This window comes from Pantoea cypripedii (assembly GCF_002095535.1).
GTDB classification, from domain to species: domain Bacteria; phylum Pseudomonadota; class Gammaproteobacteria; order Enterobacterales; family Enterobacteriaceae; genus Pantoea; species Pantoea cypripedii.
Window position 1 is genome coordinate 1782762 of sequence record NZ_MLJI01000001.1, and the last position, 57671, is coordinate 1840432.

55 protein-coding genes (2 of these 55 cut by a window edge) are annotated in these 57671 nt (G+C 54.5%); 38 read left to right on the forward strand and 17 right to left on the reverse strand.

The genetic code is table 11. The features are described from left to right. From HA50_RS08325 to HA50_RS08350, 6 genes are all read left to right on the forward strand, one after another. Positions 1 to 774 carry the end of a hypothetical protein gene (locus tag HA50_RS08325; RefSeq protein ID WP_084873988.1) on the forward strand. The gene continues 1086 nt to the left of window position 1, outside the view, so the window shows 774 of its 1860 coding nt (coding positions 1087-1860); its start codon lies off the left edge, out of view; its stop codon occupies positions 772 to 774. A gap of 3 nt (positions 775 to 777) precedes the next feature. After that, the gene (locus HA50_RS08330) at positions 778 to 1308 is read left to right on the forward strand and encodes a hypothetical protein (RefSeq protein WP_084873989.1); all 531 of its coding nucleotides are present in this window, start codon (positions 778 to 780) and stop codon (positions 1306 to 1308) included. 247 nt (positions 1309 to 1555) lie between these two features. After that, positions 1556 to 2512 (forward strand): ABC transporter substrate-binding protein, encoded by a 957-nt coding sequence (locus tag HA50_RS08335; RefSeq protein ID WP_420851471.1) that lies wholly within the window; start codon positions 1556 to 1558, stop codon positions 2510 to 2512. Between the two features lie 11 nt (positions 2513 to 2523). Then, entirely contained in the window at positions 2524 to 3288 is a 765-nt protein-coding gene (locus tag HA50_RS08340) for an ABC transporter permease (protein ID WP_084873990.1), read from the forward strand. Then, positions 3285 to 4064, forward strand: a complete 780-nt coding sequence (locus HA50_RS08345) for an ABC transporter ATP-binding protein (protein ID WP_084873991.1) — start codon at positions 3285 to 3287, stop codon at positions 4062 to 4064. Before HA50_RS08340 ends, HA50_RS08345 begins: the two co-directional genes overlap by 4 nt. 412 nt (positions 4065 to 4476) lie before the next feature. Further along, on the forward strand, positions 4477 to 6906 hold the full coding sequence (locus tag HA50_RS08350; protein WP_084873992.1) for a pyrroloquinoline quinone-dependent dehydrogenase: 2430 nt from the start codon (positions 4477 to 4479) through the stop codon (positions 6904 to 6906). 39 nt (positions 6907 to 6945) lie between these two features. Here HA50_RS08350 and umuD read toward each other — a convergent pair whose 3' ends face one another. Beyond that, positions 6946 to 7365 carry a translesion error-prone DNA polymerase V autoproteolytic subunit gene (gene umuD / locus HA50_RS08355; RefSeq protein WP_084878430.1) on the reverse strand — a complete coding sequence of 140 codons (420 nt, stop codon included), beginning with the start codon at positions 7363 to 7365 and terminating at the stop codon, positions 6946 to 6948. Positions 7366 to 7720: 355 nt separating this feature from the next. Between umuD and otsB the strand changes: the two genes are divergently transcribed. Together otsB and otsA are read left to right on the forward strand one after the other, a co-directional pair. Beyond that, positions 7721 to 8509 carry a trehalose-phosphatase gene (gene otsB, locus HA50_RS08360; protein WP_084873993.1) on the forward strand — a complete coding sequence of 263 codons (789 nt, stop codon included), beginning with the start codon at positions 7721 to 7723 and terminating at the stop codon, positions 8507 to 8509. Next, entirely contained in the window at positions 8506 to 9942 is a 1437-nt protein-coding gene (otsA, locus tag HA50_RS08365; RefSeq protein WP_084873994.1) for an alpha,alpha-trehalose-phosphate synthase, read from the forward strand. The genes otsB and otsA overlap by 4 nt, the downstream gene beginning before the upstream one ends. A 50-nt stretch (positions 9943 to 9992) precedes the next feature. Here otsA and HA50_RS08370 read toward each other — a convergent pair whose 3' ends face one another. Next, on the reverse strand, positions 9993 to 10283 hold the full coding sequence (locus HA50_RS08370; RefSeq protein WP_139810910.1) for a hypothetical protein: 291 nt from the start codon (positions 10281 to 10283) through the stop codon (positions 9993 to 9995). Between the two features lie 698 nt (positions 10284 to 10981). Between HA50_RS08370 and flhD the strand changes: the two genes are divergently transcribed. The 13 genes from flhD to cheZ all read left to right on the forward strand — a co-directional run bounded on the left by flhD (position 10982) and on the right by cheZ (position 25151). After that, positions 10982 to 11332, forward strand: coding sequence for a flagellar transcriptional regulator FlhD (gene flhD, locus HA50_RS08375; RefSeq protein ID WP_084873996.1), 351 nt, complete (start codon positions 10982 to 10984; stop codon positions 11330 to 11332). Then, a complete protein-coding gene (gene flhC / locus HA50_RS08380; RefSeq protein WP_084873997.1) occupies positions 11332 to 11910 on the forward strand; it encodes a flagellar transcriptional regulator FlhC in 579 nt (192 codons plus the stop codon). Before flhD ends, flhC begins: the two co-directional genes overlap by 1 nt. A gap of 130 nt (positions 11911 to 12040) precedes the next feature. Then, positions 12041 to 12928: a flagellar motor stator protein MotA gene (gene motA / locus HA50_RS08385; RefSeq protein ID WP_084873998.1), complete on the forward strand. Its 888-nt coding sequence runs from the start codon at positions 12041 to 12043 to the stop codon at positions 12926 to 12928. After that, a complete protein-coding gene (gene motB / locus HA50_RS08390) occupies positions 12925 to 13953 on the forward strand; it encodes a flagellar motor protein MotB (protein ID WP_084873999.1) in 1029 nt (342 codons plus the stop codon). The genes motA and motB overlap by 4 nt, the downstream gene beginning before the upstream one ends. Positions 13954 to 13963: 10 nt before the next feature. Next, on the forward strand, positions 13964 to 15940 hold the full coding sequence (gene cheA, locus HA50_RS08395) for a chemotaxis protein CheA (RefSeq protein WP_208617313.1): 1977 nt from the start codon (positions 13964 to 13966) through the stop codon (positions 15938 to 15940). A 23-nt stretch (positions 15941 to 15963) separates the two neighbouring features. Then, positions 15964 to 16461, forward strand: a complete 498-nt coding sequence (cheW, locus tag HA50_RS08400; RefSeq protein ID WP_084874001.1) for a chemotaxis protein CheW — start codon at positions 15964 to 15966, stop codon at positions 16459 to 16461. A gap of 162 nt (positions 16462 to 16623) precedes the next feature. Beyond that, on the forward strand, positions 16624 to 18294 hold the full coding sequence (locus HA50_RS08405; RefSeq protein WP_084874002.1) for a methyl-accepting chemotaxis protein: 1671 nt from the start codon (positions 16624 to 16626) through the stop codon (positions 18292 to 18294). Between the two features lie 193 nt (positions 18295 to 18487). After that, a complete protein-coding gene (locus tag HA50_RS08410) occupies positions 18488 to 20158 on the forward strand; it encodes a methyl-accepting chemotaxis protein (protein ID WP_084874003.1) in 1671 nt (556 codons plus the stop codon). A 208-nt stretch (positions 20159 to 20366) separates the two neighbouring features. After that, positions 20367 to 22043 carry a methyl-accepting chemotaxis protein gene (locus HA50_RS08415; protein ID WP_084874004.1) on the forward strand — a complete coding sequence of 559 codons (1677 nt, stop codon included), beginning with the start codon at positions 20367 to 20369 and terminating at the stop codon, positions 22041 to 22043. A gap of 106 nt (positions 22044 to 22149) precedes the next feature. Continuing rightward, positions 22150 to 23025, forward strand: coding sequence for a protein-glutamate O-methyltransferase CheR (gene cheR / locus HA50_RS08420; protein ID WP_084874005.1), 876 nt, complete (start codon positions 22150 to 22152; stop codon positions 23023 to 23025). Beyond that, positions 23022 to 24071: a protein-glutamate methylesterase/protein-glutamine glutaminase gene (locus tag HA50_RS08425; protein WP_084874006.1), complete on the forward strand. Its 1050-nt coding sequence runs from the start codon at positions 23022 to 23024 to the stop codon at positions 24069 to 24071. Before cheR ends, HA50_RS08425 begins: the two co-directional genes overlap by 4 nt. Positions 24072 to 24110: 39 nt before the next feature. Next, positions 24111 to 24500, forward strand: coding sequence for a chemotaxis response regulator CheY (cheY, locus tag HA50_RS08430; protein WP_013508787.1), 390 nt, complete (start codon positions 24111 to 24113; stop codon positions 24498 to 24500). A 9-nt stretch (positions 24501 to 24509) separates the two neighbouring features. Then, positions 24510 to 25151 (forward strand): protein phosphatase CheZ, encoded by a 642-nt coding sequence (gene cheZ, locus HA50_RS08435; RefSeq protein WP_084874007.1) that lies wholly within the window; start codon positions 24510 to 24512, stop codon positions 25149 to 25151. A 64-nt stretch (positions 25152 to 25215) separates the two neighbouring features. Here the strand turns inward: cheZ and HA50_RS08440 are convergent, their stop codons facing one another. Beyond that, positions 25216 to 26037: a DeoR/GlpR family DNA-binding transcription regulator gene (locus HA50_RS08440; RefSeq protein ID WP_084874008.1), complete on the reverse strand. Its 822-nt coding sequence runs from the start codon at positions 26035 to 26037 to the stop codon at positions 25216 to 25218. Between the two features lie 373 nt (positions 26038 to 26410). On the opposite strand from HA50_RS08440, the gene HA50_RS08445 reads away from it, so the two are divergent. The 7 genes from HA50_RS08445 (at position 26411) to HA50_RS08475 (ending at position 34038) form a co-directional block, all read left to right on the forward strand. Continuing rightward, positions 26411 to 27208, forward strand: coding sequence for a GolD/DthD family dehydrogenase (locus HA50_RS08445; protein ID WP_084874009.1), 798 nt, complete (start codon positions 26411 to 26413; stop codon positions 27206 to 27208). 66 nt (positions 27209 to 27274) lie between these two features. Then, positions 27275 to 28210, forward strand: coding sequence for a D-ribose ABC transporter substrate-binding protein (locus HA50_RS08450; RefSeq protein ID WP_084874010.1), 936 nt, complete (start codon positions 27275 to 27277; stop codon positions 28208 to 28210). Positions 28211 to 28254: 44 nt separating this feature from the next. Beyond that, on the forward strand, positions 28255 to 28866 hold the full coding sequence (locus tag HA50_RS08455; RefSeq protein WP_084874011.1) for a DUF2291 family protein: 612 nt from the start codon (positions 28255 to 28257) through the stop codon (positions 28864 to 28866). A 10-nt stretch (positions 28867 to 28876) separates the two neighbouring features. Then, positions 28877 to 30409 (forward strand): sugar ABC transporter ATP-binding protein, encoded by a 1533-nt coding sequence (locus HA50_RS08460; RefSeq protein WP_139810911.1) that lies wholly within the window; start codon positions 28877 to 28879, stop codon positions 30407 to 30409. Positions 30410 to 30421: 12 nt separating this feature from the next. Next, positions 30422 to 31489 carry an ABC transporter permease gene (locus HA50_RS08465; protein WP_084874013.1) on the forward strand — a complete coding sequence of 356 codons (1068 nt, stop codon included), beginning with the start codon at positions 30422 to 30424 and terminating at the stop codon, positions 31487 to 31489. Between the two features lie 11 nt (positions 31490 to 31500). Further along, complete coding sequence (locus HA50_RS08470) at positions 31501 to 32298, forward strand: glucose 1-dehydrogenase (protein WP_084874014.1); 798 nt, start codon at positions 31501 to 31503, stop codon at positions 32296 to 32298. Positions 32299 to 32601: 303 nt separating this feature from the next. Then, positions 32602 to 34038 (forward strand): YchO/YchP family invasin, encoded by a 1437-nt coding sequence (locus HA50_RS08475; protein WP_084874015.1) that lies wholly within the window; start codon positions 32602 to 32604, stop codon positions 34036 to 34038. A gap of 75 nt (positions 34039 to 34113) precedes the next feature. Here HA50_RS08475 and HA50_RS08480 read toward each other — a convergent pair whose 3' ends face one another. Continuing rightward, positions 34114 to 35193 carry a porin gene (locus HA50_RS08480; protein ID WP_084874016.1) on the reverse strand — a complete coding sequence of 360 codons (1080 nt, stop codon included), beginning with the start codon at positions 35191 to 35193 and terminating at the stop codon, positions 34114 to 34116. Positions 35194 to 36079: 886 nt separating this feature from the next. On the opposite strand from HA50_RS08480, the gene HA50_RS08485 reads away from it, so the two are divergent. The 6 genes from HA50_RS08485 (at position 36080) to spy (ending at position 42951) form a co-directional block, all read left to right on the forward strand. Beyond that, positions 36080 to 37300, forward strand: a complete 1221-nt coding sequence (locus HA50_RS08485) for an aspartate aminotransferase family protein (protein ID WP_084874017.1) — start codon at positions 36080 to 36082, stop codon at positions 37298 to 37300. Further along, on the forward strand, positions 37297 to 38328 hold the full coding sequence (gene astA, locus HA50_RS08490) for an arginine N-succinyltransferase (protein ID WP_084874018.1): 1032 nt from the start codon (positions 37297 to 37299) through the stop codon (positions 38326 to 38328). The genes HA50_RS08485 and astA overlap by 4 nt, the downstream gene beginning before the upstream one ends. Next, a complete protein-coding gene (gene astD / locus HA50_RS08495) occupies positions 38325 to 39794 on the forward strand; it encodes a succinylglutamate-semialdehyde dehydrogenase (RefSeq protein WP_084874019.1) in 1470 nt (489 codons plus the stop codon). Before astA ends, astD begins: the two co-directional genes overlap by 4 nt. Continuing rightward, positions 39791 to 41119 carry an N-succinylarginine dihydrolase gene (astB, locus tag HA50_RS08500; protein WP_084874020.1) on the forward strand — a complete coding sequence of 443 codons (1329 nt, stop codon included), beginning with the start codon at positions 39791 to 39793 and terminating at the stop codon, positions 41117 to 41119. The genes astD and astB overlap by 4 nt, the downstream gene beginning before the upstream one ends. A gap of 47 nt (positions 41120 to 41166) precedes the next feature. Further along, the gene (gene astE / locus HA50_RS08505; protein WP_084874021.1) at positions 41167 to 42162 is read left to right on the forward strand and encodes a succinylglutamate desuccinylase; all 996 of its coding nucleotides are present in this window, start codon (positions 41167 to 41169) and stop codon (positions 42160 to 42162) included. Between the two features lie 288 nt (positions 42163 to 42450). Next, complete coding sequence (gene spy, locus HA50_RS08510) at positions 42451 to 42951, forward strand: ATP-independent periplasmic protein-refolding chaperone Spy (RefSeq protein ID WP_084878431.1); 501 nt, start codon at positions 42451 to 42453, stop codon at positions 42949 to 42951. 79 nt (positions 42952 to 43030) lie between these two features. On the opposite strand, the gene cho is transcribed toward spy, so the two are convergent. The 5 genes from cho to HA50_RS08535 form a co-directional block, all read right to left on the reverse strand. Beyond that, positions 43031 to 43891 (reverse strand): excinuclease Cho, encoded by an 861-nt coding sequence (gene cho / locus HA50_RS08515; protein ID WP_084874022.1) that lies wholly within the window; start codon positions 43889 to 43891, stop codon positions 43031 to 43033. Between the two features lie 62 nt (positions 43892 to 43953). Then, positions 43954 to 44844, reverse strand: a complete 891-nt coding sequence (gene yddG / locus HA50_RS08520; protein WP_084874023.1) for an aromatic amino acid DMT transporter YddG — start codon at positions 44842 to 44844, stop codon at positions 43954 to 43956. Between the two features lie 65 nt (positions 44845 to 44909). Continuing rightward, positions 44910 to 45737, reverse strand: a complete 828-nt coding sequence (gene nadE / locus HA50_RS08525; RefSeq protein WP_084874024.1) for an ammonia-dependent NAD(+) synthetase — start codon at positions 45735 to 45737, stop codon at positions 44910 to 44912. Positions 45738 to 45854: 117 nt separating this feature from the next. Next, entirely contained in the window at positions 45855 to 47045 is a 1191-nt protein-coding gene (locus HA50_RS08530) for a multidrug effflux MFS transporter (RefSeq protein ID WP_084874025.1), read from the reverse strand. Next, complete coding sequence (locus tag HA50_RS08535) at positions 47042 to 47626, reverse strand: TetR/AcrR family transcriptional regulator (RefSeq protein WP_084874026.1); 585 nt, start codon at positions 47624 to 47626, stop codon at positions 47042 to 47044. Before HA50_RS08535 ends, HA50_RS08530 begins: the two co-directional genes overlap by 4 nt. Positions 47627 to 47819: 193 nt before the next feature. Between HA50_RS08535 and osmE the strand changes: the two genes are divergently transcribed. Further along, complete coding sequence (gene osmE, locus HA50_RS08540; RefSeq protein WP_084874027.1) at positions 47820 to 48155, forward strand: osmotically-inducible lipoprotein OsmE; 336 nt, start codon at positions 47820 to 47822, stop codon at positions 48153 to 48155. Between the two features lie 59 nt (positions 48156 to 48214). Here osmE and HA50_RS08545 read toward each other — a convergent pair whose 3' ends face one another. The 6 genes from HA50_RS08545 to hxpB all read right to left on the reverse strand — a co-directional run bounded on the left by HA50_RS08545 (position 48215) and on the right by hxpB (position 53499). Next, the gene (locus HA50_RS08545; protein WP_084874028.1) at positions 48215 to 48595 is read right to left on the reverse strand and encodes a DUF6515 family protein; all 381 of its coding nucleotides are present in this window, start codon (positions 48593 to 48595) and stop codon (positions 48215 to 48217) included. A gap of 186 nt (positions 48596 to 48781) precedes the next feature. Continuing rightward, entirely contained in the window at positions 48782 to 50173 is a 1392-nt protein-coding gene (locus HA50_RS08550) for an L-cystine transporter (RefSeq protein ID WP_084874029.1), read from the reverse strand. 153 nt (positions 50174 to 50326) lie between these two features. Beyond that, positions 50327 to 50917, reverse strand: a complete 591-nt coding sequence (locus HA50_RS08555) for a metal-dependent hydrolase (RefSeq protein ID WP_084874030.1) — start codon at positions 50915 to 50917, stop codon at positions 50327 to 50329. A gap of 132 nt (positions 50918 to 51049) precedes the next feature. Continuing rightward, positions 51050 to 51811, reverse strand: a complete 762-nt coding sequence (kduD, locus tag HA50_RS08560; protein WP_084874031.1) for a 2-dehydro-3-deoxy-D-gluconate 5-dehydrogenase KduD — start codon at positions 51809 to 51811, stop codon at positions 51050 to 51052. 17 nt (positions 51812 to 51828) lie between these two features. Continuing rightward, positions 51829 to 52665, reverse strand: a complete 837-nt coding sequence (gene kduI / locus HA50_RS08565; protein ID WP_084874032.1) for a 5-dehydro-4-deoxy-D-glucuronate isomerase — start codon at positions 52663 to 52665, stop codon at positions 51829 to 51831. Between the two features lie 165 nt (positions 52666 to 52830). Further along, on the reverse strand, positions 52831 to 53499 hold the full coding sequence (gene hxpB, locus HA50_RS08570; protein ID WP_084874033.1) for a hexitol phosphatase HxpB: 669 nt from the start codon (positions 53497 to 53499) through the stop codon (positions 52831 to 52833). 143 nt (positions 53500 to 53642) lie between these two features. Between hxpB and HA50_RS08575 the strand changes: the two genes are divergently transcribed. Then, entirely contained in the window at positions 53643 to 54179 is a 537-nt protein-coding gene (locus HA50_RS08575) for a YniB family protein (RefSeq protein ID WP_084874034.1), read from the forward strand. A gap of 4 nt (positions 54180 to 54183) precedes the next feature. Here the strand turns inward: HA50_RS08575 and HA50_RS08580 are convergent, their stop codons facing one another. Together HA50_RS08580 and ghoS are read right to left on the reverse strand one after the other, a co-directional pair. Further along, complete coding sequence (locus HA50_RS08580) at positions 54184 to 55077, reverse strand: fructosamine kinase family protein (RefSeq protein ID WP_084874035.1); 894 nt, start codon at positions 55075 to 55077, stop codon at positions 54184 to 54186. Positions 55078 to 55166: 89 nt separating this feature from the next. Then, the gene (gene ghoS / locus HA50_RS08585) at positions 55167 to 55451 is read right to left on the reverse strand and encodes a type V toxin-antitoxin system endoribonuclease antitoxin GhoS (protein WP_084874036.1); all 285 of its coding nucleotides are present in this window, start codon (positions 55449 to 55451) and stop codon (positions 55167 to 55169) included. Between the two features lie 331 nt (positions 55452 to 55782). Between ghoS and HA50_RS08590 the strand changes: the two genes are divergently transcribed. Together HA50_RS08590 and thrS are read left to right on the forward strand one after the other, a co-directional pair. Next, on the forward strand, positions 55783 to 56544 hold the full coding sequence (locus HA50_RS08590; protein WP_084874037.1) for a DUF481 domain-containing protein: 762 nt from the start codon (positions 55783 to 55785) through the stop codon (positions 56542 to 56544). 244 nt (positions 56545 to 56788) lie between these two features. Further along, positions 56789 to 57671, forward strand: partial view of a threonine--tRNA ligase gene (thrS, locus tag HA50_RS08595; RefSeq protein ID WP_084874038.1) — the 5' portion only. It continues 1046 nt past the right edge of the window; only the first 883 of its 1929 coding nucleotides appear in the window; its start codon is at positions 56789 to 56791; its stop codon lies off the right edge, out of view.

The window sequence follows — 57671 nt, forward strand, 5'->3', positions numbered from 1 at the left end:
AAAAAAGAGCAGCTGTCGTCTGTGCAGACTGAATATTCCCGGCATCTGGCAAAGAGCCAGACACGACTGGACAGATTGCAGCGGCTACGGGAACGGCTGAATAAAAGACAGGCGCGCAACGCGCATCAATCCATCGCTGTGCCACCGATGGGCACAAGAACGGTCAGTGCCTTACTGAAAATGATTGCTGAGGCAAGAGAAGAGATGGCGCTTCATCCGGCGTTAAAGCACCTTCCTGCCCATTTCGCTGCGCAACAGATTAACCACCATGCCTTCACGGCGATTGAGCAAAAGCTGCATGGCTATCATGCGGATAATTATCTCTTTGCCAGCAACTATAAGCATGACTATCAGGAAACGATCAACGCGATCAAACAACACCTGAAACTGATCACCACATTAGCCGCTAATTTCCAGCGTAGTGAGCTGGAGAGACACATCAAGGAACATCGTCGTCGCCAGCAACGTTTACAACACCACACCACCCGGCGAGACAAACTCCTGACGGCAGTGACCAATAAGCTTACGCGCATCAATACGCAGCAACAGGAATTAACGCACAGCCATATGCGTGACGAGGATCATTATCAGCAGCTGATTGGCGAGAGCCGTCGCTTTCAGGAACTGATCAGAGTGGCGAAAAATGAACGAGCCACCCTGATTGAACAACACATTAGGCGTACGGATATTGGTCAGGCTGAGCGACTGGCCTGGCTACTCGCTGCCCGTGCGTTAAAGAAAGACTACGAATATGTCAGAGCATTAGGAGAGTAGTGCATGTCAGTGGAACATGACCCGGTTATTGCGCAGGATAATGACGAGCGGATGCTGGATGAATTGGTGCAGGAACTGTTTCTGACCTTGCTGACGCGTGAGCTGGCGCAACAGAAAGCGGTTATCGAAACCATTAATGACAACGTCTCGTATCAGGCTGGTGAGTCATTAAAATCGTTGAAACGGGAGATCAAACTTTCCATCAGCACCCTGTCGAATGCGCAACAGCAATATCAGGAAGAGCAGGCCATCGCCAGGGAGGAATACGAGAAGCGGCTGGAGCAGCAGACTCAAACATTTGCCAGTGATGCGGAAAAAAATCACCAACAGTCACAGCAGCAGATGGCAGCACTTCGGCAAGGTGAGCAGCAGCTGGCTGCACAGTTAACAGATTTGCAGCAACAGCATGCCACACTTCATCAGCGCTCAGGTCAGATGCTGAATAGCATTAAATGGCTGGTGGTGGGGCTGGGGGGCGTCAACCTGCTGCTGTTTGCGGCTGTCATCATGATGTTTTTTCTCGGGCATCGATAATCATCCGCGCATGCAGGTTTGTCCGGATATGGTGCGCCTGGTGCACCATGACTTTTCTCTGGCACGGATAAACGGACGCACAGGCAGCGAATGACGCGCCCTGAATAAACTGGCACAACTTCTGCATTCATTTCCTCAGGCTTGTATACAAGGCCGCATACCGGCCAATGACCTGGGGGAATACACCTTGCACAACAATGATAAAGAGAAGATTAACGCGCAGCGTCGCCAGATGATGAAATATTCCATGCTGGCATTAGGTGGCGTCGCGCTCAGCGGCATGCTGGGCAGTCCATCCGCTCAGGCGGCAGAGGACGAAATCCTGATTGGTTACTGGCCGATTGTGGGCGGTTTGCCGTTATATGCCGGTATTGAGAAAGGGTTGTTTAAACAGGCAGGCGTCAATGTGCGGGCGGTGAAATTTGCCAGCCCGCAGCAGGTCGTGGAAGCGATGATCACCGGACGTATCCACGGTTGTGCCAATGGTACGGCCACCGGCGCGCTCGGCCTGGGAGCGATTACCAGCCCGGACCTGTTCAAAATCATCTGTTCTAACCCCTCCAACGAAAAAATGGTGCTGGACGAATTTCTGGTGCCGGTCAACAGCACCGCAAAATCCATCAGCGATCTGAAAGGTAAGCGTATCGCCAGCGGTCCGGGCATTCAGAACGTCACCATGGCGAAGATCATCCTGGAAAAAAATGGCTTCACCGATACCAAAGTGATTGAGCTGCCGGTCGGTCAGCATGCGCCTTCGTTAGCCGCCGGACAAATTGATGGCGTGTATACGCTGGAGCCAACCGGCACTGTCGCGCGCATGAAGGGCATGGGCAAAGTGCTGGAAACCGGGGTGATTGCGAAATATGTGCTGGGCGATGCCAGCGCGCCGTGGTTTGGTGGCGCGGCGGCACTCACCAGCAGCTTTATCAAGGCCGATCCGGCGCGGGCGAAGCAGGTGATTGATGCCTATGGTGCCGCGGTCAAATTTATCCAGCAGCAACCGGATGAAGCGCGCCAGTATGTGGCGGGTTACACCGGGATTGAGGCGGCGCTGGTGAAAGAGGTGCCGCTGCCGGGATTCGTGATGTATGACCAGTTAACCGGCAGCAACCTGCAATGGTTCCAGAAATTTTATGACGTGTTCACTGAACGGAAAATTTTCAGCAAGCCGCTCCAGGTGGAATCCCTGATCTATCGGGCATAAGGAGAAGTGCAATGATGCAGATATGGCGTCGCAGATTGCTGCCGTTGATTGGTCCGTTACTGTTATTTCTGCTGTGGCAGACGGCGGTCAGCGCCAAATGGCTTAACCCGGTATTGCTGCCTTCACCCGGCGAAACTCTGGGTTATCTGTTTAGTGCGCTGGCTGATGGCAGCATGAATCGGGACATCGGGGATACGCTCTACCGTACGTTGATGGCATTTATTGTCGCCGCGGTGCTCGGCGTCCCTCTGGGAGTGATGCTGGGCAGTAGCGAGCGTCTTTATCGCAGCGTCGAGTTTCTGGTGGATTTCTTCCGCTCAACCCCTTCTTCGGCGCTGATCCCGATGTTTATGCTGATCTTTGGCATTACCGATACCAACAAAATCGCCATTGCCGCTTTTGCCGCGGTACTGGTGATTCTGTTTAACAGCGCCTACGGGGTAATGAACGCAAAGAAGACGCGCATTATGGCGGCACAGGTGATGGGCGTTTCACGCTGGCATGTGTTTAAAGACATCATGCTGATGGAAAGCTTGCCGCAAACCTTTGTCGGATTACGGACCGGTGTTTCGATGGCGCTGGTGATCGTTATCGTGGCCGAAATGTTTATTGGTTCGGAAACCGGGCTGGGACATCGCATCATTGATGCACAGCAGTTATTCAACATCAAAGATATGTACGCCTCGATTCTGATCACCGGTGCATTTGGTTATCTGCTGAATCTGGGTTTTCTGTTGATTGAAAAACGCTGTGTGCACTGGAGTGGCAAAGCATGAAAAAACCCGATTATCCTCAGCCCAACACCCATGTGACGATTCGCGGACTCGATAAAAGTTTTGCCGGACAACCGTTGTATCAGGATCTCAACCTCGATTTACCGCGTGGGAAGATTGTTTCGATATTTGGCCCCAACGGCTGTGGTAAATCGACGCTAATGAACATGATTGCCGGATTGATTCCGGTCGATCGCGGGCAAATTTTGTTCGACGGTAAAACCCTGGCCGAGACCAATATTGGTTATGTGTTTCAGAATTACCGTGATGCGCTTTTTCCCTGGTTAAGCGCCTGGCAGAACATCGCCTATCCGTTAAAACGGCAGGGGATGAAAGCGGCGGCGGTGAAACAGCGCGTGGCAGAGTTGGCGGAGATGTTTGATATTCGCTTCGATTTGCAGCGTTATCCGTATGAGCTATCCGGGGGGCAACAGCAAACGGTCTGCATCATGCGTGCGCTGGCGACCGGACCAGAAGTGATGTTTCTGGATGAACCGTTCTCGGCGCTGGATTTTGAGATGACGCTGTTTATCCGCGATAAATTGCAGCAGGTTCAGCTGGCGACTGGCGTGACGATGTTGATTGTCTCGCATGATCTGGAAGATGCGGTATTTCTGGCGGATGAGATCCTGCTGCTAACGCGCCGCCCGACGCGTGTTGCCGAAATTGTCCCGTTTGAGCTACCCCGTCCGCGCACTGCCGAGATGATGAGCCACCCGGAGTTCGTCCGGGTAAAAGCGCATACGCTGGCGGTGTTTAAACGGGAAATGGCGAGTTAACCATGCATCTTGTGTAGCGGCGCGATTTATCGCGCAATACATTGCGCCGCTGCGCCAGAGAATAAAAAGTGCGATTTTTTATCACGATGAACGGCCCAATATAATATCAGCGGGTAACAATTCCCGCATGGGAATAACCAGCGAACAATAATATTTTAACCTGTAAAATGTCAGGGTATTTATTATTAAACCGTTATTAAACGGGAATCAGGGGAGTCAGGCCAGATAATTAGTCACTGAAGTTAATTAACTCTGGAGAGATGTCATTCCTGTGCGCTCATATGTTATTTAATTGTTGTTAAATAGTGGCGATAAATATGTGGATTTACATTTATTGACATCTAATTAACACAAACATACAGTTCCTGCGATTTTAACTAACATGTCACTATCGACAATAATCGGGGAGTGTATGGATATTAAGCAACAGGGGCCAGGACGACGCTTGGGTTTGTCCTGGGTCCTGAACATTATTTTTGCGTTGCTCACGCTGGCAACGGCCATTGCCATTATTATTGGCGGCGGGAAACTGCTTTCTCTTGGCGGATCGGCTTATTATCTGGTGGCCGGTATCGCCTATATCGTGCTGGTGGTGCTGTATTTTAAGAAACCCGTCACCGGCCTTTATTTCTCCTGTGTCATCTTTGTACTGACCCTTATCTGGTCACTGATTGAAGTCGGTGGTCTGAATTACTGGGATCTGCTGCCGCGTCTGGTGGTGCCCGCACTGTTATTTCTGCTGAGCCTGCTGGTGATCGCCACCGATAAAGGGATGTTATCGCCGCAGCGTCGTCTTTCTGGCGGACTGAGTCTGGTGGTATTCGTGGCGCTGATCGCCACCTTTATTGGTGGATTCTTCCCGCATAACACTATTTATAACCCGGAAGCGATCTCCACCCAGCCACTGACGCCTGCAGATAACGATGCCTCAAAAACCGGCCAGGACTGGCGCTATATCAGCCGCAACGCCAGCGGGACGCGCTTTGCGCCGTTGGATCAGGTCAATGCCGATAACGTCAAAGATCTGCAGGTTGCCTGGACTTACCACACCGGCCGCCGCCTGACGGGCAATGCGACTGGCGTTGATGAAAACACGCCGATCCAGATTGGTTCCGTCCTTTATACCTGTACGCCGGAAAACCGCATTGCCGCTGTGGATGCCGATACCGGCAAACAGATCTGGCAATTCGATCCCCATGCGCACACGTTCGAGCATGTCACCTGCCGCAGCGTGGGTTACTACGATTACGACAGCGATGAAACCCTGAACGCGGAGCAGAAAGCCGCGTACACCGATACCGCCTGTCGCCAGCGTATTATTGTGTCCACGGTCGATGCGCGTCTGATCGCGCTTGATGCACACACCGGTGAGCTGTGTCCGAACTTCGGTCAAAACGGTATGGTGAATCTGCAACAGGGCATGGGCGATACCGCCGACAGCCGCCGTTATCACCCGTCGAGCGTGCCGGTGATCATGGGGCATCTGACGGTGTTTGGTTCCTGGGTGCGTGATATCACCGAAGATGAGCCGTCGGGTGTTCTGCGCGCTTATGATGTGCGCGACGGTTCGCTGGCGTGGGCATGGGATGTGGGCAACGTTGCTGGCGCGAAGCAGGGCGATGAACATTACACCCTGAGCACGCCGAACGTTTGGGCTATCCCGACTTACGATAAAGATCTTGGCCTGGTGTATGTCGCCACCGGTAACGGTCCACCGGATTACTGGGGCGGCAACCGTAACGCGGCGAAAGAGAAATACGGTTCGTCGGTGATTGCGCTGGACGTGAACACCGGTAAAACCAAATGGGTATTCCAGACGGTACATCATGATATCTGGGACTACGATTTACCCTCGCAGCCGGTGATGTACAACATGAAGAATGAGCAGGGTGAAGTGGTACCTGCGCTGATTCAGACCAGCAAAATGGGTGAAATCTTTGTGCTGGATCGCCGTACCGGTAAGCCGGTGAGTAAAGTAGAAGAGAAACCGGTACCGACCTCGCCAGCGGCGCAGCAGGAGCATCTGTCGCCCACCCAGCCGTTCTCAGTCGATATGCCGACCATCGGTCTGGAGCAATTGAACGAGCAGAAAATGTGGGGCGTCAGCATGTTTGACCAGCTCTACTGTCGCATCCTGTTCAAATCGGCGCTCTATTCCGGCATCTTCCAGCCGAACAGTGAGAAAACTTACCTGGAGTTCCCGGCTACCATGGGCGGCATGAACTGGGGTGGGGTGTCGATTGATGAAACCTCCGGCATTCTTTACGTCAACGATATCCGCCTCGGTATGCTGATGGCGCTGAAGAGTAAAGAAGCAGCAAAAGGGCAGACGATCTCACTGAACGAAGTGCCGCAGTGGGCGGGGACGATTCGTCCGCAAATCAGCGGCCCTTATGTCGGTGTGCGGATGGATAACTTTGCCTCCTTCCTGCAAGTGCCTTGTCAGCATCCACCGTTTGGTACCATGACCGCCATCGACCTGCACAGCAAAAAGATCGTCTGGCAGGTACCGATGGGAACGGTGGAAGACACTGGTCCGCTGGGGGTGAAAACCCATCTGCCGATGCCTGTTGGCATGCCTACGCTGGGCGGCCCGACCACCACCAAAAGCGGTTTAGTGTTCTTTGCTGGCAGCCAGGATAACTACCTGCGCGCCCTGGACAGCAAAACCGGGAAAGAGGTGTGGAAAGCGCGTCTGCCCGTGGGGGCAACGGCCTCACCACTGATTTATCAGTCGGCGAAAACCGGGAAAGAGTACATCGTGATTTCAGCAGGCGGTGCCGCGCACTCGCCGGACGTGGGTGATTTTCTGATTGCTTACGCCTTGCCAGACAAAGCGTAATCCTGAAAACGCCCGGCAGGATTCGCCGGGCGTTTACATTTAACGTGCCGCATAAATGATAAAAGTCACCACGCCAAATATCTCCAGTTGTTCCTCTTCACTCGGGATAATCGGCGCGTAGCGCGGGTTCATCGGCAGCAGCTGCACGCGCGGAACGCGTTGTAACCGTTTAACCGTAAATTCACCGTTGATCGCGGCCACCACAATGTCGCCATGTTTTGCGTCCAGCGCGCTATCAACCACCAGCAAATCCCCTTCGCTGATATTGGCATCACGCATCGAATCTCCTTCCACCCGGACAAAATAGGTGGCGTTAGGATGCGCGACCAAATATTCATTCATATCCAGTTTGCGCTCGACATAATCAGCAGCCGGGGAAGGGAAGCCACAGGGTACCGTATCCAGAAACAGCGGCAGGTGGAGGACTTTGGCGGTGAGAGCAGGGGAGAAAAACTTCATCATAGACACTCAAAAAATACTGTTGTTATATACAGTATTATTAATCGTGAGCCGGGATCAAGTCTGTATTCACCCAAAATCGTTAGCCGGTTGTTCCGTCAGCACATTTAATACCGGCGCAACGCACGTCTGACAAAATCCCCATCGCCGTCTACACTTAAATCTGACGATGTTCTCAGTCTGGTTGCTGTGTTACTAATAAACTTGTTTGTTTGTGGAGCGTTACCCATCGAAATACCGTCCTGTCGGAAAACCCTCCCCGCCGTTTGTGACTCATCACTGACCCTTGCGGATGACACCCAACCTGCCTCCGAACATCGATATTGCTATCAGCCATTGATACAGGAGGAGTGACGTGACCCCTGCGGTACATGAGAACAGCACCCTGCCGTCGCTAAGCGGCGGGTTATATGCCTTCTTTTTTGATGTCGACGGCACGCTGGCGGCGATTCAGCCTCAGCCCGAGTCGGTTTCGATTCCCGCATCGGTGCGCCAGCATCTGCAACAACTCTCCAATATGAACCATGGCGCGCTGGCGCTGGTGTCTGGTCGTCCCGTTGCGCAACTGGATGCGCTGGTTGCGCCACTGGAAGTCCCGGCAGCGGGTGTGCATGGCGCGGAACGGCGTGATGCCAGCGGCAGAATGCACCGCCAGTCACTGCCCGCCGATATTGCGCAAACGCTGCAACTGGAATTGCAGGAGACCATGGATCAATGGCCCGGCACGCAGCTGGAAGTCAAAGGCATGGCGTTTGCGCTGCATTATCGTCGGGCGATGGAGTATGAACAGGCCGTCATCAGTCTGGCTGAAGAGGCGGTGGCACGTTTTCCGGAGCTGGCGCTCCAGCCGGGAAAATGTGTGGTGGAACTGAAACCGCAGGGAATCGATAAAGGCGCGGCCATTCGCGACTTTATGCGGGAAGCGCCTTTTACCGGACGTATTCCGGTATTTGTGGGTGACGATCTGACAGATGAGAAGGGATTTCTGGCCGTTAATGCGCTGGGGGGAATTTCTGTCAAGGTCGGAGAAGGGACAAGCCATGCGCGCTATCGCCTCAGCAGCGTAGATGCGGTGTGGAGCTGGCTTGAACAATTACTATTACAATCAAAGCATGACAACGTCGGTAAGGAGTCTGGGTTATGAGTCGCTTAGTAGTCGTATCTAACCGTATCGCCATTCCTGATGGGACAAAAGCCAGTGCGGGCGGTCTCGCCGTCGGTTTGCTGGATGCACTGAAAACCACCGGAGGATTGTGGTTTGGCTGGAACGGCGAGATCAGTGAGATTTCTGGCGAAGAGGAGGAGGAGGTCAGCGTCAGCGAGTATGACGGCATTACCTACGCCGCTCTGCCGCTGAATCAAAACGATTATGATCTCTATTATTGTCAGTTTTCCAATACCGTTATCTGGCCTGCCTTTCACTATCGTCTCGATTTGGTGCAATTTCAGCGCGAAGCCTGGGAAGGTTACTGCCGCGTAAACACGCTGCTGGCCGATCGCCTGAAACCGTTGTTACAGGAGGACGATATTTTATGGATTCACGATTATCACCTGCTGCCATTTGCCGCTGAGTTGCGCAAACAGGGCATTAATAATCGCATCGGATTCTTTCTGCATATCCCATTTCCGACGCCAGAGATTTTCAACGCGCTACCGCCACATAAAGCGCTGCTGGAGATGCTGTGCGACTACGACTTGCTGGGTTTCCAGACAGAATCCGATCGCGTGGCCTTTCTTGATAGCCTGAGTCAACTGACGCAGTTGCAGAATAAAGGCGAGAAGAAACATCGGGCGTTCGGCAACACTTTTATGACCGAGGTGTATCCGATCGGTATCGAACCGGACAGTATTAAAGAGATGGCGGAAGGCGAGCTGCCACCGAAAATGGCGGCAATGAAGCGTGAACTGGGGGATGTGCAAAACATCATTGCCTGCGAGCGTCTGGATTACTCCAAAGGATTACCGGAACGTTTCCTCGCTTATGAGGCGCTGCTGGAGCACTATCCACAGCATCGCGGCAAAATCCGTTATTCGCAGATTGCGCCCACTTCGCGTGGCGAGGTCCAGGCGTACCAGGATATTCGACATCAACTGGAGACGGAAGCCGGCCGCATCAACGGCAAATATGGCACCCTGGGCTGGACGCCGCTGTATTACCTCAATCAGCACTTCGACCGCCGTCTGCTGATGAAGATATTCCGGTTAACCGATGTCGGGTTAATCACGCCGTTGCGTGATGGGATGAATCTGGTCGCGAAGGAATACGTGGCCGCGCAGGACCCGGATGATCCAGGCGTGCTGATTCTGTCGCGTTTTGCCGGTGCGGCTAACGAGTTAACGTCGGCGTTGATCGTCAATCCCTACGATCGTGATGAGGTTGCGGCGGCGCTGGACCGGGCACTGACGATGCCACGTACCGAGCGTATCTCACGCTATAACGACATGATGACGGTATTACGTCAGCATGATATCTCACACTGGCGTGAGAGCTTCCTGCGAGATTTGAACTCGCTACCGCAACGCAGTGCCGATCACAGCACTGCGCATAAAGTCGCGACCTTCCCGAAGCTGGCGTAATGCCAGCGTTGCGCCGCTACGGTATTTGCACGTATTGGTAGCGGCGCGATTTATCGCGCGTTTTTCCCGCTGTGCTGTAACCCACTGCGCAGCGTTTCCACACACTTCTCATGCTCACTGTCACCCGCCGCAATCGACGTTATTTCTTTAACCAGTAAAAATCCTGCCCGGCAGGGGATTTGCGCACGAATGGCGAAAAAATGAGCGATCAGGGGCCGGATAGGGCTTTTTTTTCGTTGCAACCCTAAAGCCTGAGCGCAATGTGCCGATAGTTTGGTTACATCAATGCGTAAGCGCAGCGATTCATTCATATCTCTAATGTAACGCATTGTTACATCCACTGCCGTTCACTAAACACTCCCTACGAACCGTTAACGATAAGTTGCCGCACCGCGCCGACTCTTCACATAATGCTAGCACCCTGCCGTTAGTGTCTTTTCGCAATATTCCCTGTAAGTGATTAATTTAGCAGCGAATAATTCCAGTGAATTTTGGAGTTTTATGCTGGTTATTTTTATCAGTGCAGGGAATTGTAGTGACCTAATCGCAACGCTACAGATAAAAGATCGCTTTATATTGACATTATGCCGCATAGCTATTTGTAAGCGAATCGACAATGAAATATTAGCGAAACAAAGCAGATCTGCTCAATAAATGAGCAAACAGAAAAGGCGTTGCTGAAAGGTTTGAAGAAAAAAATTTGCCTTAAAAAGTGTGACGCAGATCACACTTTATCTAAAATTTCACACTTATCACGTTGTATGTCGAAATCAGACGATATAGATTTGCCTTGTTTTCAGATTAGTCTTAAAAAACTGTAAGCAGACGTCACGGAAGATGGTTAGAACTCAAGAAAAGATTGGCCTGGAGTTATGACTACTACTGATCAGTGTCCCGGTGGGAAGTGAAACAGTTCAGTACACGTTTGGCTTATGCCTGAATATTTTTTGCCATCTTTAGATTTACCAACCAGCAATCCGAACCATAGAGAAATATTTTCTATGGCCGTATATATGTCGTGTCTATCAGGATGGAAAAAATGGGTACATCAGAATTACTAAAACATATATATGACATCAATCTGTCATATTTACTGCTTGCGCAGCGTTTAATTAACCAGGAAAAAGCTTCAGCAATGTTTCGTCTGGGCATCGATGAATCGATGGCAGATGCATTGGCACAATTAACTTTACCTGAGATGGTAAAATTAGCGGAAACCAATCAACTGGTTTGCCAGTTCCGCTTTACTGACCACAACATTATTAATCGCCTGACTCAGGAATCCCGCGTGGATGATTTACAGCAAATCCACACCGGTATTTTATTATCCAGCCGTTTACTGCGTAACGCGTCAAAAGACGACGTTGGCACGAAAAAGAGGGCGGTATAATGAGCGAAAAAAGTATTGTTCAGGAAGCGCGTGACATTCAGCTGGCGATGGAGCTGATTACGCTGGGCGCGCGACTGCAAATGCTGGAAAGTGAAACGCAGCTAAGCCGCGGTCGCCTGATTAAGTTGTATAAAGAATTGCGCGGTAGCCCGCCGCCGAAAGGTATGTTGCCATTCTCCACTGACTGGTTCATGACCTGGGAACAAAATATCCACGCTTCGATGTTCTGTAACGCCTGGCAGTTCCTGCTGAAAACAGGTTTGAGCACCGGTGTGGAAGCCGTGATTAAAGCGTATCGACTCTATCTTGAGCAGTGCCCACAATCAGACGAAGGCCCGCTGCTGGCGCTGACGCGCGCCTGGACGCTGGTGCGTTTCGTTGAAAGTGGCATGCTGGAACTCTCCGATTGCAAATGCTGTAACGGCAGCTTTATCAACCACGCGCACCAGCCGGTCGGCAGCTTTGTCTGCAGCCTGTGCCAGCCGCCATCACGCGCCGTAAAAAGACGTAAACTTTCTGTCGAATCTGCCGATACCTTTCCACAACTGCTGGATGAACAGGTTAAACACGCCGTTTAAGTTTGTTCGTATCGTGGAAGCCATCCAGCAGCGGTTAATCCGCTGCTTTTTTTTGCTCTGCGTTTACGAATAACACCTGCGGCTCTCTGGCTTAACTTCCACCAACACGTTACGGACGTAAGGATTTTTTGTGCTAATTATTCTGGGTTATATCGTAGTCCTCGGGTCCGTGTTAGGCGGCTACATGTTGGTCGGCGGACATCTGGGGGCGCTTTATCAGCCGTCGGAGTTGCTGATAATAGGGGGCGCCGCAATTGGTGCTTTTTTCGTCGGTAACAATGGCAAGGCAATTAAAAAGACCTTAAAAGCATTGCCTTTGTTAATGCGCGGCTCAAAATATAACAAAGCCGTTTACATGGATTTAATGGCATTGCTTTATCGCCTGATGGCGAAATCACGTCAGCAGGGGATGTTGTCGCTGGAGCGTGATATTGAAGATCCCAGCCAGAGTGAAATTTTCGCTAACTATCCGCGCATTCTGGCCGATAAACAGCTCGTGGATTTTATTACCGATTATTTGCGTTTAATGGTCAGCGGAAATATGAACGCATTCGAAATCGAAGCGTTGATGGATGAAGAGATTGAAACCTACGAGCACGAATGCGAAGTGCCAGCGCAAAGCTTATCCGCGGTCGGTGATGGCTTGCCTGCGTTTGGTATCGTCGCCGCAGTAATGGGCGTGGTACACGCACTGGCGTCGGCGGATCGCCCGGCGGCAGAACTGGGTGCGCTGGTTGCTCATGCCATGGTGGGGACTTTCCTCGGCATCCTGCTGGCTTACGGCTTCATTTCACCGCTGGCATCGGTGTTGCGTCAGAAATGTGCTGAATCCACCAAGATGATGCAATGCATTAAGGTGACGTTGCTCTCCAGCCTGAATGGTTATGCGCCGCAGATTGCGGTGGAGTTTGGTCGTAAGACCCTGTATTCCACCGATCGTCCGTCGTTCCAGGAACTGGAAGAACACGTGCGCAACGCCAAGAATCCGGCTAAGCAAACCTCGGATGAAGCCTCATGAAGCATGGCAATCGCCCCATTGTGCTGGTTAAACGGCGCAAACATAAAAGGCATGAAGGAAGTCATGGCTCATGGAAGATTGCCTATGCCGACTTTATGACGGCGATGATGGCGTTCTTTATGGTGATGTGGCTGCTTTCCATCGCCAACCCGCAGCAGCTGGTACAGATTGCAGAATACTTCAGAACGCCACTCAAAGTGGCGTTGACCGGTGGTCAGCGTAGCAGCGATAGCGACAGCCCGATTCCTGGCGGCGGTGATGACCCGACGAAGAAAGACGGTGAAGTGAAAAAGGCCGTGGATATGGATGCACAGAAGCGCCAGCTGGATGATATCCGTCTGAACCGCCTGCGCGAAAAACTCGATCAACTGATCGAAGCCGATCCACGTCTGAAGGCGCTGCGTCCGCACCTGATTATCAACATGGTGGAGGAGGGGCTGCGCATCCAGATTATTGATAGCCAGAACCGCCCGATGTTTAAGACTGGCAGCGCCGAGGTGGAACCTTATATGCGCGATATCCTGCGTGCTGTTGCGCCACTGCTGAATGATATCCCGAACAAAATCAGCCTGGCGGGTCATACCGATGACTTCCAGTACGCCAGCGGCGATCGTGGCTACAGCAACTGGGAGCTTTCGGCAGATCGTGCCAACGCTTCACGCCGCGAGCTGGTCCTGGGCGGCCTTGACGGCAGCAAAATGCTGCGCGTGGTGGGCATGGCCGACACCATGAAACTGAAAAACCGCGGTGGTGACGATGCAGTAAACCGCCGCATTAGCCTGCTGGTGTTGAACCATGACACCGAAGCGGCAATTGAAAAAGAGAACGCCGAGAGCGATGCCGTTCAGGTGAGCGACCCGGCACAGATTATTCCCGATATTACCGCGCCCGCCGTTCCGGCTGCGCCGACAGCACCAGCAACGTCAGCGACACCGGCAGCGCCGGCTGCGACGACGACGCCAGCGGCTCCGGCCAATCCGAACGCCAGTGCGGTGACTACTGACCACTCCTCACAGCCGAGGTGATCCCGTGAGCATGGACATCAGCGATTTTTACCAGACGTTTTTTGACGAGGCCGATGAGCTGTTAGCGGACATGGAGCAACACCTGTTGGGACTGGATCCCCAGGAGCCAGATTCCGAACAGTTGAATGCCATCTTCCGCGCCGCCCACTCGATAAAGGGCGGAGCCGGTACGTTTGGCTTTACGGTTTTACAGGAAACCACTCACATCCTGGAAAACATTCTGGACGGTGCGCGTCGTGGTGAAATGGCGCTCAGCACCGACATCATCAACCTGTTTTTGGAAACCAAAGATATTATGCAGGAACAGCTCGATGCCTATAAAACCGCGCAGGAACCGAATGCAGAAAGCTTCAACTACATCTGCGAAGCCCTGCGTCAGCTGGCCCTTGAAGCCAAAGGGGTAGCCCCGGCAGCCCCGGCGGCGGTGGCAGTCGCCGAGCCTGCGGCACCGGTTGCAGGCAACGCGGGTTTGCGCCTGCACCTGGTTGACCTGAAAGAGAAAGAACCGGATTTGCTGCTGGAAGAACTGGGTAATCTTGGCACGCTAAGCGATGTGGTGAAAAGCGCCAACGCGCTGGAAGCCACCATTGAAGGTGTCGGCAAAGATGACATCGTCGCTGTGCTGTGTTTTGTGCTTGAAGAAGCGCAGATTCTTTTCCCGGAAGGCAGCAGCGCGCCGGTGGAAACCGCGCCAGCAGCACCTGTCGTGGCTGAACCGGTACAAAGCGCCACCGTCACCGAGATCACCCCGGCGGTGAAGCGTGAAAACAAACGTGCGGCAGCCCCGGCCAAAGCCAGCGAATCCAGCAGTATCCGCGTCGCGGTCGAGAAAGTTGACCAGTTGATTAACCTGGTCGGTGAACTGGTGATTACCCAGTCAATGCTGGCACAGCGTTCTGGCGCACTGGATCCGGTGGCGCATGGCGACCTGCTGAACAGCATGGGCCAGCTGGAGCGTAACGCGCGCGATTTACAGGAATCGGTAATGTCGATTCGTATGATGCCGATGGAGTATGTCTTCAGCCGCTTCCCCCGTCTGGTACGCGACCTGGCCAGTAAGCTGGGTAAAGAAGTGGAACTGACGCTGCTCGGCAGCTCGACCGAACTGGATAAGAGCCTGATTGAACGCATCATCGATCCATTAACTCACCTGGTGCGCAACAGTCTTGATCACGGTATCGAATCGCCGGAAAAACGTCTGGGTGCGGGTAAAAGTGCCGTCGGTAATCTGACGCTTTCCGCCGAGCATCAGGGCGGCAACATTTGCATCGAAGTGATCGATGACGGTGCCGGTCTTAACCGTGAACGTATCCTGGCAAAAGCGATGTCTTCCGGTCTGCCGGTGAGCGAAAGCATGAGCGACGAAGACGTCGGCATGCTGATTTTCGCACCGGGCTTCTCCACCGCTGAGCAGGTCACCGATGTATCGGGCCGTGGCGTCGGCATGGATGTGGTGAAACGAAACATTCAGGAAATGGGCGGCCACGTTGAAATCGCCTCGAAGCAGGGGAAAGGCACCACTATCCGTATCCTGCTGCCACTGACGCTGGCGATCCTCGATGGTATGTCGGTGCGTGTGGCCGATGAAGTGTTCATCCTGCCGCTGAACGCGGTGATGGAATCGCTGCAACCGCGTGCCGAAGAACTGAAGCCGCTGGCCGGTGGCGAGCGTGTGCTGGAAGTGCGTGGCGAATATCTGCCGCTGGTCGAGTTGTGGAATGTGTTCGATGTGCAGCACGCCAAGACTGATGCCACGCAGGGCATTGTGGTGATCCTGCAAAGCGCTGGCCGTCGTTACGCCCTGCTGGTGGATCAGCTGATTGGTCAGCACCAGGTGGTGGTGAAAAACCTTGAAAGTAACTACCGCAAAGTGCCGGGTATTTCCGCCGCCACCATCCTTGGCGATGGCAGTGTGGCGCTGATTGTAGATGTTTCAGCCCTGCAATCCCTGAACCGTGAAAAGCGTGTGGCCGGTGCCGCAGCGTAATCGATAACGAAAAGGTAAATACAATGACTGGAATGGCAACCGTGACGAAAATCGCTGGCGAAACCGTGGGCCAGGAGTTCTTAGTCTTCACCCTCGGTGATGAAGAGTACGGTATCGATATCCTGAAAGTGCAGGAAATTCGTGGCTACGATCAGGTAACGCGCATCGCTAACACCCCGGAGTTTATCAAGGGTGTGACCAATCTGCGTGGCGTGATTGTGCCGATTATCGACCTGCGTGTGAAGTTCTCGCAGCCGGATGTGGATTACAACGAAAACACCGTGGTGATCGTACTGAATCTGGAACACCGCGTGGTGGGTATCGTGGTGGATGGCGTTTCTGATGTGTTGTCGCTGACCCAGGACCAAATCCGTCCGGCCCCGGAATTTGCCGTGACCATGTCAACCGAGTACCTGACAGGGCTTGGCGCGTTGGGTGAACGTATGCTGATTCTGGTAGACATCGAGAAGCTGCTGAGCAGTGAAGAGATGGCGTTGATGGACACGCTGCGTAGCGCATAATTGTTGAGTAACGGGCCGGGATGACCGGCCCGTTATCATTTCTGATAGAAATAATTCCTTATAAATCAACATCAAGTTTGCAATTAATTCACTTTTTGCTCTCAATTTCGCCACCCTCTGGCCGATAAATCCACTGCATTTTTTCACTTTTCAGGGCAAGGTATGTTTACGAAAATCCGTGTTGTCACCAGTTTATTACTGGTGCTGTTGATATTTGGCTTTTTACAGCTGGCTTCTGGCTCGCTGTTTTTTAAAGCCTTAAGCAATGACAAAACCAGTTTTAATGTTGCACAACTGGCAAGCAAAAATACCGCGGCAATCAACGACGCTTATATGAGTCTTAACCAAAGCCGTGTGTTGCTGACGCGTGTCATGCTGCGTATTGCCAATAGCAAACTTTCGGGTGAGACCGCCGATCTCGCCAGCATGTTTGAGCAGAGCAAGAACTTTCAGAACAAGGCAGCGGATTTCTACTCGCTGTTTAAAAGCATTCCGGACACTCCGGGTCAGGATGCGCAAGTCAACAAACATCTGGATGAAACCTACAGCGCCTACAGCAGCGCGTTAAACCAGATGCAGGATGCGCTCCAGGCCAACGATGTGGCAGGTGCCGGTAAACTTCCGGTCGCGCCGACGCAGAGCGCATTTCTGACGGATTACACCCAGTGGCGTGCCGATCAGGACCGTCTGACCGACGCCGGTGTGGCGGCCAACCTCGCAGCCTATAACCATATGATCTGGCTGCTGGCGGTGGTGATGGCGGCCGTGGTGGCGGTGATTGTGTTGTGCTGGTTTGGTCTGCGCAAAGTGCTGATCAACCCGCTTAATACCAACATCAAACATATCCAGCACATCGCAAAGGGTGATCTGACGCAGACCATCGTGATTGAAGGGCGCAACGAAATGAGCCAGCTGGCGACCAATCTGCACGAAATGCAGCAGTCGCTGGTGCGTACCGTCAGCAACGTGCGTGACGGGTCCGATGCCATCTTCACCGGTGCCAGCGAAATCTCCGCCGGAAATAACGATCTCTCCGCCCGTACTGAAGAACAGGCTGCCTCGCTGGAGCAGACCGCTGCCAGCATGGAACAGCTGACGGCGACAGTGAAACAGAACGCCGAGAATGCCCGTCAGGCTTCGCAGCTGGCGCTCAGCGCGTCGGAAACTGCGCAGAAGGGGGGCAACGTGGTGGATGGTGTGGTGCGTACTATGCATGACATCGCCGGCAGTTCGAAGAAAATTGCCGATATTACTAGCGTGATCGACGGCATTGCCTTCCAGACCAACATCCTGGCGCTGAACGCGGCGGTGGAAGCGGCGCGCGCCGGTGAACAGGGACGTGGTTTTGCCGTGGTAGCCGGTGAGGTGCGCAGTCTGGCACAGCGCAGTGCCCAGGCGGCGAAGGAAATCAAAGGGTTGATCGAAGACTCGGTGAACCGCGTCAATACCGGTTCGGCGCTGGTGGGTACGGCAGGGGAAACCATGAGCGATATCGTCAACGCGGTCACACGGGTGACGGACATTATGGGCGAGATCGCTTCGGCATCTGATGAGCAGAGCCGTGGCATCGATCAGGTCGGCCAGGCGGTAACCGAGATGGATCGCGTGACGCAGCAGAACGCCTCGCTGGTGGAAGAATCTGCGGCGGCTGCGGCCTCGCTGGAAGATCAGGCCAGCCGTTTAAGCCAGTCGGTATCGGTGTTTAAGATCCCCCGCACCCAGCAGCTTGCCCCGGCAGTGATTCGTCATCCGCAGATTGCGCCGAAAGTTGCCGATATGCCGCGTAAAGCCGTGACGGCTCCGGTAAGTGACAGCAACTGGGAAACGTTCTGACGTTGTTGTAATTCGTGTTAACCCCATGCGCCTTTTAAAGGCGCATTTTTTTTAATGTTAATTTTTTTAGTTATAAAACTCTGCAATGGGAGTAAACGGCAGGATTTTACTTTGTAAAGTGGCTTAAACATCCTCAAAAATTCAGGGGAACGGTCGATAACAGGAGAGCCGAAAACACCTTTCTGGGGAACCCATGTTAAAACGAATCAATGTAGTCACCAGCCTGATCGCCGTATTGCTGGTATTTGGTGCTTTGCAGTTAATTTCTGGCGGGCTGTTCTGGTCTGCTTTACAAAAAGATAAGGAGGCATTTGCTGTCGCACAGGTGTCCACCGACAACGTTGCGGCGATGAGTGATGCCTGGATTGAACTCAACCAGACACGTACGGTGCTGAACCGCGCGATGTTACGTATGCAGGGAAGTATGGCCGCGCAGAGCAATGGCGGCCAGCTCAGTGCACTTATCGCGCAAACGGAAAAACAGCTTGATGCGGCGTCAGGATATTTCCAGCGTTATTACAATCTGCCCGCGACACCCGGTTTTCCGGTGGAACTGCGTGACCGACTGGAAGCTGACTATGCAGCCTATAACAACGGCCTGAAAGCGATGCTGGAGCGGTTGAAAGCGGATGATTTGCAGGGCATGTTCGCGCAAAACATCGAAGCTAAACAGGTGAAGATGAAAGCCTCGTATGAAGCCTGGCGCACTAAGCAGGGCGAGCTGGCGGCAGCCGGGGCAGAGCAGAATCAGCGTGCCTTCAACACCATGATGTGGCTGCTGGCGACGGTGGCTCTGCTGGTGATTGCCGTGATTATTGGCTGCTGGTTTGGTTTGCGTTCGGTGCTGATCCTGCCGCTGCAACAGCTGCTGTCGCACATTCGCCACATTGCCTCCGGCGATCTGACGCAGCCGATTCAGGTGGAAGGGCGCAACGAAATGAGCCAACTGGCAGAAGGATTGCAGGAAATGCAGCAGTCGCTGGTGCGTACCGTCAGCAACGTGCGCGATGGTTCTGACGCCATCTTCACCGGTGCCAGCGAAATCTCCGCCGGAAATAACGATCTTTCCGCCCGTACCGAAGAACAGGCGGCTTCGCTGGAACAGACCGCCGCCAGCATGGAACAGCTGACAGCTACGGTGAAACAGAACGCCGAAAATGCCCGTCAGGCTTCGCAGCTGGCGCTCAGCGCGTCAGAAACCGCGCAGAAAGGGGGCAACGTGGTGGATGGCGTGGTGCGTACCATGCATGACATCGCCGGTAGTTCGAAGAAAATCGCCGATATTATCAGCGTGATCGACGGTATTGCCTTCCAGACCAATATCCTGGCGCTGAACGCCGCGGTGGAAGCGGCGCGCGCCGGTGAACAGGGACGTGGCTTTGCTGTGGTGGCCGGTGAGGTGCGCAGTCTGGCACAGCGCAGCGCCCAGGCGGCGAAGGAAATCAAAGGATTAATCGAAGACTCGGTGAACCGTGTTAACACTGGCTCGGCGCTGGTGGGCACAGCAGGTGAAACCATGAGCGATATCGTCAACGCGGTCACGCGGGTGACGGACATTATGGGCGAGATCGCTTCGGCATCCGATGAGCAAAGCCGTGGTATCGATCAGGTCGGCCAGGCGGTAACCGAGATGGACCGTGTGACGCAGCAGAACGCCTCGCTGGTGGAAGAATCTGCGGCGGCAGCGGCCTCGCTGGAAGATCAGGCCAGCCGCCTGAGCCAGTCGGTATCGGTGTTTAAGATTCCGCGTGCGCAGGAAGCGACCATGATGACGCGCCATCCGCAGATTGCACCGAAAGTACCCGATATGCCACGTAAAGCGGTGACCGCACCGGTCAGCGACAGCAACTGGGAAACGTTTTAACCACATCCCTAACTGACACCGGCACATTATCGTAGCGGCGTGATTTATCACGCGTCCTTTAAAACCCGCGCAATAAATTGCGCCGCTACACATTGCCCCACAGGGTAGCGGCGCAGTTTTCACAGCTGGTCCAACCCCTTCCTTTCAACATAAAGATCACACTTCACACGCCGATAACAGAAGCGATCCGCCAACCAATGAGGTGTTTATGTTTAGTCGTATTCGTGTCGTTTCCGGCCTGCTGTGCGTGCTGGTGTTGTTTGCCTTGCTGCAGCTGTTTTCCGGAGGGATGTTTTTTCAAACGGTGAAAGCCGATAAGGACAATTTTGCTTATAACCAGCGCCTCGTCACTCTGCAACGGGCGATGGGCACCTCATGGGTTTCTCTGGTTCAGGCGCGTAACACGCTGAACCGTGCCGGGATCCGTTATCTGCTGGACAGCCAGCAGGCTGGATCGGGCGCAACGGTGAAAGAACTGGTTGCTCTGGCCAGTGAGGAGTTGAAGGCGGCCGATCAGGGCTTCACCGAATTTAACGCCAATCTGTCAGAAAAAGGCAAAACGGCAGAAAACGTGCTGACGTTGCAGGCCAACTACAACGCTTTCCATGGCGCACTGGCTGAACTGATTGATTTTCTTAGCGCTGGCAATTTCAAAGGGTTTGTTGACCAGCCGACTCAGGGCTTCCAGGACAAATTTGAAAAGGATTACAACGCGTGGCTGGGTTACAACAAAATCCTCGCGCAGCGCGGTATTGATGACAACCTGGCGGCGTATCACAAGTCCGTCTGGCTGATTGTCGCCCTGCTGGCGGTGACGTTGCTGCTGATCGCGCTGGTGTGGAGTGGCATGCGTGCGGCACTGATCCGCCCACTGAAGCAGAGCATCGAACATATTCGCCATATTGCGCGTGGTGATCTGACGCAGCAGGTTGAGGTCAGCGTGACTAACGAAATGGGTGACCTGCTCAGCTCGCTGCAACATATGCAGCAGGAACTGGCGCGCACCGTGCGCATCGTGCGTGATGGCTCTGACGCCATCTATACCGGTGCCAGCGAAATCGCCATGGGCAACAACGATCTCTCCTCACGTACTGAGCAACAGGCGGCTTCGCTGGAAGAAACCGCAGCCAGCATGGAGCAGCTGACCGCCACGGTGAAACAGAACGCCGAAAACGCCCGTCAGGCTTCCCAGCTGGCGCTGACTGCCTCCGATACCGCGCAACAGGGCGGCAAAGTGGTGGATGGCGTGGTCACCACCATGAAAGAAATTGCCGGCAGCTCGAAGAAAATCGCTGATGTTACCAGCGTGATCGACGGCATTGCCTTCCAGACCAATATCCTGGCACTGAACGCCGCCGTCGAAGCCGCACGTGCCGGTGAACAGGGCCGTGGTTTTGCCGTGGTGGCCGGTGAGGTGCGCAGCCTGGCACAGCGCAGCGCCCAGGCAGCGAAAGAAATTAAAGGGTTGATTGAGGACTCGGTAAACCGCGTCAACACCGGATCGGTGCTGGTGGAGAGTGCGGGCGAGACCATGACCAATATCGTTAATGCCGTGACGCGCGTCACCGACATCATGGGCGAGATCGCCTCGGCGTCGGATGAGCAGAGCCGCGGCATTGACCAGGTGGGCCTGGCGGTTAACGAAATGGACCGCGTGACACAGCAGAACGCCGCACTGGTGGAAGAGTCCGCCACCGCGGCTGCCGCGCTGGAAGATCAGGCCAGCCGACTGAAACAGTCGGTCGCAGTGTTCAATATTGGTAAAGAATTTGTCGCCCAGGCCGTTAACGTATCTACAGCGCCAAAATTATTACATCCGGCGGCGCCAAAAGCACTGGCTCAACCGGCGGGCGCCCGCGCTGACGATAACTGGGAAACCTTTTAAGCCCTGAGGCCGTGGCAACACGGCCCACATACCTGGGTGCGCACTGGCAGCACAGTAGCAACCGCAGTAACCATAATTTAATCAGTTTGTTGCCGGGTGACCTGAGATGAAGAAATCGACGTTATTGGATCAAAATGAAGCGACATCGCTGCTGACGCAAATGGTACAGCGTCTGCCGCTTTCCGATGCGCATTTTCGTCGTATCAGCCAGTTGATCTATCAGCGTGCCGGTATCGTGCTGGCCGACCACAAACGCGAGATGGTTTATAACCGTCTGGTACGTCGGCTACGCATGCTGAATATTGATGATTTTGGCCGCTATCTGGGTCTGCTGGAGCAGGATCCGAACAGCGCCGAGTGGCAGGCATTTATTAATGCGCTGACCACTAACCTCACCTCGTTTTTCCGTGAGGCGCATCATTTCCCGATTTTAGCCGACCACGCACGTAAGCGCAGTGGCAGCTACAACGTGTGGTGTGCTGCCGCGTCAACCGGTGAGGAACCTTACTCCATCGCCATGACACTGGCGGAAACGCTGGGCTCCGGGCCGGGGAAATTCCAGGTCCACGCCAGCGATATTGATACCCAGGTACTGGAAAAAGCGGTGGCGGGTGTTTATCGCCAGGAGGAACTGCGCACGCTGTCGCAATCACAGCTACAGCGCTTTTTCCTGCGCGGCACAGGCCCGCATGAAGGCATGGTGCGGGTACGTTCTGAATTGTCCAGTCAGGTGAGTTACGCACAGCTGAATTTGCTGGCCAATGACTGGTCACTGCCGGGGCCGTTTGATGCGATTTTCTGTCGCAACGTGATGATCTATTTCGATAAAGAGACGCAGGAGCAAATCCTGCGCCGGTTTGTTCCCCTGCTGAAGCCGGGCGGTGTGTTGTTTGCCGGGCATTCAGAGAACTTCAGCCAGATCAGTAAAGAGTTCTGGCTGCGTGGACAGACAGTCTATGGACTGACCAAGGAAAGACGATGAGCAAAATCACCGTGATGTGCGTGGATGACTCTGCGCTGATGCGGCAGTTGATGACAGAAATCATCAACAGCCATCCCGATATGGAGATGGTCGCGACTGCGCCGGACCCGCTGGTGGCACGTGACCTAATCAAGCAGTACAACCCGCAAGTGCTGACGCTGGATGTGGAAATGCCGCGCATGGACGGCCTCGATTTTCTCGAAAAGCTGATGCGTCTGCGGCCAATGCCGGTGGTGATGGTGTCATCACTGACCGGTAAAGGCTCAGAAATCACGCTGCGTGCGCTGGAGCTGGGTGCAGTGGATTTTGTCACCAAACCGCAGTTGGGTATCCGTGAGGGAATGCTGGCCTATAGCCAGATGATTGCCGACAAAATCCGTGCGGCGGCGCGTGCCAAATTGCATGCCCGCGCGGCAACGCCGGCTCCCGTCACGCTGAAAGCGGTACCGCTGCTGAGTAGTGAAAAGCTGATCGCCATTGGTTCGTCTACCGGTGGCACCGAAGCGATTCGTCATGTCCTTCAGCCGTTACCGGCCACCAGCCCGGCGCTGCTGATCACCCAGCATATGCCACCAGGCTTTACCCGCTCCTTTGCCGAACGGCTGAACAAGCTGTGCCAGATTACCGTGAAAGAAGCGGAGGATGGCGAGCGTATTCTGCCCGGCCATGCCTATATCGCGCCAGGGGCGATGCATATGGAACTGGGGCGTAGCGGTGCCAACTATGTGGTGAAACTGAACGACGGGCCGCCAGTTAATCGGCACAAGCCCTCGGTGGATGTGTTGTTCCGATCGGTGGCGGTTAACGCCGGACGAAATGCAGTGGGTGTGATTCTGACCGGGATGGGTAACGACGGTGCGGCGGGGATGCTGGAAATGCATCGTGCCGGTGCCTGGACCATCGCCCAGGATGAAGCCAGCTGCGTGGTATTTGGTATGCCGCGTGAGGCCATTGCCCTCGGCGGAGCCAGTGAAGTGGTTGATTTAGGCCACATCAGCCAGCACATGCTGGCAAAAATTAGCGCCGGACAGGCATTGCGAATTTAACAGGCCCGTCCTGCCGGGCAAGACAACACAGGAGTAGATATGGCTGATAAAAATATGCGCTTTTTGGTGGTGGACGACTTCAATACGATGCGTCGTATCGTCCGCAACCTGTTAAAAGAGCTGGGATTCAATAACGTTGAAGAAGCAGAAGACGGTGCGGATGCGCTGACCAAACTGCGCGCAGGCGGCTTTGATTTTGTAATTTCTGACTGGAACATGCCCAACATGGACGGTCTGGAACTGCTGCAAACCATTCGTGCCGATGCCACGCTGGGCAAACTGCCGGTGCTGATGGTCACCGCGGAAGCGAAGAAAGAGAACATTATCGCGGCGGCGCAGGCCGGAGCCAGCGGATACGTGGTGAAGCCGTTTACTGCGGCCACACTGGAAGAAAAATTAGGCAAGATCTTCGAAAAACTGGGTATGTAAGGAGATGTGATGAGCGACCTTCCGAAACCAACAGAAGAAGTCTCGGCACAGGATATCATTGCCCGCATCGGCTCGCTGACGCGCATGCTGCGTGACAGCCTGCGTGAGCTGGGGCTGGATCAGGCGATTGCCGAAGCGGCGGAAGCGATTCCTGACGCGCGCGATCGTCTGGATTATGTGGTGCAGATGACAGCGCAGGCCGCTGATCGTGCACTGAACTGCGTTGAAGCCGCGCAGCCGCACCAGGACAAAATGGAAGCCAGTGCTAACCAGCTGAAAGGCCGCTGGGATGACTGGTTTGAAAACCCGATTGAGCTGGCGGATGCTCGCGAGTTGGTTTCGGATACGCGCGAATTCCTCACCGCCGTACCGGAGCACACCGCGTTCACCAACAAGCAGCTGCTGGAAATCATGATGGCGCAGGACTTCCAGGATCTGACGGGGCAGGTGATTAAGCGCATGATGGATGTGATCCAGGAAATTGAACGCCAGCTGTTGATGGTGTTGCTGGAAAACATGCCAGAAGTGAGTGCCGAGCAGCGTAAGCAAAGCAACAGCCTGCTGAATGGACCGCAGATTCACACCGATGCACCGGGTGTGGTGGCGAACCAGGACCAGGTCGATGATTTGCTGGATAGCTTAGGGTTTTAATGTTGCCAGGTCGCCATGAATGGCGACCCTACATTCGCAGGGTACGCATTCATGCGTACCGGGATCACATCGCCCGGCGCTGTGCCACGGCCAGCGGCGGGGCGACCAGCACCTGCACACCCAGCGCTTCAAAGGCAGCAATCTGCGCGGGCGTAATGCCGCTATCGGTAATCAGATAGTGAATATGGCTCCAGTCGCAGGGCAGGGCGAACATCGAAACCTTATCAATTTTACTGGAGTCGGCCACCACAAACACGGTACTGGCTGACTGAATCATCGCCATCTTCACCTTGATATCCGTCTCGCTGGGAAAACTTAACCCCAGACGCGGGGAGATACAGGCGGTGGCCAGAAACAGTTTTTCGGCCAGCACGTTCTCAAAAAAAGAGGCGGCTTTTTCTCCCGACGTTGACAGCGTGGGAAACTTAAAGGTCCCTCCGGTCAGCAGGATATTGATCCCCGGCTCCCCTCCCAGTTTCAGCGCAATGTTGACCGCGGTGGTGATCACGGACAGACGGCGGATATGGCCGATAGCCTCGGCAATCGCCGTCGTGGTGGTGCCGGAATCGAAAATCACCGTGTCACCGTTTTCAACATACTGTGCGGCAAGGCGACCTATCGCTTCCTTTTCGTCCAGATGCGTCTGACGTTCCAGCAGCAACGCACCGGTATTTTGCTTACCGGTCATCAGGGTGGCTCCTCCATGATAACGCTGCACATGCCCGGCCTTCTGCAACATGCGCAGGTCGGTACGAATCGTCGCTTCGGTTAAGCCAAAGGTTTCTGTCAGTGCTTTTACCGTGACCGTGCCGTCTTCACGGATCATCTCAAGTATCTTCTCACGGCGCTGCTGCATGTCGGCCAGCTGCTCAGTTTTGCTTTTCAATCGAAACTCTCCCTTTTTCCAATCACGGTCTGATCGTTGCGAAAAGAAACCCGAGCTGATTTTACTCTGCGCTCAGGGGATTTGCGAGGTGACTCGCACAAACATTGATTTTCGAACGAAAACATAAAATCGATATGGAATTGATTTCACAATGACAAAGTAGCGTCTTTATCCATGCTTCTTTTTGTGTGATTTTATTAATTGTATTAAATACAACAAGATAAAAATTATTCTGGTAATTTGTATGAAATTTGATCTCACCCACAAACCATTAACAAACGATAGCTTATATTTTTGTTCGAAAATGATGGCGGGTGTCATCCGCTGACCAGCCATAACCAGAGCTATCGACTGAGAACCAGGGAGAGTGAGGATGAGTGGGGAATATGATGTAAATCTGCGCTACGGCGTGAATGCAGACCAGGACCTGACCGGCAAAGTCGCGGTGGTGACGGGTGGCCTCGGCGGGATCGCCATGGCCAGTAACCAGATGCTGCTGGAAAAAGGTGCCCGTCTGGCACTGCTTTACCCTCCCTTCGAAAGCGACAAAGTCGCCAGCGTCAGCAGCCAGTTTGATGCTGAACGTGTGCTGCTGGTCTGCTGTGATGTCACCGACCCGCAGTCGGTGGAAGAGGCCTTCTCGCGCGTTGAACAGCATTACGGCCATCTCGATATCCTGGTGAACTGCGCAGGTTACGTGATGCTGCAACCGGTGCTGGAAACCGAGTTTGCCGAATGGCAGAAGCAAATTGCCGTCAATCTTACCGGGCCTTTTCTCTGCTCGCAGGCGGCAGGCAAACGCATGATCCGCGCCGGTCAGGGCGGCAAGATTATTAATATCGCCTCACAAGCCGCGTCTATCGCTATCGATAACCATGTGGCCTACACCTCGGCCAAGGCCGGGCTACTGGGCATGACCAAAGTGATGGCGAAAGAGTTTGCGCCACATCGTATTAACGTCAACACCCTGTCGCCGACCGTGGTGCTGACCCCCATGGGCGAAAAAGCCTGGCGCGGCGAGAAGGGGGAGCAAATGAAAACCCTGATTCCGCTGGGACGCTTCGCCTACACCGATGAAATCGCTGCGGCAGTGCTGTTTTTTGCCAGTAACGGCAGCGACATGATCACCGGCGCCGATCTGATGATCGACGGTGGCTTCACTATTTGGTAGTTCCGCGCCTGCACCAGAGAAGGCGACAACCCTGCAAACGTAATAATTACAATGAGAGACATCACCATGAAAACCCGTACCCTGCTGTTAACCGCCATTGCCAGCTGTCTGGTTTCGCATGTCAGCCTCGCGGCGGACAAAGGCACCATCATGATTCTGGTGAATTCCCTGGATAACCCGTATTACGCCTCTGAAGCGAAAGGGGCCAATCTGAAGGCGCAGGAACTCGGCTACAAAACCAGCGTGCTGTCGCACGGTGAAGATGTGAAAAAACAGAGTGAGCTGATCGATGCGGCCATCGGCAAAAAGGTGCAAGGCATTGTGCTGGATAACGCCGATTCCACCGCCAGCGTCGCAGCGATCAAAAAAGCCAAAGATGCCGGTATTCCGGTGGTGCTGATTAACCGCGAAATCCCGGTTGACGATGTGGCGCTGGAACAAATCACCCACAACAACTTCCAGGCCGGTTCAGACGTGGCCAACGTGTTTGTCGAGAAGATGGGTGAGAAGGGCAAATATGCTGAACTGACCTGTAACCTCGCCGACAACAACTGCGTCACCCGTTCCAAATCTTTCCATCAGGTCCTCGATCAATACCCCGATATGCAGAGCGTGGCGCGCCAGGATGCCAAAGGTACGCTGATCGATGGCAAACGCATTATGGACAGCATCCTGCAAGCGCATCCGGATGTGAAAGGGGTGATCTGTGGCAACGGTCCGGTGGCGCTGGGGGCGATCGCCGCGCTGAAAGCGGCCGGACGTAATGATGTCACCGTGGTGGGGATTGATGGCAGCAACGACGAACGTGATGCGGTCGAAGCCGGTTCACTGAAAGCCACCGTGATGTTGCAGGCACAGGCGATTGCCGCACAGGGCGTGACCGATCTTGATAACTATATCCAGAAAGGCACCAAGCCTGAGAAACAGCGCGTGATGTTCCGCGGCATCCTGATCACCCCGGAAAATGCGAAAAACGTTCAGGATTTTAACTACAAATCTTAATTTCACGCAGGTGCGCCCGCTTGCCGGGCGCCAGGGAGAATGTGATGTACAGACGACTCTGGCTGCTGCTTCCTGTTGTGATCCTCAGCGGCTGCCGCATTGTGTCGCAGCAGGAGCTGGCCGACCTGAAGAATCCCCCCAATCCGCAAATGACCAATATTGCGGGCACATGGCAACAAAAGCTGGTGCCGCAGGTGGCGCATGACGCGAAGCCGCTGGCGCAATTGATGAAAGAACTGCAATCCGCGAAGGATTTTGATACCGCCTGTAAAACCCTGGGTTATCGCAGCCAGGAAGAGAATCCCTGCGTGTTCAGTGTGAGCGTGCAGGGCGAAGTCACCGGGGTTAACACCACTTCACGCAGTGGAAAAATGACGGTGAAAGATGCGTCCGGCGAAACGGTGACGGTGCAGATGGGGCCAATTATTCGCGGTACTGCCCTGCGTGATGCCTACAAAGGGGCCAGCTATCAGGACTTCAACGATCAGGTGTTGTTTGGTGACTATGGCCGGGCCATCAATCAACAGGCGTCCAACATGATGCAAACCTTTAAACCGAAAACCGGCGATAAAGTGGCGCTGGCTGGCGTGTTCAGCAGCTGGGATATTCCGCAACAGGCACCGGATATCACCCCGGCGCAAATCACCCGGCAATAAGGAGATGGCGATGCAGAATCCTCAGCCCGCCGGACAGACGGATGTGATTATCGAAACCCGTAACGTCTCGCGCATCTATCCGGGCGTCACCGCGCTGGATCAGGTCAACTATCGTGTCTATCGCAACAAGGTTAACGTGCTGATTGGTGAAAATGGCGCGGGCAAATCCACCATGATGAAAATGCTGGCCGGGGTGGAAACGCCCTCGTCCGGCGAGATTTGGCTTGATGGTGCAGCGGTCACGCTCAGTTCCACCCATCAGGCGGAACAGCATGGTATCAGCATCATCTTTCAGGAGCTGAACCTGTTCCCCAATATGAATGTGATGGACAACATCTTCATCGCCAATGAGTTTTTCCAGCGTGGCGTGATTAACGAAAAATATCAGTATGCGCTGGCGAAATCCCTGCTGGAGCGACTGGAGCTGGATGTGGATCCCTATGCTCCGTTGGGGGAGCTGGGCATCGGCCATCAGCAACTGGTGGAGATCGCCCGTGCGCTGTCGAAAGACACACGGGTGCTGATTATGGATGAACCCACCAGCGCCCTGAGCCAGTCCGAAGTCAAAGTGCTGTTTAACGTGATTGACCAACTGAAACGGCGCGGCGTCACCATCATCTATATCTCGCACCGGCTGGAGGAGCTGATGGAGATTGGTGACCACATCACCATCTTCCGTGACGGACGTTTTATCAGTGAACGCGAAGTTCGCGATGCCTCTATCCCGTGGATCATTGAACAGATGGTCGGCGACAAGAAAAAACATTTTGATTACCAGCCTGCGCCACAGGGCGAGACGGTGCTCGATGTTACGGGGCTGACGGCGTTACATCAGAACGGCGGTTACAAACTGAATGATGTGTCGTTTTCATTGCGCAAAGGTGAGGTTATCGGCATCTACGGTCTGCTCGGTGCCGGGCGTACCGAGTTGTTTAAGGGGCTGATCGGCATGATGCATTGCCAGTCGGGCACTGTCTGCCTGAATGGTGTCAGCCTCGACAAACAAAACTTCCAGAAACGGCTGAAAAAAGGCATCACCCTGGTGCCGGAAGATCGTCAGACCGAGGGCGTGGTACAGCTGATGTCGATCACCGCCAATATGACCCTTACCGAACTCAGCCTGCGTGGTTTTCGTCGTGCGTTGCGGATGCTCAATCCGCAGCAGGAGCAGCGCCGGGTGGATGAGATGATCAGTCAGCTGGCGATTAAAGTCAGCGATGCGGAGCTTCCCATTACCTCACTCAGTGGCGGTAACCAGCAAAAAGTGGTGCTGGGCAAAGCGCTGATGACCGGTCCACAGGTGGTGCTGCTGGATGAACCCACGCGCGGCATTGACGTGGGGGCGAAAACCGATGTCTACCACCTGATTGGTAACCTGGCGCAACGTGGGCTGGCGGTGATGTTCTCTTCCTCTGAGCTGGATGAAGTGATGGCACTGGCTGACCGTATTCTGGTGATGGCCGATGGCCGTATCACGGCCGATCTGCCCCGAAGCGAAGCGACCAGGGAAGCCCTGATTAGCGCTTCGACACCGCATGATTAAGTGAGGCAAACAATGAATCAAAAATATCTGCTGTACATGTATTTGCTGAAGGCGCGCACCTTTATTGCCTTACTGATTGTCATCAGCTTCTTCAGCCTGATGGTGCCGAACTTTCTCACCACCTCCAACCTGCTGATCATGACACAACATGTGGCGATTACCGGCTTACTGGCTATCGGCATGACGCTGGTGATCCTGACCGGGGGCATTGATTTATCGGTGGGTGCGGTGGCCGGGATTTGCGGCATGGTAGCGGGTGCATTGCTCACCAATGGTCTGCCGCTGTGGGGCGGTAATGTGATGTTCTTCAACGTCCCGGAAGTGATTTTGCTGGTGGCGCTGTTCGGCATCGCCCTCGGTCTGATCAATGGCGCGGTGGTGACGCGACTCGGTGTGGCTCCCTTTATCTGTACCCTCGGCATGATGTATGTCGCGCGTGGATCGGCACTGCTGTTTAACGATGGCAGCACCTACGCCAACCTGGTGGGGATGCCGGAACTGGGTAATACCGGTTTTGCTTTGCTGGGTTCGGGCACCGTGCTGGGCATCTATATCCCTATCTGGCTGATGGTCGGTTTCCTGCTGCTTGGCCTGTATCTGACGCGTAAAACCCCGCTCGGTCGTTATATCTATGCCACCGGCGGTAATGAATCGGCTGCCCGGCTGGCCGGGGTGCCGATCATCAAGGTGAAGGTGTTTGTCTACGCCTTCTCTGGCCTGTGTGCGGCGCTGGTGGGGCTGGTGGTGGCCTCACAGTTACAAACCGCGCACCCGATGACCGGCAACATGTTTGAGATGGATGCCATCGGGGCCACGGTGCTGGGTGGCACGGCGCTGGCGGGCGGACGTGGCCGGGTGTCAGGCTCGATTATCGGCGCTTTCGTTATCGTCTTCCTTGCCGATGGCATGGTGATGATGGGCGTCAGCGATTTCTGGCAGATGGTGATCAAAGGTCTGGTAATTGTCACCGCCGTGGTCATCGATCAGTTCCAGCAAAAATTACAAAGCAAGGTGGTGCTGCTGCGCAGACACGAAAAAAAGCAGCAATCAGCCGCCCTGTCTGAAGTCACTCACGGATAACAGGAGGCAATATGACACGCGATTTTAGTGGAAAGACAGTAGTGATCACCGGAGCCTGTCGCGGCATTGGCGCGGGCATCGCCGAACGGTTTGCCCGCGACGGTGCCCGGCTGGTGATGGTGTCCAACGCCGAGCGGGTATTTGCCACGGCAGAAAAATTAACGCAGGAATATGGCAGCGAGATCCTCGCACTGCAGGTGGATGTCACCAATGAAACCGAAGTGCAGCAGCTGTATCAGCAGGCTGCCGGACGTTTTGGCAGCATTGATGTCTCGATCCAGAACGCCGGGGTGATCACCATCGATCGCTTCGACAGCATGCCGAAAAGTGATTTTGAAAAGATTCTGGCGGTCAATACCACAGGCGTCTGGTTGTGCTGCCGTGAAGCGGCAAAATATATGGTGAAGCAGAGGAGCGGCAGTCTGATCAACACCTCATCCGGGCAGGGGCGGCAGGGGTTTATCTATACGCCGCATTACGCCGCCAGCAAGATGGGGGTGATCGGTATTACGCAAAGTCTGGCGCTGGAACTGGCTCCCTGGCACATCACCGTCAACGCGTTTTGCCCCGGCATTATCGAGAGCGAAATGTGGGACTACAATGACCGCGTCTGGGGCGAGATCCTCAGCAACGACAAGAAGCAATATGGCAAAGGCGAGTTGATGGCGGAGTGGGTGGAGAATATCCCACTGAAACGCGCCGGACAGCCACAGGATGTTGCCGGGCTGGTGGCATTTCTGGCCTCGGATGATGCGCGTTATATCACCGGGCAAACCATCAATGTGGACGGTGGTTTGATCTTTTCATAACAATCGCATGGGTCGTAGCGGCGTGATTTATCACGCTGTGGTTTTTGCGCCGCTCTTTAAAGACGCGCGATAAATCGCGCCGTTACGGCCTTCTGCACAATTCAACGTTTTGGCCGAAAATCGCACCGCCCTGTAGCGGAGCGATTTATCGCGCAGGGTTTCCAGACTCCCTCACTAACTTGCAGAACAAATCGGCTATTCAGACAGAGTGACACTGCGGAAATCGAGAAATATGTTAAGGTTATCTTTACGCTGTTTTGTGAGAGACCTCTAATTTTTATCTGAATTGAACCCGATTTCGTTATGTTACCAGCTGTTTTGATACCTCAATCTCTGCGTTTTACCCTCGGTGCTGCGGCACTGCTTATCGCTGTGCCTGCGGCCCAGGCGCTGATGCCCGACAACAATATTTCCGCTACACCATTTGGTGACGCGGCGCATTTCGTGAAGATGGCCGATGATTTACCCGCCCTTGGTTACCAGGCTGACAGTGAAAATCTGTCGAAAAAGCTGGCGGATATGGCGAAAAGCATCGGCGAGGCGAGCGAGAGCAGCAGCGATACTACTTTTGGTCATCAGGCGGGTGTCTGGGCATTTAATCATTTTCGCGATGAAGTGGCTGAGCGGGTAGCGAGCGAAGGGCAGTCGATGCTCTCACCTTATGGCACTGCGCAGATTGATTTGAATGTCGATATGGACGGCAACTTCACCGGCAGTGGTGCCGAATTGCTGACACCCTGGGCCGATCGCCAGCGTTATCTCACCTTTAGCCAACTGGGTTTTAATCAGACGGATGACGGTCTGGTGGCTAGCGCCGGACTGGGTCAGCGCTGGGTGGCCGGTAACTGGCTGCTCGGTTATAACGCGTTTGTCGATCATATGTTCGATAGCAGTTTGCAGCGCGGTTCGCTGGGTACGGAGGCCTGGGCGGATTATCTGCGTTTTTCTGCTAACTACTATTACCCACTTTCGGGCTGGCACAACGGCGACCCTAATCAGCAGCAGCGCATGGCGCGTGGCTATGATTTTACGACTCAGGGTTATCTGCCGTTTTATCGCCAGCTTGGCGCCTCGGTCAGCTGGGAGCAGTATCTGGGGCAGGATGTGGATCTGTTTAATTCTGGCACACGCTATCACAATCCGTCGGCACTGACCTTTGGTCTTTCCTACACGCCGGTGCCGCTGGTTACCGTCTCCGCCAGCCACAAAACCAGCAGTGAAGGGGAGAGCCAGGACCAGTTCGGCCTGCGGCTGAATTATCGTTTTGGCGTGGCCTTAAGCCAGCAGCTGGATGCCGCTAATGTGGCCGCTGCCCGCTCGCTGCGCGGTAGCCGCTACGACACGGTCACGCGTAATTACACGCCGGTCATGGAGTACCGCCAGCGCAAAACGTTATCGGTATTCCTTGCCACACCGCCGTGGCAGCTGAATGGCGGTGAGAATTTGCCATTGAAGCTGCAAATCCGCTCGGTCAATCCCATCATCGCGGTCAGCTGGCAAGGCGATACTCAGGCGCTGAGCCTGACCCCGCCAGCCAACCCGAATGATCCCCAGGGCTGGAGCATCATTATGCCCGCGTGGGACAACACGCCAGGGGCGAGCAATCATTATCGCCTCGCGGTGACGCTGGAGGACAGCAAGCATAATCGGGTGACATCTAACTGGATAACGTTACAGCTGCAACAACCTTTCACGCTGAATCAGACCGAGGGCGCGCGTTTTGATGTGCTGGAGCCGTAAAAGAAAAGGGCAGCTTGCGCTGCCCTTTGGGGTGTCCGGTTGACACGGGCCGGACGACAATGAGGGTAAACCAACTTAGAACTGGTACACCAGACCCACCGCAGTGATGTCGTCGGTAGCCAGACCCAGCGGGTTGTTGTCCTTCAACAGGTTGATGCGGTATTCCGCATAAGCAGACATGTTTTTGTTGAAGTAGTAAGTTGCACCAATTGAGGTGTACTTGATGATGTCCGCATCGCCGATGCTCTCAATGTCTTTACCTTTCGAAGACACGTAGCCCACAGACGGACGGAAACCGTTCAGGAACTGATACTGCGCAACCGCTTCGAAGTTCACCGCTTTGTTGGCGAAACCACCAGAAATCGGCGTGGCATTCATGGTCTGACCGTACATGGTCGCCAGATAGATCTGGTTAGCGTCGTATTTGATACCGGTTGCCCAGTGCTGCGCTTTATCACCGTGACCACGGGTAGCGGCATTCTGCGTCTCAGTACGATCCAGGCTGGCGTAGGCACCGACCAGGCTCAGACCGAAGTCGAAATCGTAAGAAGTCGACAGGGCGAAACCATCACCATTCGAACGGCGTACCGCGATGGTTGAATAATCGGTGCGGTCGTTTTTGCCTTCGTACTGAGCAGCAATGTTCAGGCCTTTAACCAGACCGAAGAAATCTTTGTTACGCCAGGTCAGCACGCCAGTAGAGCGGCCAGACAGGAAGGCGTCGGTGTAACCTGAGTCACCACCGAAGAACGGCAGCATATCGGTGTAGCCCAGCACGTCATAAACCAGACCGTAGTTACGGCCGTAGTCCAGTGAACCGAATTCGCCATATTTCAGACCCGCGTAACCCAGACGGGTACGGTTACCGGTTTGTGAATCGGTGCCGCCTTCGGAGTTGCTCAGGCTGTACTGATACTGCCAGAAACCATAGCCGGTCAGCTGGTCAGTAATTTTGGTTTCGCCTTTGAAACCCAGACGGGTGTAAGAGGAGGTTTCACCGTTGTTGTTGTCATCATCAGAAAACAGGTGTGAAACGTTGATTTTCCCGACCAGGTCAAGTTTGTTGCCATCTTTGTTATAGATTTCCGCGGCGTGAGCAGTAGAAAGTCCCAGCAGTAACGGCATTACTGCTGTCAGTAAAGAACGCTTCATCATTTAAATTTTACCCTATGTTATTTTTTAATTGTTGCCCTGCTATGGGGCGAAACGAAAATGACACAAAAGGTTCAAGATCGAAAGTGCAATAAATGTAACAATTTATTTCGTGTTGGCTTTTTGTGCGAAAGCCAATTTCGTATTCCAATATATGGAAATAGTTATTGTTTTTACTTATCTGTATCCGTAACCGAAATCATGTACTTAAAATAACCAATATCATGATATTTAAGGTTTTATTATTTTATGATTTAACCCTGATATTTGATTTTCTAATGCCTGTATATAGGATCTGTCTATGTGATTTTGTTCAATAACATATTAACGATGCCACCTAATAATTAGCCTGATCACCTTTTCTATAAATACGCTGTTTCTGTTTATTTCTGAAATTATAATAACCTTAGTCACTAAAAAACTTTCCATCATCATCCCCTTCCACAGTGGTGAAAATAACCGCAATGACGTTATTTGTTTGTTAAAACCTGTATTAAAAATAGCCAGTTCGATAGCGCGTTTTAGTGCACCAATACCGTGCCTTTGTGCACCAATCGTGAACGTTGCGCCCTAAAGTGGTGCTTCTTTTGCGTCGTATTGGCGAAATATTTGCTGGCCGGTCACAAAAGCAATATTTCATTTTGCGAATGCATAAATCCTCTTAAGAATTCTCTGACATATAGACGCCATCAGACTGATATTCACTTTTTATGCATTTAAAGTGAATAGTGACATGATATAACTCATTGATATTTCGTTGCATGGATCCATTTATGCATTTTTTCCTCTGGCTGGCACGGTTACTGCAATATACAGTTAAGCCGAGGGTTACCAGTTTTTAACATTTTTAAAACAAAGGCTTCACGTTACGTGGAGCAGGAGAAGGGTTATGTCAATGCAGGTTTCACGTCACGATTTCGATCAATGGATGATGCCAGTTTATGCTCCCGCCGCGTTTGTACCGGTGCGCGCTGAAGGTTCAACACTCTGGGATCAGCAGGGTAAGGATTACATCGATTTCGCCGGAGGAATTGCCGTTAATGCGCTGGGACATGCGCATCCGGCACTGCAACAGGCGTTGCAGGAACAGGCCAGCAAACTGTGGCATACCGGTAACGGCTACACCAATGAACCTATCCTGCGTCTGGCAAAACAACTGATTGATGCCACCTTTGCTGACCGCGTGTTTTTCTGTAACTCCGGGGCTGAAGCCAATGAAGCGGCGCTGAAGCTGGCGCGTAAAGTGGCGCATGACCGATTCGGTGCAGAAAAAAGCGGTATCGTCGCTTTTAATAACGCCTTCCATGGTCGCACTTTATTTACCGTCTCGGCGGGTGGTCAGCCTGCCTATTCCCGCGATTTTGCGCCGCTGCCACCGGATATCCAGCACGCGCCTTATAACGATCTTGCCGCAGCGGCCGCCTTAATTAATGACCAAACCTGTGCGGTGATCGTTGAACCGATTCAGGGTGAGGGCGGCGTGGTACCGGCTGATCCCGCGTTCCTGCGTGGCCTGCGTGCACTCTGTGACCAGCATCATGCCGTGCTGATTTTCGACGAAGTCCAAAGCGGCGTAGGCCGTACCGGTTCGCTTTACGCTTATATGCATTACGGCGTGACCCCGGATGTCCTCACGACCGCCAAAGCGCTGGGGGGCGGGTTCCCAATCGGCGCGATGCTGACGCGTGAAGATCTGGCGCTGGTGATGGGAGTGGGTACCCACGGCACCACCTATGGCGGCAACCCGCTGGCTGGCGCGGTCGGGGGCAAAGTGATGGAACTGATTAACCAGCCCGCCTTTATGGCTGGAGTGAGTGAACGCCATCTGTGGTTTGTTGATGCTCTGGAAGAACTGAATCAACGTTTGCCGTTGTTTAAGGAAATCCGCGGACTTGGCCTGTTGATTGGCGCGGTGCTGAACGATGATTTCGCCGGTAAAGCCAAACAGTTCAACCTGGCCGCCGCGGAAGAAGGTGTCATGGTGCTGATTGCCGGTGCCAGCGTGGTGCGCTTCGCCCCGGCGTTAAATATCAGTGAACAGGAAGCGAAAGAAGGGCTGGCGCGTTTCGCCCGTGCCTGTGAACGCGTGCTCAAAGGAGCAGCATTATGATGGTAATCCGTCCCGTCGAACGTGACGACCTGGCGCAGTTGCTGTCGCTGGCGGGCAAAACCGGTGGCGGCCTGACGTCGCTGCCGGCGGATAGCCATACCCTGCAGGCCCGTATCGAACGTTCATTGCTGACCTGGCAGGACGCTCTGCCGCGTGCCGAACAGGGCTATGTGTTTGTGCTGGCTGACAGCGAGGATAATCGTGCCGTAGGGATTTGCGCGATTGAGGTGGCCGTGGGATTACAGGATCCCTGGTACAACTTTCGTGTTGGCACCCAGGTACATGCTTCCAAAGAGTTGAATGTCTATGCCAGCCTGCCAACGCTGTCGCTGAGTAATGACCATACCGGCAGCAGCGAGCTGTGCACCTTGTTTCTCGATCCTGATTATCGCGATGGTAAGAATGGCTATCTGCTGTCCAAATCGCGTTTTCTGTTTATGGCTAATTTCCGCAACCGTTTTATGCAGCACGTGGTGGCGGAGATGCGGGGTGTCAGTGATGAAAACGGCCATTCGCCGTTCTGGGATAGTGTCGGCAGTCGCTTTTTCTCAATGGAGTTCAGCAAAGCGGACTTCCTTAGCGGCACCGGGCAGAAAGCCTTTATCGCTGAACTGATGCCGAAGCATCCGTTGTATATCCATTACCTGAGCGAAGCCGCACAACAGGTGATTGGAGTGACCCATCCCAAAACTGCGCCTGCGCGGGCGGTGCTGGAAGCCGAAGGATTTCGCTACCTCAACTATGTCGATATTTTTGACGGAGGCCCGACGCTGGAGTGCGAAATCGACCGCATCCGCGCCATCCGTAAAAGTCAGCTGCTGACGGCAGTAGCCGGTGAAGCCAGCGACGCGTGGCCGCTGTGCCTGGTGGCGAACCTTGATTATCAACAATTTCGTGTTGCGCTGCTGCCGGTGGATATCGCCTCTGGCCGCGTGCGCCTCAATGACAGCCAGCGTGATGCGCTGTGCTGTGGCTATGGCGACAACCTGCGTGTCGTGACGCTCGGTCGCGAGGAGAAAAAAGCATGACGCATTTTATTAATGGTCAATGGCTGACCGGTGGCGCAGACGCCTTCAGCAAACAAAATCCGGTCAGCGGTGAAACGTTGTGGCAGGGCAAGTCGGCATCGGCGTCTCAGGTCGCCGCCGCCTGCGAAGCGGCGCGTGCCGCGTTTCCGCACTGGGCGCGCAAAACCTTTGCCGAGCGCCAGGCGCTGGTTGAGGCATTTGGTCGTCAGCTGGAAGCCCATAAGAACGAACTGGCGGCCACCATCGCCTGCGAAACCGGTAAACCCCGCTGGGAAACGCTGACTGAAGTGCAGGCGATGATCAACAAAATCGCTATTTCCGTGCAGGCCTACCATACCCGTACCGGCGAGCAGGCCGAAGGTGAAAGCTCGTTGCGCCATCGTCCACATGGCGTGCTGGCGGTATTTGGCCCTTATAACTTCCCCGGCCATTTGCCGAATGGTCATATTGTACCGGCGCTGCTGGCTGGTAACTGCGTGGTGTTCAAACCCAGTGAACTGACACCGATGACCGCAGAAAAAACCGTGCAGCTGTGGCAGAAAGCGGGCATCCCTGCCGGGGTACTCGGCATGGTGCAGGGCGGTCGTGACACCGGGCAGGCACTGGCGGCGGAAAGCCAGATTGATGGCCTGCTGTTCACCGGCAGTGCCGCCACCGGGTATCACCTGCATAAGCAGTTTGCCGGGCAGCCGGAGAAAATGCTGGCGCTGGAGATGGGCGGTAACAATGCCCTGATTGTTGAAGATCCGGCGGATATCGACGGTGCGGTGCATATCGCCATTCAGTCAGCGTTTATCACCGCCGGGCAACGTTGCACCTGTGCGCGTCGCTTACTGGTGAAACGCGGAGCGGCGGGTGATGCGTTTCTACAACGTCTGGTAGAAGTGAGTGGCCGTTTACACCCAGCGGCGTGGAATGCTGAACCTCAGCCGTTTATGGGCAGTGTGATCTCCCCGGCAGCGGCCGGACAGATCTTTGCTGCCTGGCAGAAGCGGGTCGATATGGGCGGGAAAGTGCTGCTGGGCATGCACTGGCCAGACCGCGACAGCGCCATCATCACACCGGGCATCATTGATATGACCGACGTGCGCGCATTACCAGATGAGGAAGTTTTCGGCCCGTTATTGCAGGTGGTGCGTTATGACAACTTTGAGCAGGCGATTCGTCTCGCCAATCAGACCCGTTATGGCCTCTCCTGTGGCCTGATTTCTCCGCAGCGCGCGCAGTTCGATCAACTGCTGCTGGAAGCGCGCGCCGGGATTGTTAACTGGAACAAACCACTGACCGGGGCGGCCAGCTCTGCACCGTTTGGCGGCGTTGGTGCCTCCGGCAACCACCGTGCCAGCGCCTGGTATGCGGCGGATTATTGCGCCTGGCCGATGGCATCACTGGAAAGTCCCAACCTTAATCTGCCGGGCAGTTTATCGCCGGGTCTCGATTTTTCTGCGGCGGAGGCCTCTGAATGAATGCGTTCGAAGCCAACTTTGATGGCCTGGTCGGCCTGACGCATCATTACGCCGGATTGTCGTTTGGTAACGAAGCTTCGACGCGCAATCAGCTGCAACCCTCGAACCCGCGTCTGGCGGCGAAACAGGGACTGCTGAAAATGAAAGCGCTGGCAGATATGGGCTATGTGCAGGGGGTGATTCCACCCCATGAGCGGCCCAATCTGCCGTTGCTGCGTCAGCTCGGATTCAGCGGGAGCGATGAACAGGTGCTGGCACAGGCGGCAAAACAGGCACCGCAACTGCTGTCGGCAGCCAGTTCTGCGTCGGCGATGTGGGTCGCGAATGCAGCGACTGTCTCTCCCTCCGCCGACAGTGCCGACGGCCGTGTGCATTTCACCGTTGCCAATCTCAACAACAAGTTTCATCGTGCGATTGAAGCGCCAGAAACCGCCGATTTGCTGCGGGCGATCTTCCGCGATCCGCAACACTTTAGCGTGCATGATGCGCTGCCGCAGGTCTCACTCTTTGGTGATGAAGGCGCGGCTAACCATAACCGCTTCGGTGCGGGTTACGGTGACGCCGGGGTTCAGCTGTTTATTTATGGCCGTGACGGGAAACAGGCGGGGGCTGAACCGGCGCGTTATCCGGCGCGGCAAACGCGTGAAGCCAGTGAGGCGGTGGCGCGTCTGCATCAGCTCAACGCACAACGGACGGTGTTCGCGCAGCAAAATCCGTGCGTGATCGACCAGGGCGTGTTCCATAACGATGTGATCGCCGTCAGTAATCAGCAGGTGCTGTTTTGCCATGAAGAGGCGTTCGTCAATCAGCCACAGCTGCTGGCCGATTTAGCGTCGCGAGTGCCGGGTTTCTGTGCGATTGAAGTGCCGGGCAGCAAGGTTTCCGTGGCCGATGCGGTCAATACTTATTTGTTTAACAGCCAGCTGTTGCAGCGCACCGAGGGCGGCATGCTGCTGGTGCTGCCGGAAGAGTCGCGTCAGCATAGCGGCGTCTGGCGTTATCTGACCGAGCTGGTGGCGAGTGGCGGCCCGATTCGCGAGCTGAAAGTTTTCGACCTGCGTGAAAGTATGTACAACGGCGGCGGTCCGGCTTGTCTGCGTCTGCGCGTGGTGCTGACGCAAGCGGAGCGTCAGGCGTTGAATCCAGCGGTACTGATGAACGATCGCCTGTTTGCCACCCTGAATCACTGGGTTGATCGTCATTATCGCGATCGCTTAACCCAGGCGGACCTGGCCGATCCGCAACTGTTACGTGAAGGGCGCACGGCGCTGGATGAACTGACACAGCTGCTAGACTTAGGCAGTGTCTACGCGTTTCAGCGCTAATGCGGGGGGCGAATGTTTCGCCCCTGGCTTTACGTTAAGGAGAGAGAATGCAGGATTTTTTACAACAAACATTGTCTGGCCGGGTGCCACAGGAGCGTCAGGGGCAAAACGCCCACCTAAGCTGGCAATGGCTTGATGAGGGCATTCTGTCCTTAACCCCGCACGCACCGACGTCTCAGGCGCTGGTGTTGTCGGCGGGGATTCATGGTAATGAAACCGCACCGGTTGAGATCCTTAACTTGCTGCTCACGCCCCTGTTGCGGGGAGAAAAACCACTGGCGGTACGCCTACTGGTGCTGCTGGGAAATCCCCAGGCGTTGCGCAGCGGCAAGCGCTATCAGCAATATGATATCAATCGTCTGTTCGGTGGCCGCTGGCAGCAGGTGTCCGACGTAGCGGAAGCGCGACGCGCGATGCGGCTGGAGCAGGCGCTGGAAACCTTCTGGCACAACTGCATCAGCGCTGAGACGCGCTGGCATCTCGACCTGCATACTGCGATTCGCGGTTCTTATCATGCCCGCTTTGGTGTGATGCCACTTAACCCGCGTCCGTGGCCGGATGACTTTATGCACTGGCTGTCGGCGGCGGGCCTGGAAGCGCTGGTGTTCCATCGTTCACCGGGGGGCACTTTCACCCATTTCAGCTGTGAACACTTCTCAGCCGCCAGCTGTACGCTGGAGCTGGGTAAGGCGCTGCCGTTTGGCGAAAATGATCTCACCCAGTTCAGCGCAGCGCATCAGGCGCTGGCGGCGTTGTTATACGGTGACGCGTTGCCGGAAGTTCAGGGCACGCCACGTCATTATCGTGTCGCCCAGCAAATTACCCGACATGGGGAAGATTTTGTGTTGCACATGGGGCCGGAAACCCTGAATTTTACCGCCTTTCCACAGGGCACCCTGCTGGCGGAGGAGGGGGATACCCGTTATTACGTGCAGCAGGCACGGGAATATGTGCTGTTTCCCAATCCGAACGTCGCACCGGGTTTACGCGCTGGCCTGATGCTGGTGGAAGAGAATGAACAGACCCAGGCGCTGGCGTTGTAAAGAGCGCATCGGGTGGTAGCAGCGTGATTTATCGCGCTGCACCCTTTCGTTTTACCGACAAGAACGTTACACTCCTCCTTAATTCCTGCGCTTTTTACCTTATTTGTCATACTCTTTTGCAATTCCTCACGCATTTCTTCTCAATCTCTCCATGATCGCCTGATATCTGTCTTTTATGCTTTCAGGGCTTTACTCAGCCTCTGAGTAGTTGACGTTCAGCGTCGTATGCTTGTTTCCGAAGACGCGACACAGGCTGTCGTCATGAAACTGAAAAGTAAGGACAATATTATGCGTAAACTGACTTCCCTCTTCCTGGCTACCGCGATGGCTCTCGGTGCTGCCAATATCGTCCATGCTGCGGCAGACAACCTGACGCCTCCGCCAGCCGGCAGCGAGAAACCCATGCATAAGCCGCCGATGATGCGCCATGGTGGCATGGACATGATGTTCAAAGGTCTGAATCTGACCGACGCGCAGAAAAAACAGATGCATGACATCATGCGTGAAAGCCATAAAGACTTTAAACGCCCGTCGCTGGAAGAGCGCCGTGCTAACCACGCCATCATTGCGTCTGACAGCTTCGACCGTGCGAAAGCCGAAGCCCAGGCAGAAAAAATGACTGCCAACGCGAAAGACCGTGCCGTGGCGATGATGGAAACCCAGAACAAACTCTATAACGTCTTGACGCCTGAACAGAAAAAACAGTTCAACGCCAATTTTGAGAAACGTCTGACAGAGAAAGGCCCGCACGACGGTAAAATGCCACCACCACCGGCTACTGGCGAATAATCCATTTAGCCTGACGGTTTGAGACCGCCGACGTTGTCCATCGCACCAGCTGCTTTGGGCAGCGTCGGCGGTTTTGTTTTTACAGCGGAATCAATGGGTAATCACCCGACAACAACGGGCGGCAGAGAATTTTATAGCCATCGTGATCAAAGCCCTGTGATGCCCGCTGTAGCTGACGCGCTTCCTCTTCGCTGCTCACCGAACCCAGCCAGAACCAGTGGTCAATCACATGGATCTGCGTCATCCCCTCACCACGTTCAACCATGCCAACGGCGCCCGGCCATGGCCAGCACACCACGCGTAAATCCTCCAGCGCCGCCTGCAAACGCTGTTGATGCGCGCTGATCGTCTCGTTACCACAGCAGGCTCCGGCGCAGCGTTTCAGCGCGGCACGAAAGCACCCCCGACCGCTGCGCAAACTCTCCAGACCGAGCAAGCCGTGGCACAGACGTTGTTCATCGGCGATGCTTTTCAGTTTTTCCAGCGCCGCATGGCGGCTGCGAAACAGGCCATACAAATTGGGGGAAGAGGAAAAATCGAGATCGCGGGCATAAACCACCTGCGGAGCGGCATCGCTCAGCTGGAGCGAGCAAAGCTGGCGGTTTTTACGCAGGCGCTTATTAAACAGCGGCTGTTGCGTTTTGATCATCTGCGCTTCCAGCAGCTGCGCGCCGAGATCACCCGCCGTCGGGATCCAGCTGACGCGCCGGGCCTGGCGCAACATGCTGGCTTCATCAGGGGTACGGAAATGGGACATTACCCGGCTGCGCAGATTGACGCTCTTGCCGATATACAGTGGCAGGCTGTCACTTTCGCCGTGGAAAACATACACGCCGGGCTGGTTGGGTAAACCTTCCAGCCACTGACGTAAATGTTCGGGATATTGATAAATGGCCGCCGCATCAAATTCGAGGCGGTTGCGGGTGGATTGTCTGACCAAAGAACACTCCGATTACTGGTTACCTATCCAGTATATCAGCCTGGCGCTTTTCTCGCCAGCGACTACAGGCGGCGCGTTGCCAGCCAGCAAATCAGCGAACCGAGGGTGATCATTAACACGCCCTGCCAGAAGGCCAGCGAGGGTGTCAGACCCAGCCACAGCGAGGCCAGCAAGGCCGACAGCACCGGGGTGAAGTAGGAGGCGGTCGCCAGCAGCGTCAGGTTGCCGTGCTGGATACCGTGGTTCCAGGCTGAATAGGCGACGGCGGTCGACATCCCCATAAACAACACCTCAAGCGCCGGAGTCAGGCTGAAATGTAGCGAACTAAAATCTTCCGTCACAAAAAATTTGGTCCACAACGCCAGCGCGGTGATGACAAAGAACAGATTGACGCCGCTTTTGCCGTTGGCGTATCGGCGCGTCACGTTGTTGTACAGCCCCCAGGCGAATGCGGCGATAAATGCCAGCCCGTAGGCCAGTGGATTGCTGAGCAGGTTGTGTCCAAGTTGGCTGAGTGAACTGCCGCCGCGACTCTGCAACACCCAGATAATGCCCGCCAGCGACAACAGTAACCCCGGCCATAGCCAGAAGCGAAAACGCTGCTGATTAATCGGAATAGCAAACAAAATGGTCAGGCACGGCCAGAGATAGTTGATCATCCCCAGTTCCAGCGACTGGGCGCGATCCTGGGCCAGACCAATCGCCAGCGCGAGGCAGATTTCATAGCCAACGAACAGCAACCCGCCACCCCACAAATAGCGTGCAGGTAACTGCCGCAAATTCGGCAGGCCACGAGTCAGACATAACAACACGGCGGTGGTGGTGTAAATCAATGCTGCGCCGCCCGTCGCGCCGAAGGCTTCACTGACGCTGCGCAACAAACCAACGGTGGTGCTCCAGAGTAAAATCGCGCTCAGCCCGATCAGGGTGGCGCGCGGTAAATGTGCAGACATAGGGAAGATTCAAATCAGGCAAAGAAAGGCGTTTTCCGTCCAGCGGAGGAAAACGCCGGATGGGGTTATTTTTTCCAGAAATCGTCGAACACGGTGATCGGTGGGCGGCGTTTGTGTTCAGTTTTCAGATACCAGCCTTCGATGGTTTTCGCCGCAGCGGCATCGATGGTTTTCCCTTCCAGGTAGGCATCGATCTGCTGATAGGTCACACCGAGAGCCACTTCATCCTGCAGGCCCGGACGATCGTCTTCGAGATCGGCAGTGGGGTGCTTCAGGTAGAGATGCTCCGGGCAGCCCAGCAACTTCAGCAGCTGTTTACCCTGGCCTTTGTTCAGACGGAAGATTGGGTTGATGTCGCTACCGCCATCACCGTATTTGGTGAAGAAACCGGTGACGGCTTCTGCCGCATGGTCGGTACCCACCACCACGCCTTTGGTCATACCGGCGATGCTGTACTGGGCTTTCATACGTTCACGCGCTTTTTCGTTGCCGCGAATGTAGTCAGACAGGGTAATACCCGCGTCCTGCAAGGCACGCTCACTGGCGAGGACCGCCTCTTTGATGTTCACCACCAGCGAACGGTCCGGCTGGATAAACGCCAGCGCATCCTGACAATCCTGCTCATCCGCCTGCACGCCATACGGCAGGCGCACGGCGATAAAGGTGTAGTCCTGATCCCCGGTTTCCTCACGCAGTTCACGGATGGCGGTCTGCGACAGGATACCGGTCAGCGTGGAATCCTGACCGCCGCTGATACCGAGCACCAGGGTTTTAATCCCCGGATTGGTTTTCAGGTACGACTTCAGAAAATCGACGCTAACACGGATTTCCTGCTGGGGATCGATAACGGGTTTAACGCCTAAGGCTTCAATGATTTCCTGCTGCAGTGACATGAACCTCTCCTCAAGTCAGTTGCCGGGCGGCACAATGCGAATGATGTCCTAAAGCTAACGCGGCTGGGCCAAAACAACAAGCCGTATGGCTTGTTGTCTCAGTTATTTGCTGGTAAATCAGGCGCTTTTCGGCTTCATTGCCAGCAGGAAAAACATCACAATCGCCAGCATAAAACAGCCGAAAATAGTACCAGTCATGCTAATAACCGAGGTGCCGCCGAGGCCGGTGACCGGCACGCTGATGGCACCAAGGGTGAACATGGTGACGCCGATAACCGCTGAAGCACTGCCCGCGCGGTGACCCTGGCTTTGCATCGCCAGTGATGAGGCAGTGGTGGCGATGACACCGTTACTGGCGATGGTGAAGAACAATGCCACCAACAAAATCGGTAACGGTGCGCCGCTGATACCGGCTAGCAACAGGCCGAGTGAGGCGACGAAGGCCAGTACCAGTCCACCCTGCAACACCCGATACTCGCCCCACAATGGACACAGGCGTGCGCTGGTCTGGGAAGCAATAATCAAACCGACGCCATTGGCGGCGAAGCACAAGCTGAACGCCTGCGGTGACAAACCATAAATCTGTTGCAATACAAAGGGGGAGGCACCGATATAGGCGAACATGCCCGCCATCATAAAGCCCTGGGTCAAACAGAAACCCATAAAGGGACGATGGGTGATGACCTGGCCGAGTGCCGCCCAGGCGGAGAACACCGATCCTTTACTGCGTCGTTCCGCTGGCAGGGTTTCATGCAACTTCCAGCGTGCCAGCAGGATCAGCACAATCGCGATCGCGGCCAGCACGACAAAAATACCGCGCCAGTTAAGCAGCGTCAGGAGTACGCCGCCCAGTACCGGTGCGGCAATCGGTGCCAGGCCGTTGACCAGCATCAGCAGCGCAAAAAAGCGCGTCAGTTCGTGGCCGCTGTACATATCGCGCGCCACGGCACGCGACAGCACCGCACCACCGGCACCGGCTAAACCTTCAAACAGGCGCGCCACCAGCAGCTGATTAATATCTTTAGCCAGGGCACAGCCGATCGACGCGATAAACAGCAGCACCAGCGAGAGCAGTAGCGGGCGCAGGCGGCCAAATTTGTCACTCATCGGGCCAAATAACAGCTGACCTGCACCGAGGCCGAGCAGGCCTGCGGTCAGGCTTAATTGCGCGGTGGCCGTTTGAGTGTGCAGATCCTGCGCCAGCTCAGGCAGTGCGGGGAGATAGAGATCGATACACAGTGGCCCAAGTGCCGCAAGCAGACCAAGGATGATGGCGTAAACCAGGCGATTCGAATGTGCAGGTGTCATTTATCCTCTGTTTTTATTAAGTGTGAAATCAGGTTCTGATAAAGGTGTTGCAGGGTAACCGCTGACGCTTTCTGTGGTGTCAGTCGGCGCAGGGCGGTGCCATCGAACAGCACCGCCAGGACTTCAACGCAGCCATCGACCTGATCATCGCTGAGCTCAGGATGGCTGGTGCGAACTTTCTGGCGGGCATGGCTAAACATGCGGGCATCGGCGGCTTCCAGCATGGCGGCGACGCGGGGGTTGCGACCTGCCTCGGCAGCGACATCCAGCATCAGCAAATCATCTTCACTGTTCAGATTTTCACGTCCGGCGAGCAGGGCGGCGAGCTGATCGCTGTCGACCCGATCGCGCATCGCCGCCACGCGTCCGTCAACAATGCGTTTTACCATTTCTTCAATGATGGCGTCTTTGCTGGGGAAATAACGGTAGATCTGCCCGACGCTAAGATTAGCCGCACTGGCCAGCCGCGCCATGCTGGCGGCATGGAAGCCTTCCCGGCGGAAACACTCGCGAGCAGCACGAATGATTTCATCCTGACGCTGGCGGTGGCGCTGGTCTTTGTTGTCGCGTTGTTTGGTCATAACCGTCCTGAAAATAGTTTTGAGAGTGCTTATTCTCATTGGGCGATTATACGGTGGCATGCCGATGATCACAGGCACTTTTACGCAATCCTGACGCTTCGGAACTGACCGAATCCGCAGCCATAAAGTTGATTAATCTGGATTTATGTTCCAGGCTTATAGCTACATGGACAAAGCGATGAGGAACAACAAGATGAATAAAGTGCTGGGATGTATCGTTGCCGCGATGACGCTGGCAGCCCTCTCTGGTTGTACGGCTTACGATCGCGCTGAAAGCTTCGTAACCAAACCCGTGGTGAAGGATGTGAAAAAAGGCATGACCCGTGACCAGGTGCGTCAGATTGCTGGCCAACCGTCTACGGAAATTACCATGGTGCATGCGCGAGGGACTTGCCAGACTTATGTACTGGGTGAACGTGATGGTAAAATTCAGACCTACTTTGTCAGCTATAACGACACCGGCCACGTAATGAATTACGGCTTCCAGAGCTGTAAAGATTACGACACCGATCCGCAGGCCGCGCAGTAAACGCAGCAGAATAACAAACGGCCCGTCAAGTCAATTGACGGGCCGTTTTTCATTGGGGCTTACAAACCGTAAGGGCGGGGGACTTCAGTGTAGCTGCCGTTGATATCGCGCTGGTAGTAATGACCTTCCTGCACGTAATAACGTCTGCCGTTGAAATCGAGTACGCGCATCCCTTCTACCGGCACTGGCTGCGGTGGCTGAACCACCACATAGTTTTCTCCCTGACGCTGATAATAGCTGCCGTTGAGCAGATAGTAGGTCAGGCCGCCAATCAGCACCGCCGTTGCGGCATCGGGTAAGAAATGCAGAGGACCAGGTCCTCCCCAGTGTGGACCGGGCCCACCCCAGTGTGGTTCAGGTCCCCAGGGGCCAGGATGGGCGAGAGCGATGGCTGGCGTTAATAACGTTAACGCCAGCACCGAGGCGATAACTTTTTTCATGGGTAGTTCTCCTGCTATGACTGGTAGCAGGATTGGCTTTTAAACGGTAAAACTCAAGCGGAAAGTGGCTGGTTTTTCCTCTATTTACCATGCTTAACGCTTTCCTGACGGTAGCGCCATGATTAGAAGAAATTGAGGAGGGAATGATGACGGCGCGAGAGGCCGCGCCGTCAGAATAGCGATGGATTAACGATGCGCCAGTTCGGCGTGTTCGTCGCTTTCCAGCACTTTTTTATCGGTCAGACCGAGCCAGCGACTGGTGAGGGAACCGGCGGTCATCGCACCGTTGACGTTGAGCGCGGTACGGCCCATATCGATCAGCGGTTCAATGGAGATCAGCAGCGCAACCAGCGTCACGGGCAGACCCATCGCAGGCAGTACAATCAACGCGGCAAAGGTGGCACCGCCGCCGACACCGGCAACGCCCGCCGAGCTCAGCGTCACAATACCGACCAGCGTGGCAATCCACAGCGGATCAAACGGGTTGATGCCCACCGTCGGTGCAACCATCACTGCCAGCATGGTCGGATACAAACCGGCACAGCCGTTCTGGCCGATAGTGGCACCGAACGAGGCGGAGAAACTGGCGATAGATTCCGGCACACCAAGGCGACGCGTCTGGGTTTCCACATTCAGCGGGATGCTGGCAGCACTGGAACGGCTGGTGAAGGCAAAGGTAATCACCGGCCAGACTTTACGGAAGAAACGCAGCGGGTTGATACCATTGACGGACAGCAACAGCGCGTGCACGCCAAACATAATGGCGAGACCAAGATACGATGCCACCACAAAGCCACCGAGCTTGATGATGTCCTGCAAATTAGAACCCGCCACCACTTTGGTCATCAGCGCCAGTACACCGTAAGGCGTCAGCTTCATGATCAAACGCACCAGCTTCATCACCCAGGATTGCAGAGTATCAATGGCAACCAGTACGCGCTCGCCTTTGGTCTTGTCATCTTTCAGCAATTGCAAGGCGGCAACGCCGAGGAAGGCCGCAAAAATCACCACGCTGATGATCGAAGTCGGGCTGGCACCGGTCAGGTCGGCAAATGGGTTTTTCGGGATAAAGGAGAGCAGCAGCTGCGGCACCGAGAGATCGGCTACTTTGCCAATGTAGTTGCTCTGAATTGCGTTCAGACGCGCGGTTTCCTGCGCCCCCTGCACCAGACCCTCGGCACTCAGACCAAACAGGCCGGTTACCATCACGCCGACCAGCGCTGAGATAGCGGTGGTAAACAACAGCACACCAATGGTCAGGACGCTGATCTTACCCAGCGAAGAGGCATTATGCAGACGCGCTACCGCGCTGAGGATCGAGGCGAAAACCAGCGGCATCACAATCATTTGCAGCAGCTGCACATAGCCGTTGCCCACAATATTGAACCAGCTGATCGAGGCTTTAACCACCGGGCTGTTCTCACCATAAATAGTTTGCAGCGCCAGACCAAACAGCACGCCGAAGACCAGGCCTGTCAGAACGCGTTTTGACAGACTCCAGCGATCGTTACCGATGCGCGCCAGCAGTACCAGCAGCGCGGCGAACACCACGAGATTAATAATCAGGGGAAAATCCATGCTCTACTCCAGAGATTTGCCGCGCCTTCGCATGTACGGGCGCGGAATACAGGGTGATTCCTTAACAGGAATGGCGGCATGTTATCAGTTCATAAAACAGCAGGCTTATATCCAAATGGAATTGATTATAACAATATGCTGATTTTTGTCTGATTATCGTGCGTTCTGGCTATTAATTAATCGACCAACGCCATTTTGTAGCGTACTGAACAGTTGTTCCGGCCAGCCGTTTGCACCAAAAGATGGCAGGCCGGGGGGGAACCACAGGGCATAACCTACCAGCGCCAGGCACAGGGCGCGCTCCAGTTGGTTGCCTTTCTGGCTATTAAGCAGTGGCAGGCGAAAGCGCCAGCGACAGGGCCACAGCAGGGGGACGCCCGCGGGGGTGAGCATATCGGCGACAATATGGCTGAGATAGCCGAGGGTCATGCCTTGCAATACATCAGCAGGAATCGGCCAGCTGGCGGGAACATTAATCTGGAATAGCCAGAGACTCACCGCCACCGCCAGCAAACTGTGGGTAAAGCCGCGATGGCCAAAGGCACGCGCAATCGGCTGAGAGAGCCATCGCAGGCGTTGTCCCAGCACCGATTTAGGGTGATCGATATCCGGCAGCAGGCAGGTCAGCAGCGTAGCAGGTACCAGATGCCACCAGTCGGCACTGGCCATCACGGGTGTCAGCTCGGCGCGTTTGGCAAAAATAGCGCTGGCAATGGCGAAAATGATGTGGCCTTCGGCCGTCATGATAAAACCTGGCTGCAAACTGTCGATGCATCCAGTATAGGGATTTATCCAGTGAATGAGAATATGTGACGCTGTAACCAGGCGTGAATTTAAGACGATACCCGCGCCAGAATGACGCGGGAAATGAGAGGGTTAGCGTGCCAGCCAGCCACCGTCTACCGCTACGGTATAGCCATGGACATAGTCAGAGGCGCTGGAGGCGAGAAACACCACGGGCCCCATCATGTCGTCAGGTAATCCCCAGCGTCCAGCCGGAATGCGGGCGAGGATTTCTTCGCTGCGTGACTCATCATCGCGTATCTGCTGGGTATTGTTGGTCGCCATATAGCCGGGGGCAATGGCATTGACATTGATGCCATGCTTCGCCCATTCGTTAGCCATCAACCGCGTCAGCCCCATCACCGCACTCTTGGAAGCGGTGTAGGAGGGAACGCGGATGCCACCCTGAAACGACAACATCGACGCAATGTTGATGATCTTACCGCCACGCCCCTGAGCGATAAATTGCCGGGCGACCTGCTGCGAGAGAAAAAACAGGCTCTTGCTGTTTATGTTCATCACATCATCCCAGTCTTTTTCACTGAAATTCAGGGCATCTTCACGGCGGATAATGCCGGCGTTATTGACCAGAATATCAATGTGACCTGCCTGCGCCACCGCCTGTTCCACGATATGCGACACGGTGGCAGGCTGCGTGAGATCGGCCTGAATTGACCAGAAACGACGACCCAGCGCAATGACCTTTTCCTCGGTATCATCAGGCCCGGCGCGGTTCACCCCGATAATATCGCAGCCCGCCTGCGCCAGTCCGATCGCCATCCCCTGGCCCAGCCCGGTATTACACCCGGTGACCAGTGCCACTTTTCCTTCAAGACAAAAAGCATTCAGAATCATGGTATTTCCCCTGTGCTTTAACGCAGCGCGCTGACGCTGACGTGGTCCATGTCATCAAACACCTGATTTTCACCGACCATGCCCCAGATAAAGGTATAACGCTGGGTACCGACACCGGCATGAATCGACCAACTGGGTGAAATTACTGCCTGTTCGTTGTGAACCAGCAAATGGCGGGTTTCCTGCGGCTGTCCCATCATATGGAACACTGCGCTGTCGGCGGCCATATCAAAATAGAAGTAGACTTCCATCCGGCGTTCATGGGTGTGGCAGGGCATGGTGTTCCAAAGGTTACCCTCGTCAAGGCGGGTCAGGCCCATGGTGAGCTGGCAGGTTGGCAACACATCCGGCACGATAAATTTATTAATGGTGCGACGGTTGGAGGTGGCAGCATCACCCAGCGTGGCTTTTACGGCGTCATCAAGGGTGATTTTTTTATCGGGATAGCGGGTGTGCGCGGGTGCGCTGTTGTAATAAAACTTCGCCGGATGGCTGGCATCGCTGCTGCGGAAAATAACCTGCTTTGCCCCCTGGCCGACATACAGCGCTTCCTGATGACCGATTTCCCAGGTTTTACCGTCCACGTCAATCAGACCGGGGCCGCCGATATTGATCACCCCCAGTTCTCGACGCTCAAGAAAATAGCTCACCCCAAGCTGCTTACCCACCTCGCTGCCGATGGTGACCGCCTGCTGAAGCGGCATCACGCCACCAATAATGATGCGGTCAATATGGCTGTAGGTGAGGGTGTAATCATCCGGGGTGAAAATGTTTTCGATAAGAAATTCGCGGCGCAGGGCGGCGGTATCGAGGATTTTAGCATGCTCGCTGTGAATGCTTTGACGTACGTCCATCTCAGGCCTCTTGATAAAAGAAGGAATAGGTCCCGATGCGGGTCTGTTGGCATCTTAGGCAGGATGGGATGTGAATTCAATAAAAATGAAACGTTGTTTTATTTATTTGTGTTGGCGATCAAATCGGCAAAAAAAAGCCCGCTGTCAGAGCGGGCTATCTGGCTATCAGCCATGCAGATGGGGAGCGGTAAGCTGGGTGAGATCGTCCAGCCGGACGTTCGCCAGCGCCCAGCGCGCATCATCACGATGTTCGGCTGCCGGGACCACGATCGACCGCATTCGCGCCGCTTTGCTGGCAACCATGCCGTTAAAGGAATCCTCCAGCGCCACGCAGTTCAGCGGGTCGATCGCCAGTTTTGCCGCCGCATCGAGATACACCTGCGGATGTGGCTTGCTGTAGGGGAGCAGCTCCGCTGAAGCCAGTACGTCAAAGTAGTGACGCAGGTTAAACATCTCCAGCACCCGCTCCAGCATATGCATCGGTGAGGCGGAGGCGAGACCAATTTTCAATCCCTGCTCACGGCATAAAAGCAGAGCCTGCTCAACGCCGGGCAATAGCGGACGGGTTTCTTCCACCAGGGTTAACGCGCGTGCAATGATGCGATCAGTGACTTCCTGCTGATCCGGTCCGTTCCACGGCAGGGCTTCGTACCACATGCGGACAGTCTGATCGATGCGCAAACCTAAAGTGTCCGGTAATTCGTGGCGGCGGGTGAGGTCCACGCCCAAAGTAGCAAAAATATCCAGCTCGGCGCGATCCCACAGCGGTTCTGAGTCGATCAGCAATCCGTCCATATCAAAAATGGCGGCCAGAACAGGGCGACGATATGACATACAGCGGCTCCGTTTGAAATTTGGCTAACCTTAACACGACTCAGCACGAAAACCGACCAGCCACCATGCCGCGCATTTTTCAGGAAAAAAAGCCGCAGTACAGGTAGACTTAGGGCAAATCTTATTCTGTTCAGGGAAATACCATGACTTACCAACAGGCTGGCCGCATCGCCATCCTTAAGCGAGTGGCTGGCTGGGTGATTTTTATTCCGGCACTTTTGTCCACCATCATCTCCGTCTTAGGTTTCATGTTTAAGCACAGTGAAAAGCAACCCGGCATCGACGCGGTGATGCTCGATTTTGTGCATGTCATGATTGATATGGTGAAGTTTAATACGCCGTTTCTGAGTTTTTTCTGGCAAAACTCCCCGGTGCCGGAGTTTAAAGGGGAAACAAATATTGGTTTCTGGATTATCTATTTTCTGATTTTCGTTGGTATCGCGTTGCAGGCATCGGGTGCGCGCATGTGGCGTCAGTCACGCCATATAAAGGAAGGCATTGAAGACCAGCTGATTCTGGAGCAGGCGAAAGGCAGCGAGGGACGCAACCGTGCGCAGCTGGAAGAGAAAATCCATGTGCCGCGCCATACCATTCTGTTGCAGGTATTTCCGCTGTATATCCTGCCGATTGTGATCGCGATTGCCGGTTACTTCGTGCTGAAACTACTCGGTTTGCTGTAAACCGTCAGGCCGGTCTGGCCTGACGTTGTATCACCGCATCCTCATCCAGCAATTGGTCGATGGCGAATTGTGCTTCGTCCGACCAATTGCCACCGAACACGTTGGCGCGGTTCAGCAGATAGTAGAGCTGATACACCGGCTGACGTTGCGAAAAACCTTCCGCCAGCGGCCATACCGCATGATAGCCTTCGTAAATCTGGCGCGGCAGATCGGCGTAATAACTCAGCATTGCCAGGTCACACTCGCGATCGCCCCAGTAGCAGGCAGGGTCAAAAATCCAGGGACCGCCAGGACTACCGGCACAGTTCGCCGGCCACAAGTCGCCATGTAGTAGCGAAGGTTGTGGATGATGGTTTGCCAGCACCCGTTGCACACAATCAACGATCCGCTCCATATCGCCGTAGCTGACGCCTTTCTCCGCCGCCAGCTGTAACTGCCAGCCGATACGTTGTTCGGCAAAAAACACTGACCAGCGCCGTAGCCAGCTATTGGGCTGAGGCGTGGTGGTGATGTTGTTGTCGAAATCGAGGCCAAACTGTGGCTGCTCGCTCCACTGATGCAGATGCGCCAGCTGCTGGCCAAGCTGGAAGGCGGTGTGTTCATTGAGGGGTTCGGGCGGCAGATACTCCAGCAGCAGGAAACTGGTATCACGATCGTTACCTACGCCGTATACCTGAGGTACGCGTACCGTCTGGGTTCGCGCCAGCAGCGCCAGTTGGTCGGCTTCCCAACTGAACAGGGTGAGCATATCGCGGGTATTGCATTTGACGAACACGTCGAGGTTGCCATAACGAATGCGCCAGGCAGGATGGACATCACCCCCGGGGAGTTCATGGCGTTCGGTGATTTCGGCATCGCCGGCATACTCGCTTAACAGTCGACTAATGGCTGACCACATGGGGTAATCCTCTTTATTCGCTGCCTGAGTTCAATTGTAACGCTCAAAACCTGAACAAAACCAGTGTGGACGCGCGCTTTTCACACCTGTCAGGATTGTTCTTTCAAAAATGCTTCCAGGGTGGTGACTTCAACCTCGGGTTTCTTGCCCAGCGCAACGGAGGCTAACCCGGCGGCCTGCTCAGCCAGCTCTTGTTCTTCCAGCGCACTGACCAAACCAAAACTGTTGGTGCCCAGCTCGTGCGGATGTCCATCGGCATCATTCAAGGTGGTGTTATAGCCGCCATTGAGCATGGCACTGTTCAGCGATTGCACATCGCTCAGACCGTTTTCCTGATAAATGATGGTCACAATGTAACGCTTCAGGTCGCTCATCTTTCACCTCATTGTTCTGGAACAGATTTCAGCGTAGACCAGCGTGATGAATTGAGCGAATTTGCAGCAATCAGTGCCCGGATGAGGCCGAATTTTTCCTGTCAGGCGTTCAGAAAATTCTTGTAGCAATTCGGCTGCTATTTCGCTAATTGCCCTCTATAATGCGCGCCGTTAATGAGAATAATCCCATTAGCGGCGCGGCCTCAGCGCAAAACCTGGCTTTTCCGGTGACTTCATACTTTTTTACAAAACTTACAGTAAATTGCGTTGATCGTCCGGGAAAACTCTTCAGACTCATCACTTTTTAAACCGTCGTACGGGTCACACTTAAATGAAAGCCTTTAATAAGCTGTCCGCTGTTCTCTTGCTCTCTGTTGGAGCATTTTGTCACCAGGCATTTGCAGATAACACCGTATTCACTTCCATGGATGACCCATCAACGGCGAAAAAGCCGTTTGAAGGCAGCGCGTCAGCGGGTTACATGGCGCAGACCGGTAACACCACCAGCTCCTCACTGAGCGCAGCAACCTCTATGACATGGTACCAAACCAGTACCGCATTCAGTCTGTGGGGTAACGCCGCGAACAACTCATCCAACGATGTGCGTTCTTCTGAGACTTACAATATTGGTGGTCGTTCCCGTTATAACCTCAACAGCGCTGACTATCTGTTCGGTCAGGCCAGCTGGTTGAGCGATCGTTTCAACGGCTACGACGCCCGTGATGTACTGACTGCCGGTTATGGTCGTCAGCTGATGAGCGGCCCGATTCACTCACTGCGTGCTGAATTCGGTCCGGGTGTGCGTTATGACGATTTCCACGACGGTGGACATGAAACCAAGGCGCTGGGTTATGGCGCGCTGAGCTACCAGTGGCAGCTGACTGACACCACCAAATTTATTCAGGGCGTGTCTGTTCTGACCAGCTTTGGCGAAGATACCACCCTGAACTCCGAAACCGGTCTGCAGGTGGCGATCAACGAACACTTCGCGCTGAAACTGGCCTACAACGTGACCTGGAATAACAATCCGCCGGAATCTGCGCCGGATCGTACCGATACCAAAACCACCATCCAGCTGACTTACGCGATGTAACTCGCTGAAGGTGATCACCGCTGCCTGGCCTGCGCCGCGCAGCGGTTTTTTTTTAGCTGACGCAGGCTTAGCGCATTTTCTGCGGGTTTTGCTCGCCGGTGAAAGCTGTTATTATCACCGGCGCTTTATCTCCCAGGCGTCATTCCGACAATGTGGGTCTGACATTACGCCGGGTTACCCTTATTTAAACTCAATGTTGCATGTAGGCTTTCGTGTGGCTTACCACTGCAATTAAGGATATGAAATGCCAGTAATTACTCTTCCTGATGGCAGCCAGCGCAGTTTTGATCGTCCGGTAAGCGTGATGGATATCGCGCTGGACATCGGCCCTGGTCTGGCGAAAGCCTGTATTGCCGGTCGTGTGAATGGCGAGTTGGTGGACGCAGTCGATCTGATTCATGACGATGCGCAGGTGGCGATTATCACCGCCAAAGATGACGCAGGTCTGGAAATTATCCGTCACTCCTGTGCGCACCTGCTGGGCCATGCTATCAAGCAGCTGTGGCCGAACACCAAAATGGCGATCGGGCCGGTGATTGATAACGGCTTCTATTATGATGTCGATCTGGAACACACCCTGACGCAGGAAGATCTGGATCAGCTGGAAAAGCGTATGCACCAGCTGGCTGAAACCAATTACGATGTCATCAAGAAAAAAGTGAGCTGGCAGGAGGCGCGTGACGTCTTTGTCGCACGCGGTGAGAACTATAAAACCACCATTCTTGATGAAAACATCAGCCATGATGACCATCCTGGCCTGTACCATCATGAAGAATACATCGACATGTGCCGTGGTCCGCACGTGCCGAATATGCGCTTCTGTCATCACTTTAAGCTGCAGAAAATTTCTGGTGCTTACTGGCGTGGTGACAGCAACAACAAAATGCTGCAACGCATTTACGGCACTGCCTGGGCAGATAAAAAGCAGCTGGCTGCGTATCTGCAACGTCTGGAAGAAGCGGCGAAGCGCGATCACCGTAAAATCGGTAAGCAGCTCGATCTCTACCATATGCAGGAAGAAGCACCGGGCATGGTGTTCTGGCACAACGACGGCTGGACCATCTTCCGTGAGCTGGAAGTGTTTGTACGCAGTAAGCTGAAAGAGTACCAGTACCAGGAAGTAAAAG

Coding starts and splice junctions, on each gene's coding strand:
- cheY (WP_013508787.1), top strand. CDS start 24,111: ATGGCTGATAAAAATATGCGCTTTTTGGTGGTGGACGACTTCAATACG.
- HA50_RS08330 (WP_084873989.1), top strand. CDS start 778: ATGTCAGTGGAACATGACCCGGTTATTGCGCAGGATAATGACGAGCGG.
- HA50_RS08580 (WP_084874035.1), bottom strand. CDS start 55,077: ATGTGGTCAGCCATTAGTCGACTGTTAAGCGAGTATGCCGGCGATGCC.
- HA50_RS08450 (WP_084874010.1), top strand. CDS start 27,275: ATGAAAACCCGTACCCTGCTGTTAACCGCCATTGCCAGCTGTCTGGTT.
- HA50_RS08545 (WP_084874028.1), bottom strand. CDS start 48,595: ATGAAAAAAGTTATCGCCTCGGTGCTGGCGTTAACGTTATTAACGCCA.
- nadE (WP_084874024.1), bottom strand. CDS start 45,737: ATGTCACTGCAGCAGGAAATCATTGAAGCCTTAGGCGTTAAACCCGTT.
- otsA (WP_084873994.1), top strand. CDS start 8,506: ATGAGTCGCTTAGTAGTCGTATCTAACCGTATCGCCATTCCTGATGGG.
- HA50_RS08455 (WP_084874011.1), top strand. CDS start 28,255: ATGTACAGACGACTCTGGCTGCTGCTTCCTGTTGTGATCCTCAGCGGC.
- HA50_RS08415 (WP_084874004.1), top strand. CDS start 20,367: ATGTTTAGTCGTATTCGTGTCGTTTCCGGCCTGCTGTGCGTGCTGGTG.
- astE (WP_084874021.1), top strand. CDS start 41,167: ATGCAGGATTTTTTACAACAAACATTGTCTGGCCGGGTGCCACAGGAG.
- HA50_RS08555 (WP_084874030.1), bottom strand. CDS start 50,917: ATGACGGCCGAAGGCCACATCATTTTCGCCATTGCCAGCGCTATTTTT.
- HA50_RS08425 (WP_084874006.1), top strand. CDS start 23,022: ATGAGCAAAATCACCGTGATGTGCGTGGATGACTCTGCGCTGATGCGG.
- HA50_RS08460 (WP_139810911.1), top strand. CDS start 28,877: ATGCAGAATCCTCAGCCCGCCGGACAGACGGATGTGATTATCGAAACC.
- cheZ (WP_084874007.1), top strand. CDS start 24,510: ATGAGCGACCTTCCGAAACCAACAGAAGAAGTCTCGGCACAGGATATC.
- HA50_RS08445 (WP_084874009.1), top strand. CDS start 26,411: ATGAGTGGGGAATATGATGTAAATCTGCGCTACGGCGTGAATGCAGAC.
- HA50_RS08340 (WP_084873990.1), top strand. CDS start 2,524: ATGATGCAGATATGGCGTCGCAGATTGCTGCCGTTGATTGGTCCGTTA.
- HA50_RS08335 (WP_420851471.1), top strand. CDS start 1,556: ATGCTGGCATTAGGTGGCGTCGCGCTCAGCGGCATGCTGGGCAGTCCA.
- astD (WP_084874019.1), top strand. CDS start 38,325: ATGACGCATTTTATTAATGGTCAATGGCTGACCGGTGGCGCAGACGCC.
- astB (WP_084874020.1), top strand. CDS start 39,791: ATGAATGCGTTCGAAGCCAACTTTGATGGCCTGGTCGGCCTGACGCAT.
- osmE (WP_084874027.1), top strand. CDS start 47,820: ATGAATAAAGTGCTGGGATGTATCGTTGCCGCGATGACGCTGGCAGCC.
- HA50_RS08590 (WP_084874037.1), top strand. CDS start 55,783: ATGAAAGCCTTTAATAAGCTGTCCGCTGTTCTCTTGCTCTCTGTTGGA.
- yddG (WP_084874023.1), bottom strand. CDS start 44,844: ATGTCTGCACATTTACCGCGCGCCACCCTGATCGGGCTGAGCGCGATT.
- HA50_RS08535 (WP_084874026.1), bottom strand. CDS start 47,626: ATGACCAAACAACGCGACAACAAAGACCAGCGCCACCGCCAGCGTCAG.
- umuD (WP_084878430.1), bottom strand. CDS start 7,365: ATGAAGTTTTTCTCCCCTGCTCTCACCGCCAAAGTCCTCCACCTGCCG.
- cheA (WP_208617313.1), top strand. CDS start 13,964: ATGGACATCAGCGATTTTTACCAGACGTTTTTTGACGAGGCCGATGAG.
- HA50_RS08345 (WP_084873991.1), top strand. CDS start 3,285: ATGAAAAAACCCGATTATCCTCAGCCCAACACCCATGTGACGATTCGC.
- flhD (WP_084873996.1), top strand. CDS start 10,982: ATGGGTACATCAGAATTACTAAAACATATATATGACATCAATCTGTCA.
- cheR (WP_084874005.1), top strand. CDS start 22,150: ATGAAGAAATCGACGTTATTGGATCAAAATGAAGCGACATCGCTGCTG.
- HA50_RS08410 (WP_084874003.1), top strand. CDS start 18,488: ATGTTAAAACGAATCAATGTAGTCACCAGCCTGATCGCCGTATTGCTG.
- cheW (WP_084874001.1), top strand. CDS start 15,964: ATGACTGGAATGGCAACCGTGACGAAAATCGCTGGCGAAACCGTGGGC.
- motB (WP_084873999.1), top strand. CDS start 12,925: ATGAAGCATGGCAATCGCCCCATTGTGCTGGTTAAACGGCGCAAACAT.
- hxpB (WP_084874033.1), bottom strand. CDS start 53,499: ATGTCATATCGTCGCCCTGTTCTGGCCGCCATTTTTGATATGGACGGA.
- HA50_RS08475 (WP_084874015.1), top strand. CDS start 32,602: ATGTTACCAGCTGTTTTGATACCTCAATCTCTGCGTTTTACCCTCGGT.
- kduI (WP_084874032.1), bottom strand. CDS start 52,665: ATGGACGTACGTCAAAGCATTCACAGCGAGCATGCTAAAATCCTCGAT.
- spy (WP_084878431.1), top strand. CDS start 42,451: ATGCGTAAACTGACTTCCCTCTTCCTGGCTACCGCGATGGCTCTCGGT.
- ghoS (WP_084874036.1), bottom strand. CDS start 55,451: ATGAGCGACCTGAAGCGTTACATTGTGACCATCATTTATCAGGAAAAC.
- HA50_RS08575 (WP_084874034.1), top strand. CDS start 53,643: ATGACTTACCAACAGGCTGGCCGCATCGCCATCCTTAAGCGAGTGGCT.
- flhC (WP_084873997.1), top strand. CDS start 11,332: ATGAGCGAAAAAAGTATTGTTCAGGAAGCGCGTGACATTCAGCTGGCG.
- HA50_RS08485 (WP_084874017.1), top strand. CDS start 36,080: ATGTCAATGCAGGTTTCACGTCACGATTTCGATCAATGGATGATGCCA.
- HA50_RS08550 (WP_084874029.1), bottom strand. CDS start 50,173: ATGGATTTTCCCCTGATTATTAATCTCGTGGTGTTCGCCGCGCTGCTG.
- HA50_RS08405 (WP_084874002.1), top strand. CDS start 16,624: ATGTTTACGAAAATCCGTGTTGTCACCAGTTTATTACTGGTGCTGTTG.
- astA (WP_084874018.1), top strand. CDS start 37,297: ATGATGGTAATCCGTCCCGTCGAACGTGACGACCTGGCGCAGTTGCTG.
- HA50_RS08480 (WP_084874016.1), bottom strand. CDS start 35,193: ATGATGAAGCGTTCTTTACTGACAGCAGTAATGCCGTTACTGCTGGGA.
- HA50_RS08470 (WP_084874014.1), top strand. CDS start 31,501: ATGACACGCGATTTTAGTGGAAAGACAGTAGTGATCACCGGAGCCTGT.
- HA50_RS08530 (WP_084874025.1), bottom strand. CDS start 47,045: ATGACACCTGCACATTCGAATCGCCTGGTTTACGCCATCATCCTTGGT.
- HA50_RS08350 (WP_084873992.1), top strand. CDS start 4,477: ATGGATATTAAGCAACAGGGGCCAGGACGACGCTTGGGTTTGTCCTGG.
- HA50_RS08465 (WP_084874013.1), top strand. CDS start 30,422: ATGAATCAAAAATATCTGCTGTACATGTATTTGCTGAAGGCGCGCACC.
- kduD (WP_084874031.1), bottom strand. CDS start 51,811: ATGATTCTGAATGCTTTTTGTCTTGAAGGAAAAGTGGCACTGGTCACC.